This is a genomic window from Paenibacillus taiwanensis DSM 18679, assembly GCF_000425125.1.
GTDB lineage: Bacteria > Bacillota > Bacilli > Paenibacillales > Paenibacillaceae > Paenibacillus_B > Paenibacillus_B taiwanensis.
On record NZ_KE384309.1, the window covers coordinates 148,139 to 192,122 of the forward strand.

Below are 43,984 nucleotides of genomic sequence, written 5' to 3' on the forward strand. Positions count from 1 at the left end.
GGCGGCAGAAAGCCGAAGTAAGGCGGAATGTCCGCCTTACTAGTGCCGCGAAGGCGAGAAACGCTTTCGATAAGGCGAGAAAGCCGCCTTAAGCAAGCGAAGGTGCGCGCTGCGTGGCAGCCAGAACAGCGATGACCAGCCTGTGCTGGAAGCGATAAGCTGGGCACATACGAGGAGCGATGTCTGCCCCGTACTGAGAGAAATTCAAGCTCAATCGAGATAGGTCGTCCGACCCAATCGGGGCGATTAGCTACAAATACAGGGAGAGCTCGTACGAGCGTATAGGCAGCGATTAGAAGCCCCATAGGGGGTGCGCACATCTGAGTGTATCGGTGGCACATCAGCAACCGTACTCTCAGCGATCAAGCTGCCTTCAAACAATTAGCTTACAGGGTCAGCGAAGTTTCGTTCACGGGTAGCTTAACCGTGAAACTTGTGCCCTGGCCACTTGAACTGTGCACGGTGATACTTCCGTCGTGGAGCTCAATTATACGTTTTGCAATGGCTAGTCCTAAGCCAGTACCGCTACGATTATGACTGCTAGCAACCTCCGATTTGTAGAAGCGGTCAAATATATGCGGTAAATCGTGCTCCTCAATCACAGCACCCGTATTATGTATCCACACTTTAACTGTACGGTCAGCCTCTTCGTAATTACATGTTATACGGATAACGCCTTCATTATCTGTGAACTTGATCGCATTGCCAACAATGTTGGCCCACACCTGATGCAGCAATCCCGCGTCACCAGGCACTTCGGTGACATCCAATTCAAGATCCAGCTCAAGCTGCTTAGCAGACCAAGCTGGCTCCATGCGGATGATGACCTCGCGAAGCTGTTCATCCAGCCGAAATGGCTGTCGTTTCAGCGTTTCAGTTCCACGTTCGAGTGCAGCAAGGGTTAGCAGCTGCCTGCTCAGGGAGGAGAGCCGTTCGCTCTCCTCTGCAATAATATTTAAGTATCTCCGTTCCTCATCAGGAGGAAGCGGGCGATCTCGAAGTTGCTCCGCAAGTCCGCGGATCGAGGTGAGCGGGGACTGAATCTCGTGTGACACGTTTGCAACAAACTGCTTACGCATCGTATCCACTTGTTTTAATGTTTGCGACATTCGAGTGAAGCGCCGAGCCAACTCGCCAATCTCATCATGCCTGGCCATGTCCACCTGAATATCGTAGCGGCCTTTCTCTAATTCACCCGTCGCAAGCATAAGTCGATTTAGAGGTCTGACCAAGTAACGTGTTTTGAGCGCTATAAGTACTAAGCTGACAAAAAAAGTAGTCGCAAATAAGATGGCGAGCATCTGTCTAAGCTCTTGTAATTGCTGTACCATGTCCGGTCGGGCAAATAACGCATAAGCTTGTCCGTTCCACGTTAAGGGAAAACCAACAGCCTTATCCAGTTTATTTTCAAATACAGCAGGCACAAACCAATTCCAATTGTCTCCCGCTAAACCGCGGTATCGGCTGCCTGACAGTACAGACTCAATCACTTCTTTTGACAGCGTCAAATCTTTAAAAGGGCGCCCATACATCGTCCCGTTATATTGTCCATCAACGAGATAGAGCTGATAGCCAAGTTCAGATAACGTTTGCAGCTGAGCTTCCCATTCAGTGCTGCTTTCATTATGTGATTCAAGCAAGGTGAGCATGGACTGGCCAACGGCCTCCATCTTCTGTTCATAGTGGTTTTTGAGACCATGAGCGTATACAAGATTGGCTACAACTAGCCCGACAATGAAACTGATCATTACGATGACAACGGAAAAAAGCACAATACGACCGTATAAAGACCTCATCCTTCGGCGGCCTCCAACTTATAACCGAGCCCCCGTATCGTAACGATACGAAAATCAGAAGTTAACGGATGAAGCCGCTCTCTTAGCCGTTTTATATGTACATCAATGGTGCGACTGTCGCCTTCATAATCGATGCCCCATATCCAATCCAGCAACTGATCACGCGTATAAATGCGCCCGGGATAGCTTGCAAGCTGCACGAGCAGCTCAAACTCTTTACGAGGCAAAGTCAGTATTTGTCCATTAGTAGAAACGGTGTAAGCGGATCGATCAATTAGCGTATGCGGAAAATGAATAACGGAATCCGATACAAGCTGATACCGGCGCAGCAGCGCCTTCATTCGGATTAGCAGTTCTTTTGGCTCAAAAGGCTTTACCATATAGTCGTCTGTTCCTGCTTTATACCCAGCCTCCTTATCTTCGATCTCACCTAGAGCAGTTAATAGAATAACAGGAATGTCATACTGCGCACGTATTTCTGCACATAGTGTATGTCCATTTTTACCGGGCATCATAACATCTATTACAGCAAGATGTATCATAGATTGCTCCAGCATTGCTGCTGCTTGAATACCATCGTGCGCTTCCACCACTTCATATTGCTCTGACTCTAATACTAATCGGAGAAGTGCGAGTATATTAGGATCATCATCTGCAATCAATACACGAATTTGCATCTTGTTATATAACCTCCAAATCTATTAGAAGGGAGAACCCTAGGCAACTTATTTGTAAACGAGCATAATGAGGTCGGGGACGATCAAAACCGTATGTAGACCGTCTCAAGACGTGACGACATTAGACCTAGAATGAACGGCTGTATTATACAATAACCTGCTCGCATATCCAAATCATAGCCGATAATCATGCAAAAAAACCTTCCTGGTGCGAGCTCCTGCGCCGTGAAGGTTTAAAAGATAACGTTAAGGAATGAGAAGGGGCCGAAGGCCGCTTGGTTTACAAAAAAGTGCGATTGATCATTAAGACGATTAAATAAAAACAGAAGATCGAAAACAGACAAGCGCCTGAACCAAGTATTAATTTGCGTTGTTTCATAAAACGAAAGCTGATTGCGAAAATTCCAATATTGACAAGAACAAGCACAACAGACATTGAAATAATAGCAATCCAATATAAAACTTGAAATACGCTTGCTGTATCCATTCTAGTCTCTCCTATCGGCACAGCAGAATTAAAGATCATCTGCTGGTTGAATATACCTATACGATACCATTGTACGGCAGAAACTGACAAGCCAAAACCTGTCCCTTTTAAGCAGAACTATACGAGTCTATTAAAATAAGGCGAACGCCGTGGACAATCATACAAGAAGTGGACATGGACTATGAGTACCTTATAGGTATAACGAAGAAAGGGGATACGCGCATGGATGGTAGGCAGCTGGCCAGTAAATGGCTGAAGACGGAAGCGCTGTTGTCAGACTCACGCGTAGCAGACTATATCCCTGCGACACGTATGTATAACTCCTCTAATTTGCATCAGATGTTAATTCAATATGGATTTGTTGTCATTAAACCAGTTGTTGGCGGCGGTGGCGCTGGTGTCATCAAAGTTACAAAAGAAGGAGCAACTTATCGCTACACTTACATGGCTCACACGCGTTCCTTTTCGAGCTTTGATGCGATGTTCCGTTCATTGTCATCAGCGAAGAAGAAACGTTCCTATCTGATACAACGTGGAATACGCTTGGCCACCATTGGTGGACGCCCAATAGATTATCGGGTCAAAGTTGTAAAAACAAATGGGGCATGGGTGTTCCGCTCCTTGGTTGGTCGTGTGGCGCGCAAAGGGCTGTTTGTGACAAATTTGTGTAAAGGCGGTACGATGCTGACCGCTGGGCAGGGCATTCGTCGATCGTTATCAGGTAATCGGGTTCGATCTAAAAAGAACGAGATGAGACACGTTACAAGAATATGTACCGCTATTTTGGAAGCTAAATATCCTGGCATTGGTCAATTAGGCTTTGATTATGGGATCGAGCGCAGCGGAAAGATGTGGATTTTTGAAGTGAATACACGCCCCCAATAGAGTGGGGGCGGTTTTTTTTTTGAGAAATCTATTCTATTAGCGTATGTAAATATCGATTTGATAGATTTTATTTATTTTAAGAGGGATATTCATCAAAGTTAGTTATTAATTAACAATATAAATAAACTGTTGATAACTATATCCACACTTTAAGCCTTGATAGCTGTGGGGAATCGACGGTTGTCAACAATATATACACAATATTTCCACAGAAGCCTGTGGATAACGGAACGCTTGTTCTGTTTTTCGTTAGCATGATATGATGAGGCAGTAAAGGAAAACTAAGGAAAGGTTGTGATTAAGATGGCTTTACTTTCCGATGAGTTGCTCGTAGATTCTTATCTACAGGCAATACGACTGCGTTTAGACGAAGAGTTCATTGCGTTGTTGCTCGCGGAAATGAAAAGACGCCGCCTTCGTCCGACCGTTCGACATTTACCGGTAATCAACTAAGAAAGTACCGGCGTGTGCCATGCGACATTATGAGCTTGCATCGAATTGAAGCCCGTTTACCGTTGTCATTGAATGACAATGCTCGCAGTACATGATATGCATACAGACTGTGACATTAGAACGTTGCGAGTCGAATGTGCTCTTATCCACTGCTGTCAATCGGCCTTCTACCTGATAAGGCGCATAGGGTCCATCATAATCTTCCCGTTTGCCACTATCAATGGTTGGGTTCAAGCAGTTCGGGCATAACCAACAAGGACTGATCATGCCGTTGCATAGTTGACAAACATCAAACAAGGGTATCCTCCTCCAGTATATATAGATATGGAGTAGGATACCCTTTCTTTCCTTGCCTATGTGAGTTGTAACAAGGATTATCTCTTCATGCTGCTGCTATGTCCAGGAGACAGCTTTGCAGTTGGATCAATGTAAACTTTAGCGTTATTAATGGCAGTAGGTGCTTCACCGAAACCGACGGCAATCAGTTTTAATTTGCCAGGATAGGTAGTGATGTCCCCAGCAGCAAACAAACCTGGAATGTTGGTCTCCATGCGAGAATCAACTACGATAGAGCCGTTCTCAATCTCAAGTCCCCACTCCGAAATCGGGCCAAGAGAAGAAACAAAGCCAAAGTTTACGATGACGGCATCAACATCGATGTCTGTCGTTTCTTTTGTCTTGACGTCTTCGATCGTAACACGCTCAATCCGGCCTTCGCCATGCATATGCGTGATTTCTTTTGGCGTCAGAATTTGGACCTTTGAATTTTGCAATTGCTGTACCGTATGCTCATGCGCGCGGAACTTGTCGCGACGATGAATAAGTGTTACCTGCTCTGCGATCGGTTCAAGCATTAGCGCCCAGTCGCATGCGGAATCGCCGCCGCCGCTTATAAGCACTTTCTGGCCTTTGAACTTTTGTAAATCGCTGACAAAATAGTGCAAATTGGCTTTCTCGTATGCTGCCGCGCCCGGAAGATCAAGTCGGCGTGGTTCAAATGCGCCTACGCCAGCGGTAATAATGATAGCACGTGAGTGATGCACGCCCTTGTCCGTAGTAACCTCGAACAGACGCTCATCGAGCTTCTTAACGCCGATAACCTTCTCTTCAAGGCGAACGTCAGGATGGAAGTGATCCATCTGTTCCTTCAGCGAATTTACTAGCTCCTGAGCGGTTACCTTTGGAAAACCGGCTACATCATAGATGTATTTTTCAGGATACAACGCAGCTAATTGTCCTCCTAGCTGCGGCATACTTTCGATCAGGCGTACCGAAGCGTGGCGCATGCCGCCATAAAAGGCTGCAAACATACCAGCGGGGCCGCCGCCGATAATTAATATATCGACAATATCATGTTGTGTATCAGTAGTAGTCAAGGCTAAGCACCTCCAAATGGCATTGTGACTAAAATCATGGTTAAATAGCCCTTAGGCACATACACCATTATAAACCCTACATTCCATAATGGAAACTATGGATGAGAACTAACTTTCAACAATTTCAGCTATATCGTGAACAAAGTCGACAGTTACAACTTCTCGCTAGGTGTGCAACCGATGGGTGTACGCAGCTCCGCGCCGCACTAAAGTATGCTGCTTGCGTGATACACAGAGAAATTCACAACCTGTCTACATAATCCAAATTGCAGCCATGCCTGCAAGCAACAGAGAACCAATCAGGCAGGCCGCAAATGCTTTAATTCCATGCTGACGAATATGTTCGACACGCATGTTCAACCCCAGTCCTGCCATCCCCATACCAAGCAGGCTATAAGCGAAATCGACCATGCTAGCCGCGGTATTTGCTTGAATCCACCCAAGGCTGCGAATGGTGGCCGCAGCTAAAAAACCGAGCACAAACCAAGGGATCGGTAACGCTAGCAAGCGGGCTGCAAGTGATCCTGTTGCAGCAGTTGAAGCTATTTTATCCTGTACCGAAGTATTTGCATACTGCGTTCGCTTGCTGCGCCGTGTTGTGATGACTCCAAGTAGCAGCGCTACTGGAGCTAGCAGTGCAACACGACTTAGTTTAACCATAATGGCCAGATTGACAGCTGCGCTTGTCAGCGGATCAGTAGCTGCCACGACATGAGCAACCTCATGCAGTGTCGCGCCAGCAAATTTCCCGTACTGCAAGGCGTCCCAAGGAAGCATCGGAAATACTACGGCGTACAGCATCGTAAACAACGTACCCATCACACAAACGATAGCTACGGCTGTGCCTGTTTTGGCGCGATCTGCTTCCAGTTGGGGAGCTACAGCTACGACAGCGGCGGCTCCACAGATGCCGGTACCGCAGGCAACCAACATCGCAAGATCATGATCAATGCCAAACCAACGGGAGATCGCATATACAACAGAAATTCCAAACAATAAACAAGCAGCGGCTAGCCAAAGCACGGAGGAACCTGCATTTGCAAGGTCCTGCCAGTTTAGGCGCAAGCCCAGTAAAACGATGCCTAAACGAAGCACTTTTTGGGCTGCAAAACGAATGCCGCTATCCGTGCTTTGCGGCAGCCAAAGCCAGTGCCGCCAAGCCATTCCTAGTAAAATGGCAATAACTAACGGACCTAACATGTGAAGGCCCGGGAGCTTGCCTATATAGCGGGCTGCCAAAGATAAAATTAGGGCGAGCGTGATACCGTATATGAATCCATAACGTTTCATTGCGGGGGACATGGGATGAGCTCCTTTCTCTAGGTGCAAAGGGATAATGTGTTTGCGGTGTTAAGTTCACTATATTCATGTTTAATCATAAATGGAAATCGATTATATTGAACTTAATCATCAAATTCATCTATGATTGAATGAGCAGTATGCATGATACTGGATAGGAAAGGATACGATAACGATTGGAGGCGCCATTTAGGTGATGGATTTAGAATTGCTCAAAATGTTTATTACTGTCGCTGAACAGCGTCATTTCTCAAAGGCAGCGGAACTGCTCCATCTCACCCAGCCTACTGTTAGTATGCGTATTCGTCAGCTTGAGCAGCAGCTTAATGTTAGCTTGTTGGAGCGATCACCAAAGAAAGTCTCTTTGACGCCTGCTGGACATTTATTCGTAGAACGGGCACGAGAGTGCGTACGTCTTATGGAACAAACGCGGATCGACATCCAACGATTAAGCGAGGAGATAACCGGGGAGCTATGTATTGGTGCCAGCTATTCGATTGGTGAGTACGTATTGCCGCGACTAATTGCCCAATTCAGTGAGATGTACCCGCAAGTGCAAATTCGAGTAAGTATTCATAATACACACGATATTGTGCAACAAGTATATCAACAGCAATTACACGGTGGATTGGTAGAAGGTCGAGTCAAACACAAGGACATGCAAATCCGGGTATTTGCCGAAGATGAATTGATATTGGTTGTGGCGCCAAATCATCCGCTTGCAATTTTTCGGACTGTACAAATTGATCAGCTTCAAGAGCAGGTCTGGGTGCTGCGGGAGACGGGTTCTGGGACACGTAGTTTTAGTGAGGAGTTTATAACTGACTATGACTTAACCATAAAACGAAGTTTTGAAATAAGTAGTAATCAGGGCGTAAAGGAAGCGGTTCGTGCTGGACTAGGCTTGTCTTTGTTATCACGGCATGTTGTACAACGAGAGGTAGATGCGGGTCATTTAAGAGAACTTACGCTAATTGGATCACGATGTGTGCGCCCATTAACTATCGTACAAAGGAAAGATATTGTCCCTGTTCTTGCTTGGGAACAGTTTCTCCATTTAGTTATAGCTTGCGATATGCAGCATAGTTTTACAAAATACCAAAAGTAAATCGCTTTAATTTTAAGAACATTGGAAATTGTGCTTGAATTTTAGGCTGAAAATAGCTATGATTGCAGTTGAATTGCATAATTACATGTAATGATGTCGATCATGGTTTAATATGTGTCGATAGAGGTCGAAATCCAGACGTTTAGAACGTAACATTTATATATTACGGAATTTGACGTAGGATTGTAAGTGACTTTTGTAACTGAATATAACAAGATAATGTGATCTGAACGGCAAGTCACCTTAGAAGTGGATTTCCTTGTAAATGGATTGTTTCCACTACGTTTGCACATTTTTGTGGTGTTTTTCACACACACAAAGTTTAATGAGGTACAAACATATAGAATACATGCAGGATTCAGGTTGGAAGGAGCAGAATTAACAATGAGTACTATTCCGAAGATTGTAATTTTAGGCGCAGGCTATGGGGGCATCATGACGGCTCAACGCTTGCAAAAAGAATTGAACTACAACGAGGCAGACGTAACACTGGTTAACAAGCACGACTACCACTATTTTACTACACATCTCCACATGCCAGCAGCAGGTACAGATACACTAGAAAATGCTCACGTATCCATTTCCAAGCTCATTGACGAATTTAAGATTGATTTCGTGAAATCGACAGTGAAAGAAATCCGCACACAAGAGAAGAAAGTTATTCTTGAAGACGGAACTTTGTCTTACGATTATCTTGTAATTGGCTTGGGCGGCGAAACTGAAACGTTTGGAATTCCAGGTCTGGCTGAATATGCAATGAGCATCCGCAGCATCAACTCTGTGCGCGCCATTCGTGAGCATATTGAACAACAGTTTGCGCAATACAAGCAAGACAAACGTGAAGATCGCTTAAACGTTGTAGTAGGTGGAGCAGGCTTTACAGGAATCGAGTTTGTCGGTGAATTGACAGACCGTCTTCCGCAGTTGTGCCGCACACACGGCATTGATCCTTCACTTGTGAACATTTACAACATTGAAGCTGCTCCGACTGCACTTCCAGGATTTGATCCTGAGTTGGTCGATTATGCGATGAAGTTGCTGACCAAGAAAGGGGTAACATTCAAGATTGCAACTGCAATTAAGGAATGTACGCCTGAAAGTGTTATCTTGGCAACGGGCGAAGAGATTAAGGCAGCTACCATTGTATGGACAGGTGGTATTCGTGGCAGCCGTCTTATCGAACAAGCAGGCTTCGAATCGATGCGTGCACGTGTTAAAGTTGATGAGTTCTTGCGTGTGCCAGGCCAAGACAATATCTTTATTATCGGCGATAACTCGCTGATGATTAATCCGGAAAATGAGCGTCCATTCCCGCCGACAGCACAGATGGCGATGCAGCAAGGTCCTGTTGCTGCCAGCAACATCGTGGCTTCGATCCGCAATCAACCGTTGAAGAAGTTTACGTACCAGAATAAAGGTACTGTTGCTTCTTTAGGTAAAGGCGAAGCAATCGGCGTCGTAGGAAGCAAGAAGCTGAAAGGCTTCTGGGCGGCTCAGTTGAAGAAAGTAATCGACATCCGCTGGTTGTTTATTATTGGCGGCGTATCGCTTGCTATGCGCAAAGGGAAGTTCTTCTAAGTTATGAGACATTGCAGCGTACAGGTTAGAGGGCTGCTGACGCGTGAAGAACTGGATCGTTATAACGCATTAATGGAGGTTGGTTCCTATTTGGAATCGCAGACTCGTTATGATTTGGCGTATACGGTTCAGCAAGAAGTGGATTTGTTAATTCAACCAGCGATTGAGCGGTTGAAGGACAAAAGCCGTGCACGCGACAAAATGACGGAGGAATATCTTGCATCGCTTCGTAATGACAGCGCTGAGGATGAAAGTTAGACAATTAATACAAGGGGTGGCAGAGAATTATTACTGCCTTCCCTTTTTTTGTTGTAGTGGGAGCCAACAATAAACAAAAGGGTGTATCCCTGAACTTCTGGAATACACCCACTACAACTGTTTATACAATTGTTTATTTTAACATTGTGCTCAATTCGCTTGGGGTCAGACGGTTGCCGACAAAGAACGAGCCGAATTCGCCAAAACGAGCACTAACCTCATCAAATCGCATTTCATATACGAGTTTCTTGAATTGCAGCGGATCGTCACTGAACAGTGTAACGCCCCATTCCCAATCATCAAATCCCACAGAGCCTGTAATAATCTGCTTGACCTTGCCAGCATAACTGCGGCCAATCATACCATGACTGCGCATCATTGTGCGGCGATCTTCCATAGAGAGCATATACCAGTTATCTTGCAAGTCACGCTTCTTGTTCATAGGATAGAAACAAAGATGCTTAGCCTTAGGCAGGACAGGCTTCAGACGAGCGATAACCTCAGGGTTGTCCATCGGATCTTCGTTGGAGCCAGGCTTAGCCAAATAATTGCTTAATTCAACTACGCTAACGTAAGAGTACGTAGGAATCGTAAAGCGGGCGAAAGCAGATTTATTAAATTGAACTTCAAGCGCATTCAGTTCCTCAAGCGTCTCACGCAAATGGAACATGACAAAATCAGCTTTCTGGCCTAAAATGCTGTATACGGCCGTGCTGCCTTGATTGTCATTCTCTGTCTGCGTCCATTGTTCCCACAGGCTGTGCAGTTCATCGAGCGCGTGTGCACGTTCTTCATCGTCAGCCTTGTTCCATAGTGCCCAGTTCATGGTACGGAAATCGTGCAGGGCATACCAGCCTTCGAGCGTTAACGCCGCTTCATTCATATATAAGCCTCCAACTATACTGTAATGGATAACTATACTAATTTGCTCATTCTCTAACATTGTATCTTATTTCACTTTGAGTGGGCAACTTGATGTGCGAAATGTCACTGAATGTTCGTTGATTTTTGCAGGTTATGGAAGTAAACTAGGACTAGTCAATAGGAAAATGTTGATAAATGAGGAAAGTTTGCGACATACCATACATAGCGAGATTTCAGAGTTCATATGCGCAAGGGGGCTTGTGTAAGTGGAAGGATTAATCATGGTAGTTATATTAATGGTATTGTTTTTTGTGATGATGTTTGGCATCGGGTTTATCTTGAACATGTTAATGAAAACGACGTGGTTCCCTGTAGGGGTGTATATGGTCATTATATTGCCTGCTACGGTTATTATGCAGTGGAATCAAGGTGAGACGTTTGCCAGCAACTTGCTCAGCTATGGGCTTGTGGATTATTTGACAGCGTTAGCAGGGGTACTTGGTGCAATCATAAGCGGCAAAACAATTCATTTTTTGCGGAAGAGCGGATATCAGATGTTCTAATTTATTTCTCAGGATCGGCATCATACCCGGATTTGAACGGGGCAATCAGGCAGGACAGATGGACCTGTTCCATCAACTGCAAGTGCGCTAGCGAGTATATGGAGGGGGCTTTTAGGCAGTGGGAGCGTGGGACACAGGTTTATTTGATAACGATGGAGCGGGAGATTGTTTAATTGCGATAGGACATAATCCTGCCTCTATTCGAGAACAGGTGCAGTATATCCACAATACATGGCTCGAAGACGAGTATATGGAAGTGGATGAGGGGGCGTCTATTCTTGCCATCGGTGAGCTTATTTTGATCGCTTATGGTATGCAACCAGTTCACCCGCTTACAGCGGATCTGGATTTGGATACGATCAAGACACATTTAAATCAGGAATTACTTACTCAAATTACTCACTTAATCCGAATCGCCTTAGATGTAGATCATACAGAAGCTTCGGAAATTTATGAGTTATGGGCGGAAGCTGATGCTGCTGATTTTGCTGCATGGAAGCATACAGGTCACAACGTATTAGCTAAGCTGGAACAGATCAACCTATAGCAAGAACGTTGTACATCAGTGCTCTGTTAAAGTTCGCACTTGATCTGGATATGCTGTTGAGTATAATATATTACTGTAGTTACATTATTCTGATGAAAGGCAAGGTACGAGGCTGATGAATAACTAATTCGATCTTAATGCATCATTTTGAACCATGTGTATATCAAAATGAACGTTCTGAGAGGATTAGTCTGTCTATTTTTCAGTGTGTCGTACAGTGTCTATGCTTTTGAACGGGTTCCTTAAAGTTCGAGGAATCTGGTTTAAGCAGAGCTGTTGCCGTGTTTATTTGCGTATTTACGTGTGATCAGGGCAATATTGTACCGAACTGACTTGTAATGATGACAAGACATATAGTCCTCTCTAGGAATGTTCCTAGGGAGGTTTTTTTATGACATTATTGATGGAAGCAAGGCAGCTGCGTATCGGATTTGGCGACCGCATCTTATTTGAGAACGGCGAAATATTAAAGCTATACGAGGGAGAATGTATCGGGATAGTTGGAGTTAATGGTGCTGGCAAGAGCTCGCTCTTGCGTGTAATGAGCGGTGAACTGGAGCCGGAACAGGGCAGTGTGCTCAGATACGGCAGCTCCAGCGTCGTTACGCAATGGGACGATCGTTCGACTAGTGCGGCGTCACCTGAACTGGATCATTTGAGCGGGGGAGAATGGACAAAGCATAAGCTAAAGCTTCTTTATCAAAGCAAGTCACCTATTTGGCTGCTGGATGAACCAACAAGTCATCTGGATGTGCAGGCGATTGAGGAAATGGAGCGCATGGTGAGGAAGCACCGCGGGTTGGTCGTTATTATTTCCCATGATCGTATGTGTCTTAATCGTGTATGCACAAAAATATGGGAAGTGGAAAACAGGCAGCTAAATGTGTATGCAGGAAGACGACCAGGTGCTTATGAAGCTTACCGGCAAGAAAAATCGAGAATGTACAAGGAACAGCTGCATGCGTATGAGCGCAATGAACAAGAGAAAAGCCGACTATTGGAAGCGCTGGCTCATAAAAAGGAACATGCTAAGCGAGTGGGCAAAGCCCCGAACACGAATCGATTGACTAGTAAGGAGATTCGTAGTGCAAAGCCACACTTTGGTCACAAGCAAGCAAAGGTAGAGAAAACAGTTAAGGCGCTGGAGCAACGAATTGCGCAGCTTCCTCTGCTTGAGCGTCCGTATGAACAACCAGAACTGATCTTTGATTTAGCGTTTCATGAAGCTATACACAGCAAGATCGTTATTGAAGCCCGAGACCTTGCCATTGGGATTGAGAATACGGGCAAAATGTTAGTAGAGCCGAGTTCCTTTAGAATTAGGCCAGGCATGCGGATTGCCATCACAGGCCCGAATGGAGCGGGCAAGACGTCGCTTATTCGTGTCATCCACGATACGTATAAGCAAGTTAGGCTTGACGGGGAGAAGCAGCGTGCGGCCTATCTGACTGCCGCGGAAGGGTTGTGCCTGAATGGCGAATTGCAATATGCGCCCAAAGTTAATATTGCATACTTCGATCAGCTCTTGTTAGGACTAGAGGCTGACACACATGCTGTCCAGAATGTGCGTGCTTCCAGCCGTTATCCCGAGCATCTGGTAAGAACGGCTTTGGCACGATTAAATTTGGCGGGTAGTCGGGCGCTTCAACCCCTTTCTAGCCTAAGCGGTGGTGAGCGGGTCAAGGTATTGCTAGTCAAATTGTTTTTAAGTGAAGCAAACCTGCTCATCCTAGATGAACCTACTAATTACTTGGACATGGAGGCATGTGAGCAGTTAGAGGTGCTGTTGAAGCAGTATCCTGGAACATTGATATTTGTGTCACATGACCGTATGTTTACGCAAGAGGTAGCTACACATGAGCTGCGGCTAGATGGCGGCTTGCTGCGCATCATCACTTGGGGGGGGACAGAGCAGGGCCCGATTCACAGTGACAATTCCAGCAGCAGTAGCGTCAATTCGTCTGTATCCAACAACAGTGACACCGGCCTGAGCGCGGAGGATCGAATGAGATTTGAACTCGAATGGTCCAGTCTGTTGGCGCGCCTATCTGCGACGCACGTAGAAGAAGAGAAGAAGGAGTTGGAGCGGCGTTTTCAAGAGCTGCTCGCCATTCGGAAAACTTACGATATCCATTAAGTAAGGGTAGAGGTTATTCTAATCGCTATTGGCATCTATTTATCCAATTGAATGTATGGTGAGCGTCTAAGGTATGCTTACTCAAGTTGTCGCGGCGTGCAATTTTAGCTATGATGACTGTAAACATAATTGGTGAAGGAGGATGCATATGTTCATTATTCAAGGAAGCGCTCGTGAAGGTGGAAACACGGAACTGCTTACTGAACGGCTAACGCAAGGAATTGAAGTGGAAACGGTGCGGCTGCGGGAATACGATATTACACCCATCGTAGATGAAAGGCATACGGCAGAAGGCTTTCAGCCAGTCGAGGATGATATGAAGGAACTGGTTGAAGCGATGCTGAACCATGATACGCTGGTGCTAGCGACGCCTTTGTATTGGTATGGCATGTCAGGACAGATGAAATTGTTCATCGACCGTTGGTCCCAATGCTTGCGTGACCACTCCTTACAATTTAAAGAGCGCATGCAAGGGAAGAGAGTATATGTTGTTATTGTAGGCGGGCCTAATGCGAAAGTAACGGCGTTAGCTCTTGTACAACAATTTAAACATATTTGTGAATTTATGGGGATGACGTTAGAAGGCTATATTATCGGTAGAGGAACAAAGCCTGGCGAGGTGCTGCATGATGCTGAAGCTATCGCAGCAGCACAAGTGCTGAACGCGAACTGGCGGCAAGCAGCAGACGAATAGTTTAAGCAGCATCTAACAAAAGAGCAAACTCGTTCATTACCACCATTTATGACGGACGAGTTTGCTCTATTTATGTTACAATAGTTCCACTATGTTTCGAACGGAAGGAGAAGATATACTCGATGCGAATGTCCAATCTGTTTCATTATACCGAGCAACATCGGTATGTCACTTATCGGGAGTTCAGCTTAAGTGAATTAGACCATAAGATGTTATCCCATGTGTACCAACCGATGATAGGTGCTTTCGCTATCAGCTTGTATCATCTTCTCTATCAACATGTGCCAGCTGATCAGGTCGGTTTCTCGGGCATGGACGCACAGCGTAAGTTGTTTCTGCTGCTTGGGATGGAGCCGAGCGAGAAGGGGCGTTCTTATCTCATTGAGCAGACATCAAAGCTTGAGGCAGTAGGGCTGCTCCAGACTTCCCGTCTTATGCTGCCCCAGGCGGAAGATTATATGTTTGAGTATGAGCTTCAACCCCCCTTATCACCAGTGCAATTTTTTGATACGCAGCATCTTACGCTGCTGCTACGCGATAAAGTAGGCAAATACATGGTTTTGTCTTTGCGGGAGCAATTTAATACGAAGGAGCCATTTGCAGAATCACATGCAGAGGCACATCGAGAAAATATTTCCATTCCATTCTACGAATTGTTCCGCCTGAATACACAGGTCATCGATTATGAATTGGAGCAGGCGTTGCAGGAAGTCGCACCAAGTCGAAGCCTGACGCAGATGGAACAGCAGGGCCAGTCACCTGAGTTAAATTATTCAGATATTATTACTCGTTTTCCTAAATACTCCTATAATCGTTCATATGTGGAGAGGCTGCGTCATGACCGCGAAGGTATGGGTATTATTAATTATGTCGTACGCAAGTTTGAACTGACACCTCAAGAGCTGTGCAGACTGCTGGATGAGGATGGTGTGTTCAGTGTGGATGGCAGACTGCTGTTGGACGAGTTACAGCATCGGGCCCACTTGCATTTTAGGCAGAATAAGAAGCGTGAGGAATGGCGTGAACGCGAGCAGCACAAGATTCAGCATGTGCAGCAGTCGGCAGAGTCCGCTTCAGATCAAGGTGCTCACATCGAGGAGCCTGAAATTGCTGTTCAAATGGAATACTACTTAGAGGTGCCTCCACAATTTGGCGGTAAGTGTGACATTCATCAATACAATATGATGCTGCGAAATACGCCGTACACCCGCCTGCTCGAGAAGTTTTTCCCAGGAGCGGTGCCGGATACGTTTTTGGACATGTTCACCAAGATGGATTTGAATTATAAATTGAAGGATGAAGTGATCAACGTACTCATCCACTATTTAATGATGATGTTGGCTCAAGGTAGTGGCAATCAACGACTAAACCGTGCATTTGTTGATCAGATTGTTTCCAATATGTTGCTAAAACAAGTAAAATCGTACGAGGAAGCTGTACAATATATCCGTACGCAATCCAATCCTGACCACAACGGGCAAGGTACTCCGAACGGCAGTGGTCGTGCAAGCAAGGGCAATCGTACGAATAGTCGCTATCAGAAGCAGCAGCAAAAGCCGATTATTCCGATTGTACAGCCGACAGGGGAAGCTTCACAGCTATCACAAGAAGAGATAGAGCGCGCACGCGAGCTGGCTCGTCGTTTGGATGCAAACCGAAAGAGCAGATAACATAACCTCGTCATGTACAATGAAACTGAATAACGGAAATAGAAGTGCAGAACGGTAAGATCAGCTTGAAAGGAGGTGCCGCTGATGGAATCATTAGGTGACGTGTTAAAGCAGCTTCCATTTCGTGAACGACGGGCGCAAGCAGAGGCGAAGATGAATGAATTGCTGCATCATCCCTTAATTGAGCAGTTCAGAATGGATCATCCAGAGTTGGATGACTTTACGCTCAAAACGAGTCTGAACAAAATGTATCAATATGTGAAAGAGCAGCGTGCCTGTGAGCATTGTCCAGGACTGGAGAAATGCCCAAATGACTTTGAAGGACATTTTACAAAGCTAACGGTTGTTGATGTGAACGGGCGTTCCTTAATTGAAGATAGAAAAGTGCCTTGCCAAAAGCAGCTCACCCATGAGCGGCAGCAGACGGTCCATAACAGAGTTCGTTCATTCTTTGTGGATGAGATGGCTCTAAAACAAGGATACTCCGCTCAAGAGATTATGGAACGGGATTATGAGCGCATACCTGCTGTGGCCAGTATAATGGACTATATTGAAGAGACTCATAAAAATGGAATATCTCCGATCGGGATGTATTTAAGTGGCTCGTTTGGTACCGGAAAGACATTCCTTATGAGTTATATGCTATATGAATTGGCTAGAGCCGATTATACGGGTGTTATCGTTTATATGCCGGAGTTTGTCGAGGATTTGAAGTCCATGTTCCAAGAACCGAAGAAGCTGCGGGATACGCTTGAGATGATGAAAGAGACGGATTTGCTTGTATTTGATGACATTGGGGCGGAAAATATGACGCCGTGGATACGTGATCATGTATTAGGGTCCATTTTAAATCATCGGATGAACCGCAAGCCTACTTTTTATACGTCTAATTATGATATGGATGCTTTATTTAAGCACTTTAGTTATACCCGTGAAGGTGAAGATGTGTACAAGGCCGAACGTCTCATGGATCGGATACGCCCATATGTTCAGGTAGTGGCTGTGAACGGTCGTAACAAGCGGGGGTCTTAGTTAATCTATATCGATTGATCATAATATGAAGACATAACAAAGAAGTCCGTGCCTCTTGTCAAGTAGAGGTGCGGACTTCAGCAGTTCATACAGCGTGAGACATGCTTAGGATATGATGAACTTGATAATCACCATGCCGAAAAAGACTACAGTCATAAATCCGAGCATGACGTTAAAGCCTGTAAACACATCAAACAAATCATCTCGCGGCTCTTCCATCACGTGTTCACGAGGATCAATTGATCTCGTTTCCATAGCAAGTCCTCCTAACGGTCTGCGTCTTGTTGCAATGATACATCTCACAATCAAGACAGGTATTTTAACCCAATTATTGTCTCTAGTATAGCGAATGTGACCATGATTTGTAAAGATTAGCCTTGACAATCATGTGACAAAATATAAACAAAATTCATCATGTGCTTTCGCATAATAAGATGAGTTGTGGTATACTTTAGTTGTTGACTCTAAAAAAAAGTAACTGACTATAAAGGAGGAACCTACTCATGGCAATCGTAAATGTATCTGACCAATCCTTCAACAATGACGTAGAATCATCCCAAGGCGTCGTATTGGTTGATTTCTGGGCACCTTGGTGTGGTCCTTGTAAGGCAATCGCTCCAATCTTGGAAGAGCTGGATGGCGAAGTATCTGGACAAGCTACAATTGCAAAAGTGAACGTGGATGAGAATCCTGAATCCGCTTCTCGTTTTGGCGTAATGAGCATCCCAACTATTATCGTCTTTAAAGACGGCCAGCCTGTTGATAAGGTTGTTGGCTTGAATTCCAAAGACGCATTAAAAAGCTTAGTGGCTAAACACCAATAAGATTAACGGAGCAAGCCTTCCCTTAATGGGAGGGCTTTTTTTGTGCTGCTTGCTTCGCAATTGTGCATGAGTGCTGTCAGAATGGCTATGCATATTATAAAGAATGGTGTGTGCGTCGATTAAAATGTGCTCTAATACCTTCACCAAGTACGTTAAACGTCAAAATTGTAAACATAATAGCAAGCGCAGGATAGAAGATATAGGTAAATTTGCTCACATAAATATCAGCTCGCATGGAGGCAAGCAATGACATCCAATTGTGGCTAGTGTTCATCAACTTCATAGACATCGCGCCAACCTCTACCCATTCCTGAGACAGGAATATGCTTAGCACACCTAATTGGCCGATCAGAAGTGTAACTTTGCCTAAGTCCACGCAGAAATGAACAATTATTTCAGGCATAAGCGCAGGGATGAAGTAACTTTTCGTTAGCCGCCAGGGACGAAGTCCTAGAGCGTAACCAGCTTCTACATATGGCTCTCGAGAAATTTGGTAAGTCTGCTGCTGAATCATATAGGCGACACGGCCAATTTCGATTGCAGCCAAAATGAAGATGACCCAAAGCAGCCGCCAAGTAGCAAACAGGAGGAAGGGGAGACTGAGCAGCAAAACAGCAGAGAATAATGTAGGCAAGTAAGAAAAAAGTTGATTCCATGCTGTCAGTATGCTGTTTGCAAGCCCTTTCTTTTGGTATGCAAGGAGCCCAAGCGGGACTGCGATCATATACCTTAAAGCGGTAATGGAGAAAATAATAAGTAGTGTTTCCTTGGCGCCTACAATAATTTTGCTTAAATTGTCTACCCCATCTTTGTCAGAACCAAGCAGATTGTGGCTTGATGGCTCATATGGTGGGAGAATTAAGCGCTCATCCTGGGACCATCTATGCTTCTCAGGTGTTAAAGTTTGATCAATAAATGGGAGGTAAGGTCCTGCGAACGTTACAAACATAAGTAAGGTAAACATAATGGCGCCAATCCACAAGGTTAAATTCCTCAAAGTGCTATACCCCCTTTCTTGGGTCCAAGTAGGTTCTTGATATTTGACTGATCCATTGAACGAACAAGAGCAGAAGCATAAAACAGAAGCAGATGCCAATAATGACCCCTGGCTCATAATTGTGACCTGTTCCAAATGAGGTGCTATAGTCCATCGCTTTAAATAGGCGGTGCGCTGCTCCAGGATAGTTCATAAAATACTCAACCATTAATAAATTGGACAAAATATAGACGAATAAGGAATTTAAGTGCGACAAAATGCTGCCAGCACAATTGGCGAGCATATGCTTACATAAGACCAACGTACGCGGTAATCCCTTTGCACACGCTACTTTGATGTACAATTGTCCCTCCTGAGCTGCCAGAGAGGCACTCGTAATACGGGCAATATACACAAGTGGATATATGGATACTAATAAAGAAGGCAGCAGAAAGGCTGTCCATCCTTCCTGTGTGAATATACGAAGCGAAGGCACGTAGCGAATTAGCAGCCATTGTATCAATAGCAGCAGCAGAAAATCAGGGATGGATTGAAACAACCAAGTCGTCCAATTGCCAAGGAACCCGATTTTTCTTCTTGAGCCTTGGTAGTCAAGGATACCCTTTAAGGTGCCAAGTACAAAACTGATTGTAAACGCTGTCACAATAATGATCAGACTGAAGGACATGGAGCGTAATACGGCTGTACCAGCGGTTTCATCGTGATGACGGGTCATACCGAGAGTGTGATCTTGAACTACACCTTTTAAAAACTGGATAATATTGTTCCCATACACATTCCAACTGAATTGATAATCAGCCACGACTTTATAACGGTCTACTGTAATGTCTAACTGCCTTGGAAATAATACGATCAAAATGATGAGTATCATAGCAACGACGCCAATTACAAACGATCTGAGCAATTGTGAGCGGAAACTCATGATGACCTCCTAAATTATACTAATTCATATTACGTTAGTATTATCATATAATGAGGAGCTTGTCGAGAAAAATGTAATTGTTTGGGGTCAATGGGAGAGCTATAGTATCGGCTGATTTTCATAATTTTTATGGTTAAGTTTAGCTCGGGATAGGGCTTTCTCTTCTGCTTGTGCTCGTATACAATAAGAAGAAGCGAACAAAAAAGCGAACACATAGAAAGGAGGGATCCGGTTGAAGCGCGAGGATAAACGACACCTTCAGGACAAGGAAGGCCAAGCGAATGAGGCAGACAAGCGTGTTTATGGGCAATCCGAGCGTTGGAAAGAACGTTGGAATGAACGATATGCTCCCGAGCAGCAGGCTGTGCTCACCGAAGAAGAGATGGAGGCGCGTGAGCGTGCGTTAGAGCGGATACGCAACAAGCTTGCGCTGCTGCCTGATCTGCCTGGCTGCTATTTGATGAAAAATAGCGAAGGAACGATAATTTATGTAGGCAAGGCCAAGGTGCTCAAGAACCGTGTCCGTTCCTATTTTACTGGCAGTCATGATGGCAAGACACAGCGGCTTGTCTCGGAGATACGTGACTTTGAATATATCGTTACAGGCAGTAACATGGAATCCCTTATTCTCGAATGTAATCTGATCAAACAGCATCATCCGCGATATAACGTTTTATTGAAGGATGATAAGAGCTTCCCATATATTAAAATAACAAACGAGCAGCACCCTAGGCTGGAAGTCACTCGGCGTGTGTTGAAGGATAAGGCCAAATATTTTGGGCCCTATCCGAACGCATTTGCAGCGCAGCAGACCAAGAAGCTGCTCGATAGATTGTATCCGCTGCGCAAGTGCCGCACGATACCGGATCGAGTGTGTCTTTATTACCACATAGGCCAGTGTCTAGCACCTTGTGAATACGAGGTTACAGCGCGTGATTATGAAGTCATGACGCAGGAAATCGCCAAATTTCTGAATGGTGGACATGAAGAAATTAAAAAAGAGTTGCGGCGTAAGATGGAAGAAGCGGCAGAAGAGCTGCAATTCGAGCGAGCAAAAGAATACCGCGATCAGTTATTGGCGATTGAAGCAATTATGGAAAAACAAAAAATCAATACGGCGGATCAGATGGATCGCGACGTGTTTGGTTTTGCAGTGGATAAAGGTTGGATGTGCGTTCAAATTTTGTACGCACGGCAGGGCAAAATGATTGAACGACATGCGACTAAATTTCCTTATTACGGCCATGCATATGATGATTTTATAACATTTGTAACACAGTATTACAGTGACAATCCTGCACTTCCGCGGGCGATATTGCTGCCGGATGAGGCGGATTGGATGTCGGAACAATCAGACTTAGAGATTTTGGATGCCGATAGAAACGATTTGTTGATAACCGAGACTGGTTTGCACGGAAATGCGTTGCATGTAGATACGCTGCCTGATGTCGACTTGACAACGCACACCGATCAGCAGGAAGCTGCTGCTCACAGCGATGAATTAGATGGTGTAGATGAAGCAGATGAAGTCGATGAGTCTGCACCACCAGTAAGATCCAGTGCAGAGGCGCTGCACCAATGGTTAAAAGTGAAGGTGCTTGTGCCGAAACGCGGCTTAAAGAAGCAAATGGTGAAGATGGCAATGGATAATGCACGTGTGGCGCTAGAAGAGAAGTTCAAACTGCTCGAACGTGATGAGGAACGGACAGCAGGTGCAGCGGAACGTCTTGGCGAGGCACTTGGCATTAAGTCGGCACGCCGGATCGAGGCTTTTGATAACTCGAACATTCAAGGATCTGATCCTGTATCCGCAATGGTTGTATTTATCGACGGCAAGCCGGCCAAGAAAGAATACCGGAAGTACAAGGTACGTACGGTGCAGGGGCCAGATGATTATGAGACGATGCGTGAAGTCATACGCAGACGATATGAGCGTGTCTTAAAGGAAGGCTTGGAGCAGCCTGATCTGATTGTAGTTGACGGAGGTAAGGGCCAGATGGCGGTAGCTATTGATGTATTGGAGAATGAACTCGGTCTGTACATTCCGGTATGTGGTCTCGTTAAGGATACGAAGCATAAGACAGCACAATTGATGGCAGGAGACCCAGCAGAGGTGGTGCCGCTTGGCAGAGATAGCAAAGAGTTTTATTTGTTGCAGCGTGTACAGGAGGAAGTGCATCGCTTTGCAATTACGTTTCATCGGGAACAACGCGGCAAGTCGATGGTCGTATCTGCGCTTGACGCCATACCAGGTATCGGGGAAAAGCGGCGTAAAGCGCTGCTGAAGCACTTCGGCTCTTTGAAGAAGATTCGTGAGGCCGAGATCGAGGATCTTCGTCAAGTGGGGATCGGCGAGCAGTTAGCACGTACGATCTTGTCGCATTTACGGGACGATGAAGAGCAGGATGAAGCGCACAATTCTGAGCAGATCTTAGAGCAATCACTAGATGATGACAGTGGAGCTGAGCTTGAGGCTGACTCAAAGCAAACGACAACCGATTAGAAATTACAGTTGCATCATACGCTCTGCACTACGCTTGATGTGAGGCAACCGACATCATAACATACCAATAGGCTCAGATAAACAAAGCATGGAGCTATTTTTATCTGGGCCTATTTGGTTATGTTGTGGTTAAGTGATCGGCTCCTGAGGAGGGTTCATTTTTGTAGCTTTATTTTGGTACCGATGGAGTGTATGAATGCCGTATACAACAGCGATCGGAAGCAGCATGTAACAAGTGCCAATAGCGATCCCAGACCAACTTCCATCAAACCAATAAGGGATAACCATTAGTATAGTGTCTAACATGAGATGTGCGACTACAGCGCTCCAAAAACCATATCGCACCATAATCCAAACAAATAGGAACCCGATAATCATCAATTCCAAAGGACGGGAGTAGTACGGATAGATCGGATAAGTGACGTGACCAGCGGCCCATACAAAGGTAGGAATAATAGCAGCCACCCATGTATTACGTAGAAATTTGCGAAACAAGCCCACTGCAAACAATCGATAGAATCCTTCTTCTGATATGGCAGCAACCCAAGCAACTAAAGGATACAAGAACATGTAACTTAGGTTGAGTGGGGAGCTTGAAGCGTCTGTAGCGGACCAAGCCTTTATACCTAACTCTAGTCCTGTATAAATGACACTTTGTGTGCCTAACAGTACACCCGTAAATGCAAGACCGACCCAAAAAGAACGTACAAGATGAGTGCCAAAGTCAGCGTCGCTCCATGAGATGACAACAGGTTTGTGCTGGCTTGTGTCCCAGCAGAAACGACCAACGACTAATGCCAGATACAACATAATACCCGCCTGAACGACGAGAAATAACGATTGTATCGTAATGGTCATTTGCAGACGATCGTAGCCGATTGGCTCCAGTCGATCAGTCATTATAGTACCTGGCATGACGTTCCAGCCATGCACAATGGAGATGAGGCACGATAAGGCTGCCAACGTCAGCATCGTTCTGGAACGGAAGCGGATACGCTTGCGGTATAGAAGCGCCATTATGCAAGCAGCACCTGCAAATATGACCGACATGATGACATAACCAATGGAGGAGATCGTCTCCGCCATGCTCTTTTGCTCTTGCATCAATTGCGTATAGGCTTCAGGCAAACTCCAGATGGATTGAGCCTGACTGATCTGACCATTTTGCCACCACACCACAACTTCCAGCTTGGCGTCACCCACCTGCCCGTTCTTGACCGTATACCGAATTTCATTCGATAATTGTCCGGATTTGCGGACAAGCTGATCGGGTAAATAACCAAGTTTTCGTACAGCATTGTCTGATTGCGCTAACAGGTACGCACGATCTGGATGAAGCTCATCCCTTGTAGAAGTTGGGGAGCTATTGTCTGCCTCCAAGGCGCCTCCAAGCATACGTTGATAACCGACGACCTTCCCCGTGCTCATATGGATATCAATCGTTACGAGTTCACGTTGTAGGGGGGCTGCGGTGTCAAAAAAGACCCGGTAAACGTCATAGGGAGCTGATTGTTCCCAACGCTTATACGCCTTGTGTAATTCGTTTTTACTTAAGTAACCAGATAACAGATCATTCGTATAATAGATGGCCCCTTTTTTTAGTTGAGCAGAGGAAGGGATGGATGTGCTGTAGCTGGATTTCGAGAAACGAGGTACTGTTGAAAATATATGCGAATTATAGGCGGCTTCGGCGCGGCGGATAGCCTCATCTTTAGTGAGCATCGGAGTAAGCTGCTCTGTATTTGAACTCGACCATAACGGTATGATAACTTGAATAACTAGAAATAATAAGAACCCTACAACAGCAGCGCCTATTAATGTTCCAGATGCGCCCTGTCCATATTTTGGGTTGCTGGATGTAGAATGGTATGAAAATTTCAAGGGAATCCCCCTTCTATTTTAATTTTCAGATCCGATAAACATAGTTGTTTCTTCTCACATTATCGAAATGAACAAGCAACGTCAAGAAAAAGGGCCTTGCGCCGATGTATTACGAGAAAACAAGTGAATGTAAGCGTTATATAATGATGTTTTCGGGCGTTTTCTCGCGTATTTGCTCCTTTCAAGACTTTGTGAAGAACATAGGAAACGTATATAATCGCGTTATGAATTGAATACAGCCGAGTTTCGTCATGCGACGAAAGCGGGGGAACCGAATTTTGGGGTGAATTTTGAGTGTGCAACAAGCCACTTGAATAGGGCGACCTGGACGTGCCCGAATCCGTCAGCTAACCTCGTAGGCGTAAACGTCAGGATACCAGCGATAAGCATTGGGGTCTCCAGTGCTTTTTTTCGTTCCATTTTATGTAAGAGGTGAAAAGCATCCTTGAAGACTGTTAAGCGTAACAACTTGCGGAGGCTAACCCCTTCACGCACCTTGGTCATTGGATTTGCTTTGATTATTTTGACGGGCGCATTGTTACTGATGCTGCCAATATCCAATGCCGACGGCACATCGCTGCCGTTTATCGACGCCTTATTTACAGCCACCTCAGCCACCTGCGTTACAGGATTGGTAGTTGTGGACACAGGCACAAACTTTACGATGTTTGGCCAGATCGTCATCATTAGTTTAATCCAGGTCGGCGGTCTTGGGTTTATGACGATGGCGACGCTGTTTGCAATGGCCTTTAAGAAGAAAATTTCATTAAAGGAACGGCTGATCCTTCAAGAGTCGCTAAATCAAGGCTCGATGGAAGGGATTGTACGACTAATACGTAAAGTTCTACTTTATGCTTTTGTTATCGAGGGTTCTGCCGCTGTGCTGTTTACATTAAGATGGGCATTTGATCTGCCATTCGGGCAAGCTTTGTATTTTGGTATTTTTCATGCTATTTCGTTTTTTAATAACGCAGGTTTTGATTTGTTCGGCCAAGTTAGCGGTCCTTTCTCCAGCTTAACGAGTTACGTAGGGGACCCGATCATTAACTTTGTGTCCATGTTTTTGATCGTATCGGGCGGTATCGGATTTATTGTGATGTCTGATGTAATGGATTTCCGTCGTACACGTCGGTTGTCCTTGCATACAAAAGTTGTATTATCCATGACCAGCTTTTTAATTGTGTTTGGAGCTGTAGTCTTATTTATATTTGAGTTTACGAATCCTCATACTTACGGCCAACTGAATGGTTGGCAGAAAATATGGGCCTCATTCTTCCAATCTGTCAGTCCGCGTACGGCGGGAGCAAATACAGTTGACATTGGTGCAATGAGACAGGCCTCTCAGTTCTTTATGGTCATCCTGATGTTTATTGGAGCCTCTCCCGGATCAACAGGGGGCGGTATTAAGACGACTACATTTACGATTCTGATTGGAGCGGTATTTTCGATGATGCGAGGCAAAGAAGATATCGTTATGTTCCGGTGTCGTTTGGCTAAGGATCGCATCTTCAAAGCGGTTACGTTAACTTTGCTGGCGTTAGGGCTGGTTCTTTTTGTGTCAATGATCTTATCGACGACCGAGGATAAGCAGTTTCTAGCCATCTTGTTTGAGACAACATCGGCATTTGGTACGGTTGGACTTTCGATGGGGATTACGACGAGTCTGACCGATGTAGGGAAATTGTTAATTGCCCTCACGATGTTTGCGGGACGACTCGGACCAATTACACTTGCGTATGCACTTGGACCAAAGGCAGAACGTGAATTGTATCGCCATCCAGAAGGTAAAATAACGATAGGCTAAGTGTGCGGCGTAAGCATGAGAGTGAGAATGATATAGGGTTGGTACGTATAAATATATGTAAATATACATGTGTGTAAATATAAATATATAGATATGTAGTAAGCAAGGATGAAGGGGATAACATCTATTATGGACGTTCAGCAGTTTGCGGTAATTGGAATGGGACGCTTCGGCTCCAGTCTGGCAAAGGAATTAATGAAGCTAGGACATCAGGTTCTAGGTATTGACAAGGATGAAGAAATCATTGATGAGCTGAGCTCCGAGATGACCCATGCGGTTGTAGCGGATGCTGCCGATGAAGAAGTGCTGCGCTCTTTAGGCATTCGCAATTTTGATTGTGTCATTGTTGCAATTGGTGATGACATTCAGACTAGTATTTTGATTAGTATCCAGGTGAAGGAGCTTGGGGTCAAAAAAGTGGTGGCCAAAGCGCTGTCCGAGCTGCATGGACGTGTTCTGGAAAGACTGGGTGTTGATCGGGTAATTTATCCGGAGCGTGATATGGGAATTAGGGTGGCGCATCACCTTGTGTCACCTAATCTGCTTGATTATATTGAACTGTCTCAGGACTATACGATTGCAGAGCTAAGTGTACCCAAATGTCTGCATGGACTGAAGTTAAAGGAGTTGGACCCACGTGCCAAGTACGGTTGCAGTATTGTTGCCTTAAATAAACCGGGGGGTATTATTATTGCACCTTCAGCTGAAGATACGTTGGCAGAGAAGGATATTATGGTCATGATCGGTACGAATCGGCAAATTGAAGCATTTGAAGAACGTCTCTTGGTATAGGAAACGTTCAGTGGGTGAATGAGGTTATGTCGTCATCATAACTAGCCAATCAAGCAAGAGAAGGATAGCCACTTGTCAGTGTCCAAACGTTGTTGGAGCTGTCGGGTGGCTTTTGAAGTTGTACAGTTGTTGCGGCCGCATGCGTGGCGATAGCGATACACGAATCATTATTCAGAATTTCTAATCATCTCAATTAGTTGTTCTTTGTTAATATCTAACGCCAATGCGGCATGTAATATGCGCGGCAGCTCCACATTCACAAAATGAAGTTTTCGTTTATGTTGCACAATTATTTTAGCTCCAGGGCTTACAAACATGCCAACGCCTCTCTTTTTATAGAGAATGCCCTCATCCACAAGTAAATGAATACCTTTGGCAGCAGTCGCAGGGTTGATTCGCAGCACTTTTGCAAATTGATTGGTTGAAGGCACCTGACTTTCCTCCATTAAAGCTCCGCTTAATATATCATTTTCGATCTTCTCTGCTATTTGTACATAAATTGATTTAGATTCGTCCAGCTGCATGATTATGACCTCATTTTTCGTTTCTTATATATTTGAGTGCTAGGATGACGTTCTCGATTGAATTAGTAAATTAGTACATATCTGGTTCATTACTTATGTATTAGACTATAAAACTGGAACGTAAAAAAAACAAGAGGCTCATATAGAGTGCCTCTTGTTTTTTACTACAGGAATCTACACCAATCCCATTAGAAGAACAGCTTAAACAGAATAAGGGATATAACCATATGCATCCCTAGAGCAACGGTAACAAAAGCAAAACGGTTAGAGCGCTCAACCTTGCCCATTTCCGCCATTTCACTCGTCGTGAGTACGACAGATGACATAAGCAAGCAGCCGACCATAAAGAACGATAGCTGTGTGAATGAAATGATGCTTACAAGGCCAGCAAGTAAGAAGCCTATGCCAAAGGGCATTTGTAACGCTCCTAAGCGGACAAAGGCAGGGAGCAGTTCTGGTCGTTCCTTGCCTTTAAAAGCTAAAGTAAGCCAGAGAGCACCAATCAACGTACCAATTGATAGGAGAGCGATCACTAGAATACGGATAAAAAATGAAAATGGAATACTAGGTGTACCGCCATCAAGTAACGATAAAATATCGGATGCTCCAAATAGTAAACCGAAGAAATGTTTGGAAACGATATACGCCCAAACGGCGAAGCCTAAACTTGAAAGCAGAACACCGATTGCAGCATATAACCAATCGCGCTGTGGGTGGAGACGGGCAGCTTCGGTCGGCTGCTTAATTAGGGTTATTAATGTGCGTGTCTCAAAGGTAGAGGTTGCCTCGCGAGCAAACTTCCCCATCGACTGATGAGGCTGTGAATGGTCGGCATAGGCTTGTTGAGCAGACTGGTTGGTTGTATCATTTGATCCGTCTGTTTCAGAAGGCCCCTTCCTCAGGTTAAAAGGTTGTGAAGAAGCAGGATGAGAAATGTCAGCTGACGCTGCGATCTCGCTGCATGCATGGGCAACACCTTGTTCCAACTTGGCGCCGCAATGATTGCAGTAATTCATTTTGTATGAACCTCCTAGTCGTTGATCTTATTATTATAAGTACATATTCCATTATAATCATATATTGGCATTAACCAATAAACGATTTTTGTTTTTTTAGTAACTAAGCCATTCGGAACGAATTACCGCTTCCGCAATGAACTTTCTGACGGATTCAGTCAGCATAGCCTGTTCTGCATATACAAGCGATGTGACACGTTCCGTCTGTTCAAGCTCCTTGAGATGAACAGCAATAAGGTTGTTGTCTCTCAGCCATTCGGGACGCAAGTACGATTTAGGAAGTAAGGCAGTGGCTTCGCAGGTGAAGAGCAGACGTCCGATTGCTTCGAAGGAGTCAATTTCCATACGGATATCCGGCATGATGCGGTAGCGTCTGAACAAATCGTCAATGAGCTTGCGATACCAGGTACCATTAGAAAAGAGCAGCATAGGGACGCCGTTTAGATGTGACATGGTCCAATGTTTCACCTGTGTAAGCTCATGGCTGCTTGGCAGGACTAGCATAAGATGGTCAGAAAGCAGTGGAATAGAGACGAGGCCTTGCTCGCGAATGGCGTCGCCTACAATACCAAAGTCGACTTTCTTGTCGCGGACATAGGATACGATCTCGTGTGTCTTGCCTGTAACGGCCTTTAGCTGAGCGTCAGGGTACTGTTCTTTAAACATAGACACAAACAATGGCAGCGTAGTTTGTAACGTCGTTAGGCTGGCCCCTATTGTGACGTTGGTCTGTCCTTCCGTCTTGTAGGCAGTGATGGACTTCATAAAGGAAAGCTGTCGGCTGCGGATATCAAGCGCGAAGTCGTAAGTCATCTGCCCAACCCGTGTCAATTCAAGTCGTTTGCCGTGACGGGCGAACAATTCGACATTTAATTCTTCTTCCAGACGGGACACTTGTCGAGATAAGGCGGGTTGAGAAATGTTTAACCGCTTGGCGGCTTGATTCAAGCTGGTATGTTCAACGACGGTGGCGAATGCCTCTAGCAGATCAAGCATATTACATGCCTCCTTGCGTTTGGAGTTATACTTGTGAAAAAATGATCAATGATATTTATCATATAAAGTGCTTGAATATAGGGCTGCTACAGGTGGCCCCAGGCCTTGTCACAACTAGCTTATGCAATTTAGTTATGATTTATATAAAAACATTGCAATTCCATTATAAGTCGTTAAGGAGTAATATGGTAGTGTCACAACTTGGTCACAAATAGAGAAAACGGTTACAAAAACCTGGCTTAACCGGCGAAAATAGCGTTAAATAGAGTGTAGGAGTCATGTGACAAAATATTGACGCTTTCGACAGGCACAGGTAAAATGAGGATGTTTTACTACCAAAATCTACTGGTACGCATCGGAAAGGGGAAACGGCACACATATGAAACGGGGATATTTTTACTCGCGTAAACTCCACTCGCTGCTTGGCGTCATGCCGCTAGGGTTTTTTATCATTGAGCACATGTTGACTAACTATGCAGCCTATGAAGGTGGAAAAGAAGCGTTTCAAGGGAGCGTTAAGTTTCTAAACGATTTACCGCTGGTATTCTTCTTGGAGTTGTTTGGCATCTGGCTTCCACTCCTATATCACGGGGTATATGGACTCTATATCGCTTATACGTCCCGCAACAATGTGGGCAATTACAACTATGGACGCAACGTTGCCTTTATGATGCAGCGGATAACGGGCGTCATTACGTTTGTGTTTGTCATCTGGCACCTTTACCAGACTCGATTCCAAGTTGCGATCGGCAACATTTCACATGAGGAACTAGGTACTCATATGAATGAGATCGTAACGCAGCCGGCTATGTTTATTTTATACGTAATCGGTGTTGTAGCAGCTTCTTATCATTTCACAAACGGATTATGGGCTTTCCTTGTAAGCTGGGGAATTACGATCGGCCCACGTGCACAGAAGGTGTCTTCTGTTATTTGCACGGGTTTATTCGTCGTGATGTCTGTCTTGTTTGTGATGTCGCTGTTCGCTTTCCGTGGCACGGAATTTGAAGCAGCACATGTATGGAATGCTGCACAATCGATGATAGGTTAAGGGGGATGACGCGCAATGGCTAAACAGAAGATTATAGTTGTCGGAGGCGGCTTGGCTGGCTTGATGGCAACGGTAAAGGCAGCGGAGGCAGGCGTGCACGTAGAACTGTTCTCCTTAGTACCTGTAAAACGTTCTCACTCTGTATGCGCGCAAGGCGGCATTAATGGAGCTGTAAATACAAAAGGTGAAGGTGACTCCCCTTGGGAGCATTTTGATGATTCGGTGTATGGGGGCGACTTTTTAGCAAACCAACCGCCTGTTAAGGCGATGTGTGAGGCGGCGCCTGGCATCATTCACTTGATGGACCGAATGGGCGTTATGTTTAACCGCACGCCTGAGGGATTGCTTGATTTCCGTCGTTTCGGAGGTACAAAGCATCACCGGACGGCATTTGCGGGTGCTACAACCGGCCAACAATTATTGTACGCTTTAGATGAGCAGGCAAGACGCTGGGAAGCAGCGGGACTAGTGACCAAATACGAGCATTATGAATTTTTGTCCGCAGTTCTGGATGATGAAGGCATTTGCCGAGGCATTAGTGCACAGGATTTGCGCACGATGGAGACAAAGACATTTATTGCAGACGCGGTCATTCTAGCATCTGGAGGCCCAGGTATTATATTCGGGAAAACGACCAACTCTGTTATTAATACAGGAACCGCAGCAAGTGCGGTATATCAGCAAGGCGTTCATTATGCCAATGGTGAATTTATTCAGATTCATCCGACTGCGATCCCAGGTGATGACAAGCTTCGGTTGATGTCGGAATCCGCACGTGGTGAGGGCGGTCGCATCTGGACGTACAAAGACGGCAAGCCGTGGTATTTCCTTGAAGAGAAATACCCTGCGTACGGAAACCTTGTACCGCGTGATATTGCAACCCGTGAAATTTTTAGTGTTTGTGTAGACTTGAAGCTTGGCGTTAATGGCGAGAACATGGTTTATCTTGACCTGTCTCACAAAGATCCGAAGGAACTCGATGTCAAGCTTGGAGGCATTATTGAGATCTACGAGAAGTTTATGGGTGACGATCCACGCAAAATTCCGATGAAAATATTCCCTGGTGTTCACTATTCAATGGGTGGCATGTGGGTCGATTACAATCAGATGACGAACATCCCTGGTCTATTTGCGGCAGGTGAATGTGAGTATCAATACCACGGGGCGAACCGTCTTGGCGCAAACTCGCTCTTGTCCGCGATATATGGCGGAATGGTAGCAGGACCGAAGGCGGTAGAATACGTACGTGGATTGAAAAAATCTGCGGAGGACGTTGCTTCATCTGTATTTGACCGTGAAAATAAACGTCAAACTGACAAGTACGAAACATTGCTGAAGATGGACGGCAATGAAAATGCCTACGTTATTCACAAAGAGCTTGGCGAATGGATGACCAACAATATGACGGTTGTTCGTTATAATAACAAGCTTCAAGATACGATCCATAAGATTAAAGAGCTGAAGAGTCGTTACCAGAACATTAACATTAACGACACGGCTCGTTGGAACAATCAAGGGGTAGCCTTTACTCGTCAATTATGGAATATGCTAGAGTTGGCTGATGCCATGACACTCAGTGCGCTGCTGCGTGATGAGAGCCGCGGTGCTCACTATAAACCAGAATTTCCGGAACGTAATGATGAGAAGTTCTTGAAGACTTCGATGGCGGCGTGGACGGCAGAGGGTCCGCAGATTAGTTATCAGGAAGTCGATGTATCCTTGTTGAAGCCGCGTAAGCGCGACTACACGACCGACAAGAAGAAAGGAGAATAACAATGGCGGACACGATGACTCGACCTAACACGATTAAGTTTATTGTGACGCGCCAAGATGCTCCGGATGCAAAGGCTTACACGGAAGAATTCGAAGTTCCGTATCGCCCGAACATGAACGTCATCAGCGCGTTAATGGAAATTCAACGTAATCCGATCAACACAAAAGGTGGCAAGACTGCGCCTGTCTGTTGGGAATCGAACTGCTTGGAGGAAGTATGCGGCGCATGCTCGATGGTAATCAACGGCAAGCCTCGACAAGCTTGCTCGGCGTTGGTTGATAAGCTGGAGCAACCGATTCGACTGGAGCCGATGAAGACGTTTCCTGTCGTGCGTGACTTGGTCATTAACCGTCAGCGGATGTTCGACTCCTTAAAGCGTGTAAAAGCATGGATTCCGATCGACGGAACTTACGATCTGGGACCTGGACCGCGTATGGCTGAACCGAAACGACAATGGGCGTACGAGCTTTCGAAGTGTATGACGTGTGGTGTATGCTTGGAAGCCTGTCCGAACGTAAACGACAAGACGAGCTTTATTGGACCAGCACCAATCTCGCAGGTGCGTCTCTTTAACGCTCACCCAACTGGTGAGATGAACAGGGAGGAACGGTTGGAGGAACTGCTTGAAGATGGCGGTATCGAAGGCTGCGGTAACTCACAAAACTGTGTGCGCTCTTGCCCGAAGGGAATTCCGCTTACAACTTCCATAGCCGAGATGAACAAGGATACAACCAAGCTGATGTTTAAGCGTTGGTTTAAGATGTAATCTAACGGGAATCGTCAATGACAATAAATAGATGCCACTTTGATTGAAAGGTGGAAGCAACAGGGCTGTCTCCTCTTCAAGAGGAAACAGCCCTGTTTGTATAACGAATCATGCTGCCTGTATAGAAGGAAGACAGGTTCGGGGGGCAACTACATATGACGAAGCCATTACGATGTGACCCGTTTGAACATAAATGTAATCGCTTTAAAAAAAATCATACATAATACAAATTACAGTTTGCGAATAACTTTAATTGCGATATAGTAAGAAATGGATAGAGCTTGCGTGCATGCTTATTGTGTGTCAACCCATATACGGATGCCTGAGCTTAAATTAATAAGTAGTTGAACGATGGGGGGACATCATTAATGATGGTTCGCTGGTGTGAAGATGATAGGTTAAGCTGGCCTGTTATTCGTCTCTGCAAGTGCCTCAAGCCGCTCGTTGACGATTGGGACCCATTGAGCTTGCTTGCCAAAGGAGCACCTGAAGATGAATACGATTGTTTGACGGCTTTTCTAGCACGGAGATTCTTCAACGAATGTGATGCTGTCCAATTTGCCGACGAGTTGGAAATCTTTATTGAAGAACACTTTGGTGTAGGGCCAGCAATGATGAAGTCAGAGCGAGCCAAACGATGGCGAATGCAGATCGAATCATTTTGTTCCGTATTGATAGCTCTGAGACTGCCACTATTGGAATATTTGCAATCGTTTACAGAAGCGCATCCTCCTGTGGAACAACTGCCGCAATTGAGAACCGCATGTACCTCGTCCTCACCTCAGGATTCATAACCCTCCATAATAGTCCGTACGAGTTAATATGACTCAGATGTAGGCGGCGGCTCTCCCAATACGCGATCAACCAATTGAAACCAAGATCGCCGTATTGGGGACAGCCGCTTAATTGCATGGATATAAGTTCCGTTTAGCGAAGCAGCTTCTTCATCCAGCGCAGACCGTTCTTTACACCTGGGTAACGAAGTGGGAGGTCGAATGCAGTCGTTTGATACAGCACGGCTTTGTTGTGACTAAACGTGTCAAAGCTGTATTTGCCATGATAACGGCCAGTTCCACTTTCGCCTACGCCTCCGAAAGGCAAATAAGGTGTAGCCAGATGCATCAATGTATCGTTGACACAGCCCCCTCCGAAAGACAACTGCTCAACGATGTTGTGCTGCACGTCGCGATCCGTTGTAAATAAGTACAGTGCTAAAGGCTTCGGACGATTACGGACTGCATGTATAACTTCGTCCAAATGCTCGTACGTCAGAACAGGCAGAAGAGGGCCGAATATTTCCTCGTCCATAATGTTCATCGTCCAGTCCATATCAATCAAGACGGTGGGTTCCATACGACGATTGACTGCATCGACATGCCCCCCCCAAGCTATGCGGCCTTCGTCAAGAAAAGTGGTGAGCCGAGCCAGATGTTGGTTGCTGACGATGGAGGGATACAGATCACTCTCCAACGGCTTCTCACCGTAAAAGGATACAACGGCCTCACGAAGCGCCTGTACCAGTGCTTCGCGACGAGTGTGATGTACATATATATAATCGGGTGCAACACAGGTTTGCCCAGCATTTGTCCATTTTCCAAAAGCGATTCGACGTGCTGCCAACTGGATATCGGCATCGTGATGTACGATACAAGGGCTTTTGCCCCCCAATTCCAGAGTGAGGGGAATGAGACGTTTAGCGGCCGCTTCCATCACTTTTTTGCCAACACCAACACTGCCTGTAAAGAAAATGTAGTCAAACGGAAGCTCAAGGAGTGTCTGACTCGTTTCAACGGCGCCTTCAACAACGGCGACATACCGCGGATCAAAGCAATCTCTTATAATGGTGGACAGCACAGCGCTTGTGTGCGGTGTCCATTCTGATGGCTTCAATACAGCGGTGTTTCCTGCCGCGATAGCGCCGATAAGCGGAGCCAGCGCAAGCTGGAAGGGATAGTTCCAAGGTGCGATAATGAGTGTAGTACCGTAAGGCTCGGGAACAATCATGCCACGGCTGCCGATATGGGTGAGCGCAGTTTTTACTTTGCGTGGCTTCGCCCAGCGCGCGAGTCGTTTGGCAAGATGACGAGCTTCCGCTAACGTAAACCCGATTTCGGTTACGTAGGCTTCGGTCTCACTCTTTCGCAGATCAAGCTGCAAGGCTTGAACAATGGCTGCTTCATGTTGTTGTATGGCGTCAATAAGCGTGTATAACGCTTGTTGACGCTTCGTTATGTCTCGTGTATGTCCATCAGCAAAATACTGTTTCTGTGCTTGTATAAGCTGATTGATTTGTTCACGGCTCATCCGTCTTAGCCTCCTTCACGAATCGTCCTCTCTTGTTATCATACTGGATATTCGTTTGCAATGCATGTTCCTCTGCTTCATAATAAAAAGATAGTGAGTGAAAGCGGGGGATCTCAATTGCAACCTCTTACGTCCGATAAAGCGGACCCGCCGGTAAACACTTCATCTGAAACTTCTAAGTTACGTACATCTTCGCAGCGGGTGAGCAGGCGTCGCTTTTTAAAAAGCATGATAGGCAGTGTTTTAGCTGCTCCATTTTTAATGGGGGCCTATTCAAGATGGGTTGAACCGAAGTGGATTAGAAAGAGGGAGCTGACGATCGCTACACAGCGTTTACCGCGGGCCTTTCAAGGGATGCGAATCGCACATTTGTCAGATCTTCATTTTGGCAACCACGTATCCGAACAAGAAGTGGATTCATTAATTAGTCGCGTAATGAAAGCACAACCTGATATGATATGTTTTACGGGTGATCTGGTAGAAGATCATAAAGTATCAGGAAAGGCGATTATTCCTTATTTAAAAAAGCTGCGTGCTCCATTTGGTCAGTATGCGGTACTTGGCAATCATGATTATCGGCGCGCTACAGATTTGGCAACAGAAGTGCTCACTGAAGCAGGAATTGATGTGTTAACCAACAAAGCGCGCATTATAAACCATAACGGCTCTTCGATGGCAATTGCAGGCATTGATGATGCGCTTGATGGCACTCCTGAAATGGGGAGTGCGATTGCGTCAGTACCAGACGAAATGTGGACGCTGTTGTTGGCTCATGAGCCGGATTGGGCCGACTATACGGTCAGCTCACATGTTGATATGCAATTATCTGGCCACAGCCACGGAGGACAGATTCGTGCTCCGTTTTACGGCCCTATATTTTTACCAGAGATGGGTAAACGATATCCAGACGGTTTATATACCCTTCCGCGTGAGCATGATCATCCTTTACTTGTACATACGAGCAGAGGGCTTGGCACGACTTTACTGCCGATGCGCTTGTTTTGCCCGCCTGAATGGACGATAATAACACTCCAATCGGAGATATAGTGTGAATATAGCATGAGCAGGTAGAAACAGGACACGAGAGGAGAAAAATCACCATGCAGACAGTGGCCATCCTTTCAGACATTCACGGCAACTTGCAAGCACTTGAAGCCGTCATGAGCGATATTAAACGGCAGGGAGTTGACCGTATTTTTTGCCTTGGGGATTTGGTAGGAAAAGGACCAAATGCTGTGGAAGTGACGGATATCTTATTACAGGAATGTGATGTTATTGTTAGAGGAAACTGGGATGAACTAATAGCTCGAATTGAAGACGATATGCAGTTTCGTTGGCATGCAGATCAATTAGGAAAAGAACGTGTGAAGCGGCTGTCATCGCTGCCTTTTTCATATGATTGTATTATAAGCGGACGTCATATCCGGATGGTGCATGCTTCTCCGCAGAGCGTGTATCACCGTGTACAGCCTTGGGATCCGATAGAGAAGCGACTCGGTATGTTTGACTTCACACCTTCGCTGTATGAGCCGCTGCATCCTTGCCAATCACCAGATATCGTCATCTATGGAGACATTCATCAAGCCTATTTGCAGCACCTTCAGGGCAAGACACTGCTGAACTGCGGCAGTGTAGGCAATCCGCTTGATATGACACAAGCATCCTATGTCATTTTGGAAGGAGAATACGGGAATGTTGATCAAGCCCCCTTCTCGATCCAATTCCGTCGCGTTCCTTATGACATTGAGCAGGCAGTATGGGCAGCCGAGCAGACAGATATTCCAGGTGTTAAGCCTTACGTACGTGAGCTCCGTACAGGGGTTTATCGTGGCTTGCACAAACCAGTTGACGAAGGTTAATATTACTTAATCGTAACCTCATCTGCTTTTCAATTGAAATAATCAGTGATACGATAAGTACATGAATGGAGCACAAGCCAGCGTATACGACGCTGGCTTTCTCGCTGTTGCTTCATGGTACAAGCGAAAGTTACCGTATAAGGGTTGACGGTCACCATAATGAGTGAAAGTTCGGTAGAGATGAAGGAGCAAAAGAGCAGAAAGGTGGCAGCAGCATTGAAAGCACAACAATGGTTCACCCATCCGGTCGGACTTACGGTGAGCGCCGTTATGACTACGCTTTTGTGGGGCAGCGCGATGCCAGCGGTCAAAATAGGATACGAGAAGTTACAAATCGGAACGGGACAAACCTTTGAACAATGGGTATTTGCAGGTTATCGCTTTACGTTGGCAGGAATAATGCTCGTTATATTTGCGTCTGTAGTGGAACGCGCTGTGCACAAAGGAGACAGAGCTGATGCGGGGTCAACAATACGTAAGAGGACTTCGGTTAAGTCGGGTTCGACATGGTTCCGAGTTTCACGATTAGCCGCAGTGCAAACTTTCATGCAATATTTATGCTTTTATATCGGTTTGAGTTTAAGTACGGGTATGCAAGGCGCGATTATATCGGGAGCTACTTGCTTCTTCCAAATGGTAGTTGCGAGGTTTATTGACAGTAGTGAGCGCTTTACTCGTCGTAAAACAGTGGGGCTTCTGCTCGGATTCGCTGGGGTAGCTGTCGTGACGTTAACCCAAGGCGGTTTTCATGTTAAGCTCGGTCTTGGGGATATATGTTTAATTTTGTCAGCTTTGTTTGGCGGCATAGGCAACGTGCTAGCCAAACATGAATCACGCGACTTGCCTGTGCTGTGGCTGACAGGCAGGCAGATGCTGCTTGGCGGTATCGGGCTTATGATTGTGGGCACTGTTAAGGCCGGCATAACGCCGTTTCAGTGGGAATTAGAAACAATGCTGCTGCTTGCGTACTTGGCATTTCTGTCTGCGGCAGGATTTGGGCTATGGAATATGATTATGAAGTATAATGCTGTGGGGAAAGTTTCGATGTATTTGTTTTTAATTCCTGTATTTGGTGTGTTTTTGTCAGTGGTGCTGTTGGGCGAGCATTTTAATGAATGGACATTAGCGGCACTGCTGCTCGTGGTCGCAGGAATTGTAGTCGTTAATCGGACTCCTGCCCAAGCGATTGCTACGAACGATTTAGACGTTACTCGGAAGGGTGCTTCTAACCAATCGGTGTCATAATTTAGTCATAACAGCCTTCGTCCACTATTATGGAGTGGTCGAAGGCTGTTAGTTAAGATTGAGATTATGGTCTTACTTATGTGTTACGGCTGCTGCGCTGTGAAAATGTTCTGCCGTAATCACCATGCGGATGAATATCGGCATGTTCCGTTTGAATCGTGGAGTGGGTGATGTTATATTTCTTCTCTAGTGTTTCGTTAATAGCCAATATGATACAGAACGGTTGAATGCTTTCACGTACAAATACGTGCGCAGTCAAGGAATAATGATCACTAGAGATCGCCCATAGATGCATTTCATGTACATCCTCTACGCCCTCTACTTCTAAAAGGTCCCGTCTAATTTGTTCCAAGTCAAACTTATCAGGTACTGCTTCCATCAGAATAAGATAGGATTCTTTAATAATACGGAAGCCGCCAATAAAAATAATGCAGCCGATAACCATACTGATTAGCGGGTCAAACCAAAGCATACCCGTAAAATAAATAAGCACAGCTGATACAATTACACCGATGGAGCTTAGCAAGTCACCAATAAAATGCCACAGGGCACTTTGAATATTTAAGTTTTCTTCTTCCTTCATGCTGCGGCTAAGTACGATTGTAAGAACGATGTTTACTACTAGGCCAATGGAACTGATAATGAGCATTAATTGAAAATTAATGTCCTGCGGCGTAATAAACCGTCTGACCCCTTCGATAAAGATCCCGATAGCGATAATCGCTAGCGCCAGACCATTTAGGAATGAAGCCAATATTTCAAATCGTAAATACCCAAATGTATACCGCGAGTTAGAGGCTCTTCTAGCCATATAAATGGCCGCCATACTAAGACCAAGAGCCAGAACATCGGAAATCATGTGGGCCGAATCGGATAAAAGGGCGAGTGAGTTGGACATGATACCGCCAATGACCTCTACAATTGTAAAAAACAACGTCAAGCTAAGTGTAATCCATAGCGTCTTAAGTGAAGCGGATTGGACTTTGTTATGCTGTAGATGATGAAAATCTACATGCTCTTGTGCCATGTTGCTCATAGAATCACCTTTCTTTTTAACCGAATTTTAGAATTTGTTACATAACCGTAATCTTGTTGTTAACGTTGTATAATGTTGCAGGGGTATAGTAATAACAAGACCCCCTTTTGATGAAAATATATCCCTTTTGTCGGACCTGCGATGTGCAGGTCTCTTTTTTTGTCATTGTGAAAAAGGGAAGTGACAAATCGTACGTTATTTAAGCTGGGATACGAGTAAAATGAAAGGAACGGCAGCAGTAAACGTGAGTGTTATACATAGTGTTTTTAATTGATAATTATTATTAATTTATATTCATTTTAATTAATAACTTATTACATATTACCTCCGTAATACGGAAGCGTCAAGCTATTTTGTGCCATCCGTTTTTTCAACATGTGCAAACAACATGTATAGCTCGATATGTATACATAAAAACGAGGCTATCCGAGGGAGCAAACAAGCGATGTGCTTGCTCTCTCAGGCAGCCTCTTTCATTTGGGAAAATCAGATAATATGGTAAACCTTGCAGATGTTGATTAGTTATGGGCACGTTATCGTCTAGTTTAACGCTACCACTTGTTGTTGTTTCTGCTTAAAATATACCCAAGACTTAAATCCGATTGCGAGCAGTCGTTGGCGCACTTCTTCCCATTCTTCGCCTACACGCTCTGGCTTATGTGCATCCGAACCAAATGTGACATCAACGTTGTAATAAAGTGCTCGCTCCAATATGTCATCAGACGGGTACCAGCCACCGCTCAATTTAGTTTTGCCGGAGGTGTTAATCTCGATGGCGATACCATGCTGGGCGATCGTTTGCAACGTTTCGTCGATGGCTGCTGGCGTATGGATGCTAGAGAAGGCGGGATAGTTTCCTTTCATAGCGTCAATGTGCCCGAGAATCTGGAACATGTTAGCTTGGGCAGACTCGCGAATAAGACGATAGTATGCGGTCTTGGTCTCGATGCGATCTTCTTCAGACAAGTCACGCCAACGATTCTTATTAAAGATGCTAACGCCTTGCGTATGGTGGACAGAGCCAATAATATAATCAAACGGATAACGAGAAAGTGTCTGGTGATATAGCTTGGCATACTCAGGGAAGAAGTCGGACTCGATGCCAAGAAGAACGTCAATTCGCCCTGCATACTCGGCTTTCAGTTGTAATACTTCGTCCACGTAAGCTCCAAATTCACTTTTTCTCATCGTAATGTTGGGGAATGGCTGATCGTCTTCATGACCAAAATAGGGTGTGTGGTCGGAAATACCGATCACGTCAAGCCCAGATGTGATTCCAGCTTCAATATAGTCACGAATAGTCCCATTTGCGTGGCCGCAGCGAACGTGATGTGTATGTAAGTCAAATTTCATCAGCAAGTAGCTCCTTCTTCTTTGATGAGTGCCTGTGTGCTGTCCCGCCTTTTGTTATTCTGACCCGTAAAATTGATTTTCGGGCATTCCTTTTAGATCGCTCAAAAATTGCTGCATCGCCGTATTCAAATAACGTCCCGCCCGATAAATAACACCAACCGGATGTGAAGTTTCCAACTCATGAATAGGAACGATTTGCAAAGTACCTCGTTTAAGCTCGCTGCTGACAGACAGCTTGGATATAATGGCAGCCCCCATATTTAATTCAACCATACGTTTAATTTCCTCGCTGCTTGATAGCTCCATCACAATATGAGGTTGTATACCGTGCTGGCGGAACGCCTCATCCGCAAAGCGTCGGCCTACTGTATCTGGCGACAGCATAATGAGTGGAACATCTCTTAACATATCGATTGTGGCACGTTTGTGTTGTGCCAGTGGGTGCTGCGGGTTAACCACAAGCTCAAATGTATCGTAGTAGAGGACGGAAGTAATGAGATTCGGGTTCTTGTCCGTTAAATATCCAATCCCAATATCAACCGTACTGTTCTCAATCTGAGTTGCGACTTGAGACGAGGACATTGACAGGATCGTTGTCTTAATGAGTGGAAACTGATCTTGAAAGTAAGATAGTATGCGCGGCAAAATCTGAATCGCAATGGAAGTAGTTGTTCCTAACACAATATGACCCTGTGGAATCTGATTCAAGTCAGCAAGCTTTTGTTTGAGATCATCTACGATATTCAGTACTTGCTCGGCGTGCGCAAGAAATACTTTTCCACTATCCGTCAGCGTGACGGGTTGATTGCGGTCGATCAGCACGGTCTTGAACTCATCCTCCAAGCTTTTGATCTGAGCGGATACGGCAGGTTGTGTCAAGTTCAGCAGTTCCCCTGCTTTGCGAAAGCTCATGGTCTTGGATATTGTAATCAGCGTTTCCAATTGGCTTAAGTTCATACCCATTACCCTCCTTCCAGTATGTGGTGACGACTAGCCGGTCATTGCGAACTCCATACAACACGTGTAGACGTGCACTCATGAGCAATACTCACAATTTAAATTATAGAGTAACGGTTACAAATGAGCAATGTTGCCTACATAGCCTCAACAAATTGATCATACAATGTACGAGCTTCACAAATCCTTGAATTGACCATTTCGTGGACTTGCTGCAAAATTAGGCTGTACATAGTTGTTAAACTGCTCAAGCTGGGCGATAGAAACGTCGCAGTTTGAAATCAATTACTGGAGGAAATTTATGCAGACGAAGCAAGTACGTCATTGGATGATGTACGATTGGGCCAATTCGGCTTTTGCTACCACAATGATGGCAGCTGTACTGCCGGTATTTTATCAGACGGTTGCGGCATCTTCATTAGATAAGCATGTAGCAACGAGCTTCTGGTCTTATACCCAGACGATCGCGATGATTCTGGTTGCATTGTCTTCGCCGCTGCTTGGTGCAATGGCAGATTTATCACAACGGAAGATGTTATTTCTGCGTCTGTTTACTTGGCTTGGCTCATTAAGCTGCGTGTTGATGGCATTTGCAGGTAAGGGGGACTGGGTCCTTGTCTCGATTCTGTTTATATGCGGTACAATTGGTTTTTCTGGCGGCAACACTTTTTACGACTCATTGCTGCCTGACATTGCACCCCCGGATCAGAGGGACGAAGTCTCCGCTAAAGGATATATGTTTGGTTATATCGGTGGTGGTGTATTATTGGCAATTAACATCGTCATGCTGGAAAAGTATAGCTGGTTTGGTTTTTCAGATAAGCTTGCAGCTACACAAGCCGTATTTGTAACAGTTGGCATATGGTGGCTGTTGTTCTCACTCCCTATGTTCCGTACGTTAAAGGACCCTCAGCGAACTGTAACCTTATCAGCAGGAACGTATGCCAAAAATGGATTTGGGCGTGTTATACGGACTGTACGTCGACTGCCGAAGTATCCTGAACTGTTAAAGTATATCGTTGCCTTTTGGTTTTTCAACGATGGCATTTCAACTATTATCGGTATGTCTGCTATTTATGGCGCGGAATTGGGCATTGGAACGACACACTTGATCACGGCACTGCTTATTACCCAGTTTGTCGGCATTCCATTCACTTTTATATTTGCTAAATATGCTAAAAAGTTAGGTTCTAAGCGATCATTATATGTATCACTTAGCATGTACGTTGTGATTGTGTGCTTTGGTTATTTTATGCAAACCGCGTTGCACTTCTACGTTCTTGCGTTTATGGTGGGTATGGTGCAGGGAGGGAGTCAAGCTGTTGCTAGATCCATTTATAGCCAATTGGTGCCGAAGCAGCGGTCATCTGAATTTTTTGGTTTCTTGAGCTTATCAAGTAAAGTGTCCGCCTCTATTGGACCGTTTGTGTTCGGTACGGTTGCGTTTATGACGGGTTCTTCACGTCTGGCTATCTTATCGATCGTGTTGTTTTTTATCGTCGGAATTGCAGTGCTTGTTACTGTTAATATTGAGAAAGGTCGCCTTGAAGCGGAACGTAATGAAGAGCAGGATGACACACGTGGTCATGCGCCTACATCTCCTCCCTCGCATACGCCGACTGTATAAGGAGCAGAGCTTTCCCCAATGTATGATGTTGGTGGGGAAGCTCTGTTTTGTTAGGTGCTGTAATTGGTTGCGGCATGCCATATGCACCTCGGCACTTGCTACGGCAAATCGTATGCACAATGCATATCGCCGGGTTTCGCCATTTAGGCGGATATAGCCAGGGGCAACTAAGGCTGGTAATCCGCTTTAGTTGAGCTGTCAGAGGCGGAATTTGGTGCAATAAGGCGGATAAAGCGCCTTAAGTGGCATAGCGGTGGCATGACGCAGGCACACGCCGCATGCCATGCCGCGAGTGAGCACAAGGAGATGAGCGAGTGCTCATGCGGGCA

General features: G+C 45.3%; 41 protein-coding genes and 1 riboswitch. Of the genes, 23 read left to right on the forward strand and 18 right to left on the reverse strand.

Annotation, left to right across the window (positions count from 1 at the left end):
* From H509_RS28075 to H509_RS0121650, 3 genes are all read right to left on the reverse strand, one after another.
* Positions 1-305, reverse strand: a 305-nt coding sequence (locus H509_RS28075; protein ID WP_169450985.1) for a hypothetical protein, incomplete at its 3' end; no start/stop codon positions are given.
* An 81-nt stretch (positions 306-386) separates the two neighbouring features.
* The gene (locus H509_RS0121645) at positions 387-1,796 is read right to left on the reverse strand and encodes a sensor histidine kinase (protein ID WP_028546911.1); all 1,410 of its coding nucleotides are present in this window, start codon (positions 1,794-1,796) and stop codon (positions 387-389) included.
* Complete coding sequence (locus tag H509_RS0121650) at positions 1,793-2,473, reverse strand: response regulator transcription factor (RefSeq protein WP_028546912.1); 681 nt, start codon at positions 2,471-2,473, stop codon at positions 1,793-1,795. The genes H509_RS0121645 and H509_RS0121650 overlap by 4 nt, the downstream gene beginning before the upstream one ends.
* A gap of 709 nt (positions 2,474-3,182) precedes the next feature.
* Between H509_RS0121650 and H509_RS0121660 the strand changes: the two genes are divergently transcribed.
* Both H509_RS0121660 and sda read left to right on the forward strand, forming a co-directional pair.
* Entirely contained in the window at positions 3,183-3,845 is a 663-nt protein-coding gene (locus H509_RS0121660; protein WP_028546914.1) for a YheC/YheD family protein, read from the forward strand.
* A gap of 303 nt (positions 3,846-4,148) precedes the next feature.
* Positions 4,149-4,298, forward strand: a complete 150-nt coding sequence (sda, locus tag H509_RS27390; RefSeq protein WP_084159334.1) for a sporulation histidine kinase inhibitor Sda — start codon at positions 4,149-4,151, stop codon at positions 4,296-4,298.
* Between the two features lie 27 nt (positions 4,299-4,325).
* On the opposite strand, the gene H509_RS26265 is transcribed toward sda, so the two are convergent.
* The 3 genes from H509_RS26265 to H509_RS0121675 form a co-directional block, all read right to left on the reverse strand.
* Positions 4,326-4,595: a hypothetical protein gene (locus tag H509_RS26265; RefSeq protein WP_036698555.1), complete on the reverse strand. Its 270-nt coding sequence runs from the start codon at positions 4,593-4,595 to the stop codon at positions 4,326-4,328.
* Positions 4,596-4,672: 77 nt separating this feature from the next.
* Positions 4,673-5,608: an NAD(P)/FAD-dependent oxidoreductase gene (locus H509_RS0121670; protein ID WP_051287531.1), complete on the reverse strand. Its 936-nt coding sequence runs from the start codon at positions 5,606-5,608 to the stop codon at positions 4,673-4,675.
* Positions 5,609-5,926: 318 nt separating this feature from the next.
* On the reverse strand, positions 5,927-6,976 hold the full coding sequence (locus tag H509_RS0121675) for a YeiH family protein (RefSeq protein ID WP_028546916.1): 1,050 nt from the start codon (positions 6,974-6,976) through the stop codon (positions 5,927-5,929).
* 193 nt (positions 6,977-7,169) lie between these two features.
* Here H509_RS0121675 and H509_RS0121680 point away from each other — a divergent pair, with 193 nt between their 5' ends.
* The 3 genes from H509_RS0121680 (at position 7,170) to H509_RS0121690 (ending at position 9,917) form a co-directional block, all read left to right on the forward strand.
* Complete coding sequence (locus H509_RS0121680) at positions 7,170-8,081, forward strand: LysR family transcriptional regulator (RefSeq protein WP_028546917.1); 912 nt, start codon at positions 7,170-7,172, stop codon at positions 8,079-8,081.
* 384 nt (positions 8,082-8,465) lie between these two features.
* Entirely contained in the window at positions 8,466-9,659 is a 1,194-nt protein-coding gene (locus H509_RS0121685; RefSeq protein WP_028546918.1) for an NAD(P)/FAD-dependent oxidoreductase, read from the forward strand.
* Positions 9,660-9,662: 3 nt separating this feature from the next.
* Entirely contained in the window at positions 9,663-9,917 is a 255-nt protein-coding gene (locus H509_RS0121690; protein ID WP_028546919.1) for a hypothetical protein, read from the forward strand.
* 133 nt (positions 9,918-10,050) lie between these two features.
* On the opposite strand, the gene hemQ is transcribed toward H509_RS0121690, so the two are convergent.
* Positions 10,051-10,800 (reverse strand): hydrogen peroxide-dependent heme synthase, encoded by a 750-nt coding sequence (gene hemQ / locus H509_RS0121695; RefSeq protein WP_028546920.1) that lies wholly within the window; start codon positions 10,798-10,800, stop codon positions 10,051-10,053.
* Positions 10,801-11,062: 262 nt separating this feature from the next.
* On the opposite strand from hemQ, the gene H509_RS0121700 reads away from it, so the two are divergent.
* The 6 genes from H509_RS0121700 (at position 11,063) to dnaI (ending at position 17,424) form a co-directional block, all read left to right on the forward strand.
* Positions 11,063-11,344, forward strand: a complete 282-nt coding sequence (locus H509_RS0121700; protein ID WP_036698642.1) for a YuiB family protein — start codon at positions 11,063-11,065, stop codon at positions 11,342-11,344.
* 118 nt (positions 11,345-11,462) lie between these two features.
* Positions 11,463-11,891: a DUF4259 domain-containing protein gene (locus tag H509_RS0121705; RefSeq protein WP_028546922.1), complete on the forward strand. Its 429-nt coding sequence runs from the start codon at positions 11,463-11,465 to the stop codon at positions 11,889-11,891.
* 391 nt (positions 11,892-12,282) lie between these two features.
* Positions 12,283-14,028 carry a ribosomal protection-like ABC-F family protein gene (abc-f, locus tag H509_RS26270; RefSeq protein WP_051287512.1) on the forward strand — a complete coding sequence of 582 codons (1,746 nt, stop codon included), beginning with the start codon at positions 12,283-12,285 and terminating at the stop codon, positions 14,026-14,028.
* Positions 14,029-14,176: 148 nt separating this feature from the next.
* Positions 14,177-14,722, forward strand: coding sequence for a flavodoxin family protein (locus H509_RS0121715; RefSeq protein WP_028546923.1), 546 nt, complete (start codon positions 14,177-14,179; stop codon positions 14,720-14,722).
* Between the two features lie 122 nt (positions 14,723-14,844).
* Positions 14,845-16,392: a replication initiation and membrane attachment family protein gene (locus tag H509_RS0121720; RefSeq protein WP_028546924.1), complete on the forward strand. Its 1,548-nt coding sequence runs from the start codon at positions 14,845-14,847 to the stop codon at positions 16,390-16,392.
* An 84-nt stretch (positions 16,393-16,476) separates the two neighbouring features.
* Positions 16,477-17,424 (forward strand): primosomal protein DnaI, encoded by a 948-nt coding sequence (gene dnaI / locus H509_RS0121725; RefSeq protein ID WP_028546925.1) that lies wholly within the window; start codon positions 16,477-16,479, stop codon positions 17,422-17,424.
* 105 nt (positions 17,425-17,529) lie between these two features.
* On the opposite strand, the gene H509_RS27850 is transcribed toward dnaI, so the two are convergent.
* A complete protein-coding gene (locus H509_RS27850; protein WP_157277881.1) occupies positions 17,530-17,679 on the reverse strand; it encodes a YqzM family protein in 150 nt (49 codons plus the stop codon).
* 248 nt (positions 17,680-17,927) lie between these two features.
* Here H509_RS27850 and trxA point away from each other — a divergent pair, with 248 nt between their 5' ends.
* Entirely contained in the window at positions 17,928-18,248 is a 321-nt protein-coding gene (gene trxA / locus H509_RS0121735; RefSeq protein ID WP_028546926.1) for a thioredoxin, read from the forward strand.
* 94 nt (positions 18,249-18,342) lie between these two features.
* On the opposite strand, the gene H509_RS0121740 is transcribed toward trxA, so the two are convergent.
* Both H509_RS0121740 and H509_RS0121745 read right to left on the reverse strand, forming a co-directional pair.
* Entirely contained in the window at positions 18,343-19,245 is a 903-nt protein-coding gene (locus H509_RS0121740; protein WP_028546927.1) for an ABC transporter permease, read from the reverse strand.
* A 4-nt stretch (positions 19,246-19,249) separates the two neighbouring features.
* Positions 19,250-20,167, reverse strand: a complete 918-nt coding sequence (locus H509_RS0121745) for an ABC transporter permease subunit (protein ID WP_028546928.1) — start codon at positions 20,165-20,167, stop codon at positions 19,250-19,252.
* A 382-nt stretch (positions 20,168-20,549) separates the two neighbouring features.
* Here H509_RS0121745 and uvrC point away from each other — a divergent pair, with 382 nt between their 5' ends.
* Entirely contained in the window at positions 20,550-22,670 is a 2,121-nt protein-coding gene (gene uvrC / locus H509_RS26275; protein ID WP_051287532.1) for an excinuclease ABC subunit UvrC, read from the forward strand.
* A gap of 129 nt (positions 22,671-22,799) precedes the next feature.
* On the opposite strand, the gene H509_RS26280 is transcribed toward uvrC, so the two are convergent.
* Positions 22,800-24,551, reverse strand: coding sequence for a CPBP family intramembrane glutamic endopeptidase (locus H509_RS26280; protein ID WP_051287513.1), 1,752 nt, complete (start codon positions 24,549-24,551; stop codon positions 22,800-22,802).
* Between the two features lie 227 nt (positions 24,552-24,778).
* Positions 24,779-24,928, forward strand: a riboswitch (cyclic di-AMP (ydaO/yuaA leader).
* Positions 24,929-24,996: 68 nt separating this feature from the next.
* On the opposite strand from H509_RS26280, the gene H509_RS0121765 reads away from it, so the two are divergent.
* Both H509_RS0121765 and H509_RS0121770 read left to right on the forward strand, forming a co-directional pair.
* Complete coding sequence (locus H509_RS0121765; RefSeq protein ID WP_028546930.1) at positions 24,997-26,355, forward strand: TrkH family potassium uptake protein; 1,359 nt, start codon at positions 24,997-24,999, stop codon at positions 26,353-26,355.
* Positions 26,356-26,484: 129 nt separating this feature from the next.
* On the forward strand, positions 26,485-27,147 hold the full coding sequence (locus H509_RS0121770) for a potassium channel family protein (protein WP_028546931.1): 663 nt from the start codon (positions 26,485-26,487) through the stop codon (positions 27,145-27,147).
* Between the two features lie 167 nt (positions 27,148-27,314).
* Here the strand turns inward: H509_RS0121770 and H509_RS0121775 are convergent, their stop codons facing one another.
* The 3 genes from H509_RS0121775 to H509_RS0121785 form a co-directional block, all read right to left on the reverse strand.
* Positions 27,315-27,671, reverse strand: a complete 357-nt coding sequence (locus H509_RS0121775) for a GntR family transcriptional regulator (RefSeq protein WP_036698562.1) — start codon at positions 27,669-27,671, stop codon at positions 27,315-27,317.
* 188 nt (positions 27,672-27,859) lie between these two features.
* Positions 27,860-28,687 carry a hypothetical protein gene (locus H509_RS0121780; RefSeq protein WP_028546933.1) on the reverse strand — a complete coding sequence of 276 codons (828 nt, stop codon included), beginning with the start codon at positions 28,685-28,687 and terminating at the stop codon, positions 27,860-27,862.
* Between the two features lie 96 nt (positions 28,688-28,783).
* Complete coding sequence (locus tag H509_RS0121785; protein WP_028546934.1) at positions 28,784-29,683, reverse strand: LysR family transcriptional regulator; 900 nt, start codon at positions 29,681-29,683, stop codon at positions 28,784-28,786.
* Between the two features lie 379 nt (positions 29,684-30,062).
* On the opposite strand from H509_RS0121785, the gene H509_RS0121790 reads away from it, so the two are divergent.
* From H509_RS0121790 to H509_RS26285, 4 genes are all read left to right on the forward strand, one after another.
* Complete coding sequence (locus H509_RS0121790; protein ID WP_028546935.1) at positions 30,063-30,734, forward strand: succinate dehydrogenase cytochrome b558 subunit; 672 nt, start codon at positions 30,063-30,065, stop codon at positions 30,732-30,734.
* 15 nt (positions 30,735-30,749) lie between these two features.
* Entirely contained in the window at positions 30,750-32,507 is a 1,758-nt protein-coding gene (gene sdhA / locus H509_RS0121795) for a succinate dehydrogenase flavoprotein subunit (protein ID WP_028546936.1), read from the forward strand.
* 2 nt (positions 32,508-32,509) lie between these two features.
* Complete coding sequence (sdhB, locus tag H509_RS0121800; protein ID WP_028546937.1) at positions 32,510-33,274, forward strand: succinate dehydrogenase iron-sulfur subunit; 765 nt, start codon at positions 32,510-32,512, stop codon at positions 33,272-33,274.
* A 368-nt stretch (positions 33,275-33,642) separates the two neighbouring features.
* Positions 33,643-34,068, forward strand: coding sequence for a hypothetical protein (locus H509_RS26285; protein ID WP_157277883.1), 426 nt, complete (start codon positions 33,643-33,645; stop codon positions 34,066-34,068).
* 133 nt (positions 34,069-34,201) lie between these two features.
* Here H509_RS26285 and H509_RS0121810 read toward each other — a convergent pair whose 3' ends face one another.
* Complete coding sequence (locus H509_RS0121810; protein WP_028546938.1) at positions 34,202-35,578, reverse strand: aldehyde dehydrogenase; 1,377 nt, start codon at positions 35,576-35,578, stop codon at positions 34,202-34,204.
* 117 nt (positions 35,579-35,695) lie between these two features.
* Here H509_RS0121810 and H509_RS0121815 point away from each other — a divergent pair, with 117 nt between their 5' ends.
* From H509_RS0121815 to H509_RS26290, 3 genes are all read left to right on the forward strand, one after another.
* Complete coding sequence (locus H509_RS0121815) at positions 35,696-36,625, forward strand: metallophosphoesterase (RefSeq protein WP_245596223.1); 930 nt, start codon at positions 35,696-35,698, stop codon at positions 36,623-36,625.
* A gap of 53 nt (positions 36,626-36,678) precedes the next feature.
* Complete coding sequence (locus H509_RS0121820; protein WP_028546940.1) at positions 36,679-37,437, forward strand: metallophosphoesterase family protein; 759 nt, start codon at positions 36,679-36,681, stop codon at positions 37,435-37,437.
* A 159-nt stretch (positions 37,438-37,596) separates the two neighbouring features.
* Positions 37,597-38,682 (forward strand): DMT family transporter, encoded by a 1,086-nt coding sequence (locus H509_RS26290; RefSeq protein WP_245596224.1) that lies wholly within the window; start codon positions 37,597-37,599, stop codon positions 38,680-38,682.
* A gap of 76 nt (positions 38,683-38,758) precedes the next feature.
* Here the strand turns inward: H509_RS26290 and H509_RS0121830 are convergent, their stop codons facing one another.
* The 3 genes from H509_RS0121830 to H509_RS0121840 all read right to left on the reverse strand — a co-directional run bounded on the left by H509_RS0121830 (position 38,759) and on the right by H509_RS0121840 (position 42,028).
* Complete coding sequence (locus tag H509_RS0121830) at positions 38,759-39,718, reverse strand: cation diffusion facilitator family transporter (protein ID WP_245596225.1); 960 nt, start codon at positions 39,716-39,718, stop codon at positions 38,759-38,761.
* 540 nt (positions 39,719-40,258) lie between these two features.
* A complete protein-coding gene (locus H509_RS0121835) occupies positions 40,259-41,071 on the reverse strand; it encodes a histidinol-phosphatase (RefSeq protein WP_028546942.1) in 813 nt (270 codons plus the stop codon).
* A 54-nt stretch (positions 41,072-41,125) separates the two neighbouring features.
* Positions 41,126-42,028: a LysR family transcriptional regulator gene (locus H509_RS0121840; protein ID WP_028546943.1), complete on the reverse strand. Its 903-nt coding sequence runs from the start codon at positions 42,026-42,028 to the stop codon at positions 41,126-41,128.
* Between the two features lie 301 nt (positions 42,029-42,329).
* On the opposite strand from H509_RS0121840, the gene H509_RS26295 reads away from it, so the two are divergent.
* Entirely contained in the window at positions 42,330-43,655 is a 1,326-nt protein-coding gene (locus H509_RS26295; RefSeq protein ID WP_051287514.1) for an MFS transporter, read from the forward strand.
* Positions 43,656-43,984 lie beyond the last annotated feature (329 nt).

Coding starts and splice junctions, on each gene's coding strand:
- H509_RS0121830 (WP_245596225.1), bottom strand. CDS start 39,718: ATGAGCAACATGGCACAAGAGCATGTAGATTTTCATCATCTACAGCAT.
- H509_RS0121690 (WP_028546919.1), top strand. CDS start 9,663: ATGAGACATTGCAGCGTACAGGTTAGAGGGCTGCTGACGCGTGAAGAA.
- H509_RS0121685 (WP_028546918.1), top strand. CDS start 8,466: ATGAGTACTATTCCGAAGATTGTAATTTTAGGCGCAGGCTATGGGGGC.
- H509_RS0121650 (WP_028546912.1), bottom strand. CDS start 2,473: ATGCAAATTCGTGTATTGATTGCAGATGATGATCCTAATATACTCGCA.
- H509_RS27850 (WP_157277881.1), bottom strand. CDS start 17,679: ATGGAAACGAGATCAATTGATCCTCGTGAACACGTGATGGAAGAGCCG.
- dnaI (WP_028546925.1), top strand. CDS start 16,477: ATGGAATCATTAGGTGACGTGTTAAAGCAGCTTCCATTTCGTGAACGA.
- sdhB (WP_028546937.1), top strand. CDS start 32,510: ATGGCGGACACGATGACTCGACCTAACACGATTAAGTTTATTGTGACG.
- H509_RS0121810 (WP_028546938.1), bottom strand. CDS start 35,578: ATGAGCCGTGAACAAATCAATCAGCTTATACAAGCACAGAAACAGTAT.
- H509_RS0121770 (WP_028546931.1), top strand. CDS start 26,485: ATGGACGTTCAGCAGTTTGCGGTAATTGGAATGGGACGCTTCGGCTCC.
- sdhA (WP_028546936.1), top strand. CDS start 30,750: ATGGCTAAACAGAAGATTATAGTTGTCGGAGGCGGCTTGGCTGGCTTG.
- H509_RS0121840 (WP_028546943.1), bottom strand. CDS start 42,028: ATGAACTTAAGCCAATTGGAAACGCTGATTACAATATCCAAGACCATG.
- H509_RS0121720 (WP_028546924.1), top strand. CDS start 14,845: ATGCGAATGTCCAATCTGTTTCATTATACCGAGCAACATCGGTATGTC.
- sda (WP_084159334.1), top strand. CDS start 4,149: ATGGCTTTACTTTCCGATGAGTTGCTCGTAGATTCTTATCTACAGGCA.
- H509_RS0121790 (WP_028546935.1), top strand. CDS start 30,063: ATGAAACGGGGATATTTTTACTCGCGTAAACTCCACTCGCTGCTTGGC.
- H509_RS0121745 (WP_028546928.1), bottom strand. CDS start 20,167: ATGAGTTTCCGCTCACAATTGCTCAGATCGTTTGTAATTGGCGTCGTT.
- H509_RS0121715 (WP_028546923.1), top strand. CDS start 14,177: ATGTTCATTATTCAAGGAAGCGCTCGTGAAGGTGGAAACACGGAACTG.
- H509_RS0121775 (WP_036698562.1), bottom strand. CDS start 27,671: ATGCAGCTGGACGAATCTAAATCAATTTATGTACAAATAGCAGAGAAG.
- H509_RS0121820 (WP_028546940.1), top strand. CDS start 36,679: ATGCAGACAGTGGCCATCCTTTCAGACATTCACGGCAACTTGCAAGCA.
- H509_RS0121675 (WP_028546916.1), bottom strand. CDS start 6,976: ATGTCCCCCGCAATGAAACGTTATGGATTCATATACGGTATCACGCTC.
- H509_RS0121780 (WP_028546933.1), bottom strand. CDS start 28,687: ATGAATTACTGCAATCATTGCGGCGCCAAGTTGGAACAAGGTGTTGCC.
- H509_RS0121660 (WP_028546914.1), top strand. CDS start 3,183: ATGGATGGTAGGCAGCTGGCCAGTAAATGGCTGAAGACGGAAGCGCTG.
- trxA (WP_028546926.1), top strand. CDS start 17,928: ATGGCAATCGTAAATGTATCTGACCAATCCTTCAACAATGACGTAGAA.
- H509_RS0121670 (WP_051287531.1), bottom strand. CDS start 5,608: ATGTTTGCAGCCTTTTATGGCGGCATGCGCCACGCTTCGGTACGCCTG.
- H509_RS0121645 (WP_028546911.1), bottom strand. CDS start 1,796: ATGAGGTCTTTATACGGTCGTATTGTGCTTTTTTCCGTTGTCATCGTA.
- H509_RS26290 (WP_245596224.1), top strand. CDS start 37,597: ATGAGTGAAAGTTCGGTAGAGATGAAGGAGCAAAAGAGCAGAAAGGTG.
- H509_RS0121680 (WP_028546917.1), top strand. CDS start 7,170: ATGGATTTAGAATTGCTCAAAATGTTTATTACTGTCGCTGAACAGCGT.
- H509_RS26285 (WP_157277883.1), top strand. CDS start 33,643: ATGATGGTTCGCTGGTGTGAAGATGATAGGTTAAGCTGGCCTGTTATT.
- H509_RS26295 (WP_051287514.1), top strand. CDS start 42,330: ATGCAGACGAAGCAAGTACGTCATTGGATGATGTACGATTGGGCCAAT.
- H509_RS0121700 (WP_036698642.1), top strand. CDS start 11,063: ATGGTAGTTATATTAATGGTATTGTTTTTTGTGATGATGTTTGGCATC.
- H509_RS0121835 (WP_028546942.1), bottom strand. CDS start 41,071: ATGAAATTTGACTTACATACACATCACGTTCGCTGCGGCCACGCAAAT.
- abc-f (WP_051287512.1), top strand. CDS start 12,283: ATGACATTATTGATGGAAGCAAGGCAGCTGCGTATCGGATTTGGCGAC.
- H509_RS0121785 (WP_028546934.1), bottom strand. CDS start 29,683: ATGCTTGATCTGCTAGAGGCATTCGCCACCGTCGTTGAACATACCAGC.
- uvrC (WP_051287532.1), top strand. CDS start 20,550: ATGGAGGCGCGTGAGCGTGCGTTAGAGCGGATACGCAACAAGCTTGCG.
- hemQ (WP_028546920.1), bottom strand. CDS start 10,800: ATGAATGAAGCGGCGTTAACGCTCGAAGGCTGGTATGCCCTGCACGAT.